This is a genomic window from Pedobacter gandavensis (genome assembly GCF_014172405.1).
GTDB classification, from domain to species: domain Bacteria; phylum Bacteroidota; class Bacteroidia; order Sphingobacteriales; family Sphingobacteriaceae; genus Pedobacter; species Pedobacter gandavensis.
The window spans coordinates 115,344-173,014 of sequence record NZ_WNXC01000008.1; the positions used below are offsets into that span (position 1 = coordinate 115,344).

Below are 57,671 nucleotides of genomic sequence, written 5' to 3' on the forward strand. Positions count from 1 at the left end.
ACGTTACCGCATTAATGAGTCAGGCGGAAAGAGCTGCCACCATGGCCAAAGTGTTCGCAGTTCCAGGTAAGCTGGACTTTACCGCCAAAAAAGGAAAGGCTATAAAATCGAAAACTGCTGCTCCAAAAGTGGAGAAAGAACCTAAAATCGATACTAAAGAAGTTTCTTTAGAAATGTTGAAAGCTGGAAAAACGCTTGCAGAAATTGCTTCTGAACGTAAAATGGTGATCGGTACCATCGAAGGGCACCTGGCTTTCTACGTAGCTAAACATGAGGTTTCAGCCAAAGATATTATCGGCAAAAAGAAACTGGATAAAATTCTTAAAGCGATTCAGGACTTAAAGACCCTCCAGATGAATCCAATTAGGGAACATCTGGGTAGGGACTATACGTTTGGTGAAATTAAAATTGGTGTGGCCGCACACCTTGCAGAAGGGGAGTAATTATACCATAACTTCCCCTGTAAATACCTGTACCGCCGGACCACATAGAAATATATTGCGGAATTTTGAACCGTCATAATCAAATTGGATGCGTAAATCGCCTCCTAATACCTTGATTGGGGTTTCAATATGTCCCTCTTGTTTCAAATGTTGCGCCATCGATAAGGCCACAGCTGTTACTCCGGTTCCGCAGGCATAAGTTTCATCTTCTACACCTCTTTCGAAAGTACGTACAAAGAAATGGTCTCCCTGATTTTCTACAAAGTTTACATTGATTCCAGCTACTTTATAAGTGTCGCTATTGCGGATCGCTTTTCCTTCTGTGAAGACATCCTTGTCCTTTAAGCCAGTCACTTGTAATACATAGTGTGGTGAGCCAGTATTTAAAACATAGGCATCTCCATCTTTTTCAATGTTGTCAATGTCGATCATTTGTAAGTTGACCCAATCGCCTTCAGCGGAAATTTTGGCATAATGTGGTCCGTCTACTGCCAAAAATTCAGTCTCTATGTCGATGATGCCCAGGTACTTGGCAAATGCAACGATGCATCTTCCTCCATTTCCACACATGCTGCCCAACTTTCCGTCTGCATTGAAGTATAACATTTCAAAATCATGTGTTTCATGGGTCTGAAGCAACATTAATCCGTCAGCTCCGATGCCAAAACGCCTGTTACACAGGTCTAAAACCGCATTATTATCCTTATATTGAAAAGATAAATCCCGGTTGTCAATTAAAATAAAGTCATTTCCTGCGCCCTGGTACTTGAAGAACTTGGTTTTCATAAACGGTTTATAGTTGTTGTTTTAACATTTTTTAACAGTTTTAATCGCCTGTTACTAATGCAAATATCGTTGATCTGGTATTAAATTTGACTAAACCAATGAAAAGAAAAGTTCTTAGCAGGTAAAAAAACAATGCCTTCTGACTTTTCCCCAATTGAGAAGATTGGTTGAATCAGAAGGAATGGAGTGAATTAAAAACATACAAAAAAATAGGAGACAAATGAAAAGAATAGGATTGATAGCATTGGCCGCATTATTTGGTGGTGCGGCTGCACTAGGTGGCTATAAATTATTAGAACGTAATCAGGATGGTAGATCATTCACTGAGCAACAAAATGTACTTTTTGCAAATAACCCTGCAAAAATTTCTTCGACGGGTGCGGTGGATTTTGTACAGGCAGCGGCGGCAGTATCACCAGGTGTAGTGCATATTAAAACTACTTATGGTGGGAAAAGTTCTGATCAATCAGCTGGTTCACCAGTAGATATGTTCGAAGAATTCTTTGGACGAGGCGGCCGTAGTATGCCACGTGCGCCTAGAGCAGCTTCAGGTTCAGGTGTGATTTTAACACCAGACGGGTATATTGTAACAAATAACCATGTGGTGGAAAATGCGGATAAAATTGAGGTGATTCTTTCCGATCGCCGTAAAGTAGTGGCGAAGGTAATTGGTACAGATCCAAATACTGACCTTGCCTTAATTAAAGTGGAAGAAACCGGCCTTCCGGTGGTGAAAATGGGTAACTCAGATAATGTGCAGATTGGTGAATGGGTATTGGCAGTAGGCTTCCCATTAGATCTTCAAACGACTGTTACTGCAGGTATTGTAAGTGCGAAAGCAAGAAGTATTGGGATTCTTTCCAGACAACAAAACCAGCTAACTGAACAAGAGTATGAAGAATACCGTAGAACTGGTAAGGCACCTTCACGTGCCAATACAAGTATTGAGTCGTTCATTCAGACTGATGCCGCAATTAATCCTGGAAACAGTGGTGGTGCTTTAGTCAATGCGAATGGAGAGTTAATTGGTATTAATGCTGCTATTGCTTCGCAAACTGGTACCAATGAAGGTTATGGTTTTGCAATTCCAGTGAACCTTGCTAAAAAGATCCTGGAAGACTTTAGAAAATATGGTACGGTGAAACGCGGTTATATAGGTGTCTCTTTCGTTCCATTAGATGCAGATGTTGCAGAACAGTTGAAAGTTAAAGACATTAATGGTCTTTATGTGAAAGATGTAATTGCAAATGGCGGTGGTGCCGCTGCGGGTATTAAAGAAGGTGATATCATTAAAAAGGTGGAAGGTCAGCCAATTTTTGACTCTCCTGATTTACAGGAAAAAATTGGCCGTATGAGCCCTGGTGATAAAATAAACTTAACCATTTTAAGAGAAGGCGCGTTGAAAGATGTTAATGTTACCTTAAAAGGGGAAAGTACTGTAAGTACACCTAAAACTGCAGCTTCAGGTAAAGCCACAGGTGCAACAATCGGTAAATTGGGTGCTACTTTTGCCCCAGCGCCAGCACAGCTGAAAGCAAAATTAGGGGCTAAATCAGGAGTAGTGGTGACTGCCATTGAGCCAGGAAAAGTATTCGATTCATTGGAGATTCCAAAAGGATTGTTAATTACTGGGATAAACGGTAGGCCAGTAAACTCAGCGAAAGATGTAGAAGCAGCATTGCCTACTTCAAAAAATGGAATGACTACCATCACTGGTGTAGGTGCCGATGGTCAAAATTATTCCTTCACTTTTTAAGAAATAAGTTTTAATAAATGATTTTAACGGGAAGCAGTTTTTACTGCTTCCCGTTTTTTTTTTTGCTTTGCAGGATGCCTTTCGGGGAGTTGAGGCGGGTTTTTAGTTAATAAAGGTTAGAATGTTTCTAAATAGGCCGATTGTCGTTTTTTTATGACAATCCTTAACCAATTAATTCTTTTATTAAATACTTTTGCATGAATAGAACTAAAATACAATCAAATGGCTAGTTTCGGAAACGCTTTTTCCTCGTCTATAGGAAAAAAACTAATAATGGGTATCACCGGCCTGTTTCTTATTTCATTTCTCGCGGTTCACTGCTTTATCAATGCTTTGATCTTTGTGAATGACGGTGGGTTAACTTTCAATCTAGGGGCACATTTCATGGCCACCAACTGGTTCATCAGAGCGATGGAAGTGGTGTTGATGGCAGGATTATTGGCACACATTATCCAGGGTCTACGTTTGGTTTTTCAGAACCAGGCAGCTCGCCCGGTAAAGTATGCGGTAGTTGATGGTGCAGCAAACAGTAAATGGTATTCCAGATCAATGGGTTTATTAGGAACCATCCTTTTAATCTTCCTGATCGTGCATTTATCTGATTTCTGGGTAGTTTCTCGTTTTACAGGAATTCCTACAGTAGATGCAAATGACCATGAGAACCTTTTTGCAGTAATGGTAGCAAGATTTCAAACTCCTTGGGTGGTAATCTTATACGTATTGGCAATGGCTTCTCTATGTTATCACTTATTACATGGATTTGCTTCAGCATTCCAGACTTTAGGTTGGAACCATAAAAAATACACGCCGCTAATAAAAGCATTTGGGGTATGGTATTCAATTATCATCTCAATCCTATTTGCGATTATGCCTGTTGCTATTTACGCAGGTTTTATTAAATAATTTTTGAACTTATATAAAGCTTAAATAAAATGGCTGAATTAAATGCAAATATACCGGAAGGCGATTTAATGGAGAAATGGACGAAATTAAAGTCCTCAATGCCATTAGTTAACCCGGCAAATAAAAGAAGCATAGAAGTTATTGTAGTAGGTTCTGGGTTGGCGGGTGCTTCTGCAGCAGCAACTCTAGCTGAAATGGGTTATAAAGTGAAGTGTTTCTGCTTCCAGGATTCACCAAGAAGAGCACACTCTATCGCTGCTCAAGGTGGTATCAATGCTGCAAAAAACTATCAGAATGATGGTGACAGTACTTACCGTCTATTCTATGATACCATTAAAGGTGGTGATTACCGTGCTCGTGAAGCTAACGTTTATCGTTTAGCAGAAGTGAGTGCAAATATTATAGATCAGTGTGTGGCACAAGGTGTGCCTTTAGCAAGAGAGTATGGTGGTCTTTTAGACAACCGTTCTTTTGGTGGTACACAGGTTCAAAGAACATTTTATGCTGCAGGTCAAACCGGTCAGCAATTGCTTTTAGGAGCATATAGCGCTTTAGAGCGTCAAATTGGTATGGGTAAAGTGGAAATGTTTACCCGCCATGAAATGATGGATGTTGTAGTGATCGATGGTAAAGCACGCGGTATCATTGCCCGTAACTTAATCACCGGTGAACTGGAACGCCATTTCGGTCATGCCGTATTGCTAGGTAGTGGTGGTTACGGTAACGTATTCTACCTTTCTACAAATGCAATGGGTAGTAACGTTACAGCAGCCTGGAAAGCACACAAAAAAGGTGCATTCTTCGGTAACCCTTGCTACACACAAATTCACCCTACTTGTATCCCTGTTTCAGGAGATCATCAAAGTAAATTAACCCTGATGTCTGAGTCATTACGTAATGATGGAAGAATCTGGGTGCCTAAGAAAAAAGGTGATGATCGTTCTCCAATTGATATTCCAGAAGAAGAAAGAGATTATTATTTAGAGCGTAGATACCCTGCTTTCGGTAACCTTGTACCTCGTGATGTGGCCTCCCGTGCTGCAAAAGAACGTTGTGATGCAGGTTATGGTGTAGGTAAATCTAAATTGGCCGTGTATCTGGATTTCAAAGCAAATACAGAGCGTTACGGTCGTATTGAAGCTAATAAACACAATATCCATAATCCTGATAAAGAAACTTGCATGCGCTTAGGCCGTGAGGTGATCAAGGAAAAATATGGTAACCTGTTTGATATGTACAAGCAAATCACCGGAGAGGATCCTTATGAGTTGCCAATGCGTATTTATCCTGCTGTTCACTATACTATGGGTGGACTATGGGTAGATTACAACTTGATGACTACAGTACCAGGATTGTATGCTATGGGTGAAGCTAATTTCTCAGATCATGGTGCAAACCGTTTGGGTGCTTCTGCATTGATGCAAGGTCTTGCAGATGGTTACTTTGTGATCCCGCTTACTATTGGTGCTTACTTATCTAAAGAGATTGCGACCAAAGCAATTCCATTGGATCACCCTGCATTTGTGGAAGCTGAGGCTAGTGTGAAAAGCATTGTCGATAAGTTTTTCGCAATTAAAGGGACTAAATCTGTAGATCATTTCCATAAAAAATTAGGAAAGATCATGTGGGATAAATGTGGTATGGCCCGTAATGCTAAAGGATTAACGGAAGCAATTGCTGAGATTCAGCAGTTACGTAAAGACTTCTGGTCAGATGTACGTGTTCCAGGTGAAGCCAATGAATTCAATCCTGAATTAGAGAAAGCTGGTCGTGTGGCCGACTTTATCGAGTTGGGTGAGTTGATGTGTATAGATGCCTTGAACAGAAATGAATCTTGTGGTGGTCACTTCAGAGAAGAGTACCAGACAGAAGAAGGTGAAGCACTCCGTGATGATGAAAACTATGCTTATGTATCCGCATGGGAATACAAAGGAGATGTGACTTTCAACCTGCATAAAGAGGAATTGAAGTTCGAAAACATCAAGGTTGCACAAAGAAGTTATAAATAGCAAGTACTAAAATCTCAATATCATGAGTACAGGAAATATGAATTTAACGCTGAAAATCTGGCGTCAGAAGAGTAGCAAAACCAATGGTAAATTGGTGGATTATAAGTTGTCAGAGATTTCTCCTGATATGTCTTTCTTAGAAATGTTTGACGTGTTGAACGAGGAATTGATTTCAAAAGGTGATGAGCCAGTTGTTTTTGATCACGACTGTAGAGAAGGTATCTGTGGTGCCTGCTCGATGTACATCAACGGCCGTCCACACGGACCAAAAGAAGGCGTAACAACTTGTCAGTTGCACATGCGTTCATTTAAGGATGGAGATACAATCGTTGTTGAACCATGGAGAGCGAAGGCTTTTCCGGTAATCAAAGATTTAACGGTAGATCGTACTGCATTTGACCGCGTTATCGCAGCCGGTGGATTTATTTCAGTGAATACAGGGAACGCACAGGATGCAAACAACTTGCCGATTCCAAAAGTACAGGCGGATTCAGCTTTCGAAGCTGCAGCATGTATCGGATGTGGTGCTTGTGTGGCAACTTGTAAAAATGCTTCTGCCATGTTATTCGTTTCTGCAAAGATCTCTCAGTTGGCGCAATTACCTCAGGGACAGCCAGAACGTTACCGTAGGGTGCAAAGTATGGTGGCACAAATGGATGCAGAAGGTTTCGGTAACTGTACCAATACTGGTGCTTGTGAGGCGGAATGCCCTAAAGGAATTTCTTTAGAGAATATTGCACGCATGAATAGAGACTTTTTATCATCAAAATTTGTATCTGAAGAATCTATTTAATAGCTTTAAATAACGAGACAAGGATATTTAACACGAAAGCCCGGCTATTACAGCTGGGCTTTCGTGTTTAAAAGGGGGGATACTCGGGTATTAATCTGTGTTTGTCTGGAAGTCTAATTTTGTAGTTTTTTTGTTGGTGATCAGGATTACACCATTGACAGCCTCTGGCCCATATAATTTAATGGAGGCATCGTTTTTAAGTATAACCAGAGACTCAATATTGTTCTTATTGAGATCCGCTAGTTTTTGATAACTTCTTTTTCCGTTAATATATAATAAGGGTTGTTTTTGAGAATCAAGACCTAATTTCGCTAAATTCGACCTAAGGTCATTAACATCGGTTTCTTTTATCATGCCTGTTTTTGGAGCAGGAGGCGATAGTGTGAAATTGATCGGAATATTGTACTTTACTCGGACTGCCTTGTTGTCCTGGATTCCCGGAATCCATTTTGGAGATTCTCTCAATACTCTCACCGCTTCCTCATCTGTCCCACTACCAAGCTTTCTTTCCACTTTAATGTCAACTAATGAACCGTCTTTTTCTACGATAAAGGAAAGGAAAACTTTACCTTGTACGTTATTGGTCACTGCTTCTTTAGGGTATTTTACCGTTGAACTTAAATAATGATAGAAAGCCTCCATGCTTCCAGGAAAGCTAGGCTGCTGATCAATGGAAACAAAATCATACACTTTAGTATCATTTGGGTCGTTGCCGACTTTGCTCATGTTAGTTGTTTTCCTCGGATGCGACATTGCTTGTTTGCCACCACCGGTGCCAAAGCCGTAGATGGTAATAGGGGCTAAGCGGGTATAGCCTTTAACAGCAGTTAATGTTAAGTTTTTTATAGGACTGGTACTTCCTTCCAATCTGAATTGTACAGGTAGGGTGTAATTACCATCCTGAGCAGCAGTATAGCCCTCATAGGAAACCAGTACTCTCATCACTTCAGCATCACATATGGCACCTAATTTATTTAGGATACTGATGTTGCTGATCTCAGCATCTTTTATGGTAAATTTAATCAGGTTGTTCCCTTGAATATTTTCCTTTTGTGCTTCGTATGGATAACGTGTCTTCATTCTGAAGAACTTATAAAATTTTTGCCATGCCGGATCTTTTGGGTCAATGGTTGTTTTTTTGAGGTTCGTACTAGCCGTTAAGGGTATTGAAATCACTTCTTCAACAGCAGCCAGAGGCTCATTCAATGGAATCTCTTTGGTGACTGAAATGATGGTTTCATTACTGCGTATGGTCGCAGAAGAAAGCATCAGTGTGATGGCAAAAAGAGGGAGAAATAATCCATATTTCAAAATTGCCGTTCTGGTTGACCGTTGTTTGTGTAACATAAATATCCGTTTTTTTAACAGTGATTTATTAAAAAAAGTGTTGGTCAGATTATTCGGTGCTATCTTGAATGCTTTGCTCAACAAGAGTAGCGCGTATTCTTCTTTGTCTCCCTGGAATTTGGCAGCTTCCTCATCTGCCAGGTATTCATGGGTGTTTTTAATAGCGGATTTGTAGCTATAAATGATGGGATTAAACCAGGTGAATATGCTCAGCAATTCAAAAAACAAGATATCTAGACTGTGTAGCTGGCGGATATGAATCTCCTCATGTCGATTGATCGTGTCTAAATCCGGAAGCGTAGGGTCTATTCTTTTCTTAGTTAAGAAAGAAAATGCATTTCCGGTAGTTTTACGCTTTAATAAGCGCGATACTGTGGCCAATTTATAAAGAAATAGGAGGGTAAAAACCATTATACCTGCGATATAAACCAATACCAGCAAATTCCCCGTGCTGAACCTTTCAGGTGCATCTGGACTGACACTCACTTGTGTTACCAATTCTTGTAACTGATCCACCCCACTATAAATAGGCTGGGCAACAGGTTGCTTAGTGAACCATTCAATTCGTAAAAAAGGAATGGCTAGTGACAAGATCCCTGACAGGATCAAGTAAACCCTGTTCATGCTGAAGTAAGTCTCATTTGCTAGAAACAGTTTATAAAAGCCAAAGAATATCACTAAATAGATATTGGCTTGCAGGATATAATGTGCCCAACTCATCTCGGTCTGTTTTTAATATTGTTGATCATTTTAAGAATTTCGTCCACATCGCTTAAGTCTAGTTTCTCTTCTTTGACAAAGAAAGAAAACATGCTTTCCACTGAATTTTCAAAGTAGTTTCCCAATAGCTTTTCTGTTGCATGGCGTTTGTAGTCCTCTCTACTGATGAGTGGAAAATATTGGTGTGATTTTCCGAAGGCCTCATGCCCAATAAAACCTTTCACCTCAAGAATCCGGATGATCGTAGATACGGTGTTATAGGCGGGCTTTGGCTCAGGCAAAAAGTCCATTACTTCTTTCACGAAACCCTTTTCAATCTGCCACAGAATTTGCATAATCTGTTCTTCTGCTTTTGTTAAATCTTTAATCTCCATCGTGTTTGTTTTTTTACCGGTGTTTTAATGAGTTGAAGGATCATGTCTGCTCGTCAACAGACACTTTAATCTAACAACCTTATTATAAACTTAAAACTAATATTTTAGTTTTCATAATGTTTGTAGGTATTTTTTTCGTGTAAAACAAAGAAACCCCCATCATGGAGGTTTCTTTGTAGTTTATAGGCATTTATTTTTTTGGAGCTTCCGGTGCTTTAGGAAGTTCTTTTCTTGGAATTTGGTCTTTCCGCTCTGCAGTATGGGCCACAAAGGTAGCGACTATAGTCGCTGCTCTTTTTAAATCTTCTTCAGCCAGGCGGTCAAAGGTGTCCTGGTTACTGTGATGAGTTCGGGTATTGTAATCCATCGGGTCCTGAATAAATTGGAACCCTGGAATGCCTAGGGCATCAAAAGCAAGGTGATCTGTACCTCCCGTATTGCTAAGGGTAACTGTGGTTGCACCCAGATCTTGGAAAGGACTCAGCCATTCCTTAAAAATAGGGGCAGCTGCGGTATTTCCCTGCGCATAAATTCCGCGGATAGCACCGGTTCCATTGTCCAGGTTATAATAAGCGCTGATCTTTTTCTGGTCTTTTGTAAGTACCATCGTTTTGGGATCACCAAAATGTTTGGCTACATATCCCCTGGATCCGAATAGTCCTTGTTCTTCAGAACTCCATAGTGCGATCCTGATGGTGCGTTTCGGTTTGAAGTCAATGGTTTTTAAGATGCGCATGGCTTCCATCATCACTGCGGCACCAGCGGCATTATCAGTAGCACCAGTTGCCGAATGCCAGGAATCATAGTGTCCACCAATCATCACTACTTCTTCTTTTAGCTTTCTATCTGTACCTGGAATTTCTGCAATGACGTTATATCCTTGTGGATCCTGATCGTAAAATGAGGTCCTGATATCCGCTTCCATTTCTACTTTCTGTCCGGCACGTAATAAGCGTAATATGTGTAGGTAATCTTCTGCGGAGATTTCCAGTTCAGGCGAAACAGGTGTTGCATTCAGCGCATAAGGAGCGCCATTACTGGTAAAGAAAGTGCCATAGCTTCCTCTGGCATAAGAAAGGATCATGCCTACTTGCTCATCTTTCATGAAACTAGCCATAGCAGCTCGTGTGGCTCTCATTTTCATCATCTGGGCCATCATGTTGTTGGCGGCTCCGGCTCGCGGAGAACGCTGCCCTTGAGGTTGTATTTCTGCTTCCGCCATTTTGTTTAAGGTGGAGTCGCTATAGCGAACTACATCCGGTTTGTAGGACGGTGCTAATGGTTGCAGAGTGACCTGATCAAACAGCACAATCTTGCCTGCTAGTTTTCCTTTATAAGGAGCAAGGTCAGTAATCGTATCCGCTTTGATCAAAATAACTTCCGACTTAATCGGTCCTTTGGTGCTCGGTGTCCAGGCTTTAGGTGCACCAATAATCGCATGGTAATAAGGCAAGGTGGTGGCCGCATAATATTTATCGATTTGCCAGCCTCTTCCAAATTCTCCCCAGGCTTCCAGGTGGACATTTTTTAACCCCCAAGACGTGAATTGTTGTACTGCCCAGTCTTGCGCGCGCTTTAAGCCAGGTGAGTTGGATAGTCTTGGTCCTGCCACATCAGTAATCTGAAAGGCAATGTCCATGATTTTTGAATTTTCAAGGCCTTCCTGCCGAATCTTTTGAAGCGTGGGTTGATCTGCTTTTTCCTGTGCAAAGAGGGAGATGCTCAGGCTGATGGCCATTGCGGTTAAGGTCAGTTTTTTCATATAGTTAATTTGGTTCTTTTTCAATGAATACCTGAATTTACAGCAAAAGGGAATGGCTTGTAGCATCTTCGCCAAATTATTACACGGAAGCAGTTTGGGACTGTTTATGGATTTCAATCCAAGACTCGCTGAGATGCAGCTTTGGAATGGCCTGTAAATAGAAATGGCGGTACAAGACCACCATTCTCTAATTATTAACTAAAACTAAAAACTATATTTTCTCCTCTAGAAGGGCTATGGCATAGCTCACCTTGAAAAGCTTTGGAAATTCTTTATTTTAAAGAAATGCTGCTTACTTGAGCAATTCCTTTTACGGAAGTACTAGCTTTAGTCGCAATTTCTTCATCTTGTGCATGACTGATGCTAGTGGCAATAGTCAAAACCATCATCATGAACACAGGTACCAATAACAATAAGAACGGTGATACATTTGCTAATCTTTTCATGATGTTTGTATTTATAGATGCAGTTTTCATAATCGTTTCGTTTTGATGAAACAAATAGAACAATTTTTAAAATGCTGCTAAAATCTTTTAGACCAAGCACAAATTATCCTAGATAAACGCCTGTTTAGGCTAGTTTTGTGATTGATTGCCCCTTTTCCCGATTTGGTAGAAAAAAAATGCCCGTTCGTCGAAAGCCAATGCCTAAAACAGTTGGAAAAATTTACTTTAGGCCTATAAGTTAAGGCCTGTGGAAATTCGGGACGAAGGAAATGAACCGGACTTTATACTTTAGATCACAAAAATATTTCAATGAAAAACAAAGGCCCTCTTATTGTCCACCTGATTTTTTGGTCGTTTATCTTGTTCCTTCTCGTTTTAGGTGTGCTTTTTAATAAAGAACCTCAAACCATCTATACGGTAGCCGTTAATTATGGATATTCCGGATTAATCAATATCTCCATCTTTTATATCAATTATACACTGTTGATTCCTTTACTGGTTAAAGAGCAACGGAAGTATGGCCTTTATATGGGCGCAATCTTACTGCTCATTGTAGTGATGAGTGCAATTAAAACAGTACTCGCAAGTTTAAACGCGGATATTGTTTTAATGATGACCTATCATGGTAAAAAGGAGTTTATGGCCTTGGGTAAATATGCATTGGGTGCTATTTTTACTTCTGGCTTCTTTGTGGTGGTCAGCTCCTTGCTTAAATTCGGAATTGACTGGTTTGGTAATGAACGCATCCAAAGAGATCTGGAATCTGAGAAGAAAGAGATGGAACTTCAATTCTTGAAGTCACAATTAAATCCACATTTTCTATTCAACTCCCTGAATAACATTTATTCGCTGGCTTATCAGAAATCAGATAAAACGGCAGATGCGATATTAAAACTTTCCGAGATCATGCGCTACATGATTTATGAAAGTAATGATAGTTGGGTGTCCCTAAGCAAAGAAATAGAATACCTGCACAGTTATATAGAATTACAGAAACTGAGATTCAGGGATGGCGCTTCTGTGCAATTTCAGCTCAATGGAGAGATTGATGATCAACAGATTGTCCCCCTTATTCTAATCTCTTTTGTAGAGAACGCCTTCAAGCATGGTGTCGCCAATGACCCTAAAGATCCCATTAAAATCAACATCATTGCCAATCAAAAGATCCTTCATTTCAGTATCACCAATAAGAAAAACCAACATAATAAAGATGAGGTGGGAGGCGTAGGCCTGAACAATGTAGAACGTAGGTTACAATTGTTATATCCTGACAGATATAAATTAAATATTGTAAATTCGGCTACCCATTACACGAGTGAATTAATGCTAGATTTATGACAAAATTAAGATGTATTGCGGTCGATGATGAACCATTGGCGCTAGATATAATAGAAGATTATGTGTCAAAAGTACCATTCTTAGAATTGGTAAAAAGAACAGAAAATGCAATTGAGGCCTTACAATTAGTACAGGCAGGTGGGATCGATTTGGTATTTCTTGACATTCAAATGCCTGAGCTTACAGGAATCCAGTTCCTCAAAATTGCGAATGGTAAATCTAATTATATCCTGACTACCGCTTACTCTCAATACGCTTTGGAAAGTTATGACCTCAATGTTTCTGATTACTTGTTAAAACCAATTGCCTTCGATAGGTTCTATAAGGCCGTTGAAAAGGTGCACAATCAGCAGCAGAAGAGCTTGGAGCAAATTCCTCCAGCACCAGTTGTTGCAACGCCAGTTGTGGCCGCAGCGCCAACTGCGCATCCGGTACAGGACTTTATCTTTGTGAAAACAGAGCATAAAATTCAGAAAATCCAGCTGGATGATATTCTTTACATCGAGGGCTTAAAGGATTATATTTCCATCTATACAAAGGCGGAAAGGGTAATTACACTGCAAAACATGAAGAAGATGGAAGAAACCTTGCCTAACAATCAGTTCATCAGGGTACATAAATCTTACATCATTTCTCTGGATAAAATTGAAAGTATTGAACGCAGTAGGATCACCATTTTCGGGAAGGTAATCCCAATAGGAGATACGTATCGCGATGAATTTTTCAAGCGGATCGACAATAAAAATATTTAAAATTATAAGGAAAGGTTATTGGCCTAATTTTAGGCGAATGGCCTTTTCTGCTTCTTGAGTCACCTCCTCTGGATTTTTACCAGCAGGATCAATCGGTGTCAAAACCGTCCATCGGATTTTTTCCCCAAAGCTTAATGGATAACTTCCATATTGTACCAGTTTCCAGGAATTTTCAATAGCAATAGGCACAATCAGCGCATTGGGTACTTTTTTAAGCAAAGTGGCAATACCACCGACATGAAAGGGTTTTAACTTTCCATCCTTTGAACGTGTGCCCTCTGGAAAGATCATGGCCGACCAGTTATTTTCCTTCATGCGCTGCCCCAGCTTAATGATTTCTCCAACGGCTTGTTTGCTGTCTTTACGGTTGATATTAGCACCACCACCATGCTTCAGGTTAAAGGAGATCGAAGGGATGCCCTTGGTTAGCTCAATCTTAGAGATAAACTTGACATGGTGTTTCCTTAAAAACCAGATCAGACCAGGGATGTCATACATACTCTGGTGATTCGCAATAAAAATAATTGGACGATCAGTTGGCAGCTCCTGGTGGTTGATAAACGTCACCGAAGCGCCCATAAAAAGGTCGCAATAGGTGAGACAGAAATTCAACGCATCTACTGATGCTTTATGTGCTTTGTAGCCAAACAGATGGAAACAGATCCATTGTATGGGTTGAAACACCAATAGACTGAGTAGAAATAGTATATAAAATATCGGGCTGAAAATATATCCTAAGAATTTATTCATAGAGGGCTAGATGTATCTTTAAATTTGGTTTTCCTGAAGTATGATATTGGTTTTTAGGATGGCAGCGACGCTCATGCTATCGGTGATTTCACCGTTAAGAACCATTTGATAGGCTGCTTTGAAAGGGAGTTTTCGGAGCTGAAGTTGCTCGGTCTCTTCGGGTTCTGCTTCACCCATACTCAGTCCGCGTGCAATATAGATGATGGCCAGCTCATCGCTCACAGAGTTCGATAAATGCATGCGCTGGATTTCCTCCCACTCGGTCGCAATGATGCCTGTTTCTTCAGCCAGCTCACGTTTTGCGCTATCTAAGGGGTCGGCATCCAGTGGGCCTCCACCTTCAGGAATTTCCCAGCTATAGGCTTTCATAGGAAAGCGATATTGGCCAACAAGCCAGGTGTTCAATTCTTCATCTAAAGGAAGGATTCCTATGGCATAGTTCTTAAAATGTACTTCGCCATATATTCCTTTGCCTCCTGATGGATTGAGCACCTGGTGTTCTGTTAATCCGATCCAGTTATTTTCATAGACCTTACGGCTTTCCAGAATGGTCCAGGGATTGTTTTCTTCCATGGACGCAAATATACTTAAAATGACTCTTCATCGGAACGCATTTCCGATTGGTCAGGTTTTTTGGTTTTCTTAGACTTGAAATCTGTTTTTCCAAATCGGTAAGAGAAAGTTAAACTACCCATTCTTCCTTGCATGAAACGCTCGAAATCAACCACTGAGCTCGCGGTACTCGTGGTCATGCTCCAGGCACGGGTATTGAAAAGGTCTCTTACATTTAAACTTAAAGAAGCCTTGTTGCTCAGGTCGTATTTTGCACCGGCATCCACGCCATACATGGCATTTCTGGTACCTTGAGCCATCACCTGGCGCGCACGGTAATCTCCTTTTACCTGTAAGGTAACCTTGTAAGGTAAGACGAAGTTATTGGTTAAATTGGCATTCCAAGTGAATCCTGAATTCTCAATAATCCCAAATGAAGGAGCACCGGATACTTTACTCTGGTATAAATTGGCATTAGCCGTAAAATTCCAGGCCTTAACTACATCCACACGGCCAATTAATTCTAATCCACTGGCTACTTCCTTAGATAAGTTTTCTGGTGTAGTGATGGTAATTCCGTCTTGATTAGGCTCAGTTCTGATTCTCTGAATCACATCATTCGTCTGACGCAGATAAGCAGTTGTAATAAAGGTCACCTTTGGCCAGAATTTACTATAGCTCAATTCAAAGGCGTGGACATCCTCTGGTTTAAGATTCGGGTTTCCCTGACGGTAGTTTAAAGGATCTGAAACATCCAGGAAGGGATTGGTATCCCAACCTCTAGGTCTGTTTACCCTTCTGCTATAACTCAGTTGTACCTGTTGTTCTTTTGCTAACTTCTGTGTTAAGAATACACTTGGGTATAATCGTGTATAGGCTACTTTCCCAGGGACATAACTCAGCTGACCAGCGTTGTTAAATACACCTAAACGCGTGTCTAATGTGGCATCTTCCGCTCTTAATCCTACCTGATAACCGAAGTTTTTAACGGTATTCTGGTAGTTGGCATAAAGCGCATGAACCTGATCGTTACTGTTGAAATCATTGGTTAGATCTAGATTTGGACGGTATTCCCCAGCGTTATTGTCGAACATTTCAGAGAAAGTACTGTTCTCCGCTATGCGGATCTGACTGCGATACCCAGCTTCCAATTTCCCGGTTTTACCAACAGGAAGGCTGTAATCTGTTTGGAAGTTGTAATTTCTGTTGATTCCACTTCCATCGTTATGAATCAGTTCAGGAAGTTGATCTACCGGAGTACCACCGATATTGTAAATGTCTGTATTGTAGATTTGTAAATTGTCATTATTTCCCTCAGAGAAACTTACATTAAAAGTCAGTTCTTCTTTTGGTTTTTTAAACTTGTGGCTAAAATCAAGGTTCAGATCATAACTGCCGCCAGATCCAAGATTTGAATTTGTTCTTCTGCTCAGTTGTAATGGCTGATATTGCTTGTTTAACTCGTTGATGGTTAGGAACTCATTTCTGTCATTGTCTCTCAGGTTAAAGCCCGCAGTGAAACTGATCACATCTTTATCGGTAAGTGTGTAATCTATTCCTGCCTTCGCATTGTGTCCTTTATCTAAGGATTTAGAGTTCGTATTCTGATTGGCAAAGGCTGTACGGAAAGCAGTGTCCAGGTATTTGATATTGTTAAAACCACCACCAAGTCGGTTGCCATAGCGATAGCTATAATTTGCGTAAACGTTCACCTTGCTATTTTGAAAACTTAAACTGGTGCTCGCATTATAGTTGTCGCGGTTTCCAGCAGTTAAAGCCAGGTTTCCGTTTAGACCTAGTTTCTTGTTTTTCTTTAACACAATGTTGATAATACCTGATTGGCCTTCCGCATCGTATTTTGCAGATGGATTGGTAATCAGCTCCACGCTTTCAATGGAACTCGCCGGAATAGATTGCAGGATTTGTGCTACGTTTCCACCAGCAATCAGGGAAGGTTTTCCATCAATCAGTACTTTTACCCCTGTAGATCCTCTTAAGCTCACATTTCCGTCCATATCTGACTGTACAGAAGGGACATTTTGTAAAAGATCTGCAGCCGAGCCACCTTCACTAACTAAACTTTGGTCTACAGCGAAAATCTTTTTATCGACACCCAGTTGGATAGTGCTTTTTGGTGCAGTAATGGTCACTTCATTCAAGGCAGTTCCTTTAGAAGCATTCATCCTGATCGTGCCCAGGTTGATGTCTTTGATGGTCGCATTGATGGAGATGGAATCGCGGACCATCGTTTGGTAACCTACATAGCTTAGCTTAAAAGTGTAAACTCCTTTAGGTAAGCTTACCAGGGATAAATTCCCATTGATATCTGTTTGTGCTCCTTTAACCAGGGCCTTAGTTTTTCTGTTGAGGATAACGGCTGTAGCAAATGGAATGGTTTCATTGGTCTTTGCATCGACCACTTTCGCAGTGATCTTTCCGTCTCCGGTAGTTTGGGCATTAAGTTTTACAGTTGTAATACAAATGGCAAGGGTTAAAAATAGTACTTTGTGTAACGAATTCTTCATCTGAACTTTCTCTCTTAGTTTTGGTTTTGTTTAGGATGGACAAAGAAAAGGTGCGGAAGTTTAAAAAAGGAGTCGTAACTATTTTATTACAGCTATAACATGATGAATTACAGTAATATTTTTGATAATGAAGGAATCAGCTATGCTGATTACCGCGAATTGGTAAATGAACTGCTGTCGCAAAAGAAAACAACTGGTGAAGACCATAGTGATGCCATGTTGCATTATACGAAGATGAATGTGCAAAGAATGAATAGGGTAGATAAAACGGTGACGTTAAACCCTGATTTATTGGAAAGTCTGAAAAATCTGAAAAAGCAATATCGTTTTCTGGTAATTTCTGAAGGATGGTGTGGCGATGCTGCACAGATTGTTCCGGTTTTCAATAAGGTGGCAACCGCCTTCCCGGAAAAAATAAGCCTTAAATTTGTTTTAAGAGATCAGAATTTACCATTAATAGATGCACACCTCACTAATGGTGGCCGTGCAATTCCCGTATTGTTGGTTTTAGATGAGGCCGGACAGGTGCTTTATAAATGGGGACCGCGACCGAAAGTCCTCCAATCCCTCTTGGCAGAGTGGAAGAAAGAAAGTACAGATATGATGCTCATTGCAGAGCAACTTCATGGCTGGTATGCCAAAGATAAGACGCAAAGCACACAAGAGGAGCTGAGTGCCCTGATTCAACAGTTGGATTAAATAATATGGATTCCCATAAGCCTTAAAATATGGATGGAATCAATCTATAAAAGAAGAAATTAGGGAGGTTTAGTCGACAGTAACGGTTAAACCTTCTTGTTGTAAGATCTTACGGTAAACTTCCATTTCCGTAAAGGAACCTTCTAATACCGCACATTTTCCTTTGTTGTGCACTTCCAATGCAATTTTTTCCGCCTGGTTTTCTGAATAATCCAGGTATTTCATCATGCAATAAATAACATGGTCGAATGTGTTGATATCATCATTCCAAAGGATTAACCGATGCACGGTTTTTAACGAGGTTAGGATCTCTTCTAATGTAAAGGTTTCTTCTTTTGTTTCTGTTGACATCTTACAAAAATAAGCTAATTTCAAAATAATGTTGTAGTTAAAGTTTATTTTGCATAAAATTTGTATTAAATCCAAATATCATGCATCGTTCAAAAATCGCCGGAATAGGTTATTACGTGCCTAAGAATGTTTATACCAATGATGATTTGTCCCGTTTCATGGATACAAATGATACCTGGATACAGGAACGGACAGGAATAAAAGAACGTAGATTTGCAGATCGCCTGGAAGAAACCACCACTACAATGGGGGTAGAAGCCGCGAAAATTGCCATCGAACGCGCAGGAACTACTGCACAAGACATTGACTTTGTCATTTTCGCGACGCTTAGTCCAGATTATTATTTCCCGGGATGCGGTGTGTTACTGCAGCGTGAAATGAAAATGAAGGAAATTGGTGCTTTAGATGTGAGAAATCAATGCTCGGGATTTGTCTATGCCCTCTCCATCGCCGATCAATTCATCAAAACTGGGATGTACAAGAATATTCTGGTGGTCGGTAGTGAAAAACATTCCTTTGCCATGGATTTCGAAACCCGCAGTAGGAATGTATCCGTGATCTTTGGTGACGGCGCAGGAGCAGTGGTACTACAGCCTGCTACAAAAGACGGTCAAGGGATTATGAGTACACATTTACATAGTGATGGGGCAGATGCAGAAATTTTGGCGATGTATTACCCTGGTGCCAGTGCCAACAAATGGCTGAAAGATAAACCAGGATACCCGGATCAAGAACTCGGCGGTTTATTTATGACGACTGAACAGCTGGAAAGCGGTGCTGCCCTTCCCTATATGGATGGCCCTGCAGTATTTAAGAAGGCAGTAGTGAAGTTTCCAGAAGTGATTAAGGAAGCATTAGAGGCAAACCATTTAACACCAGCAGACCTGGATATGCTAATTCCTCATCAGGCAAATTTAAGGATCAGTCAATATGTACAGCAGTTATTGGGACTGAGCGACGATAAAGTATTCAATAACATTCAAAAATATGGGAATACCACCGCGGCTTCTGTGCCGATTGCTTTGTGTGAAGCATGGGAGGCGGGGAAAATTAAAGAAGGCGACCTGGTATGCCTGGCCGCCTTTGGATCAGGTTTTACCTGGGCCAGTGCTTTAATCAGATGGTAATTTATAATATACTGCTAAGGGATTAACTTCCTTTAGCAGATTTTGTCATTTGGGCAAACATATCCCACATGTCATCAGGAATGGCTTCTAAGCCATTAAACTGACCAGCACCTTGCAACCATTCTCCACCATCAATACTGATGACTTCTCCGTTGATATATCCCGCGAAGTCACTAATTAGAAAGGCAGCCAGATTGGCCAATTCCTGATGTTCTCCAACACGTTTCAAAGGTACCCTGTTTTTAAAGTCGAATTTTTCTGCCAAATCCCCCGGTAATAGGCGTTCCCAAGCTCCTTTTGTAGGAAAAGGTCCTGGAGCAATGGCATTGGTGCGAATGCCATATTTGCCCCATTCTACGGCTAGGGATCGTGTCATAGCCAATACACCGCCCTTCGCACAAGCAGAAGGAACCACATAAGCAGAGCCAGTAAAGGCATAAGTTGTGACAATGTTTAATACATTCGCACTTTGTTTTTCCTTAATCCAGTGCTTGCCAAAGGCAAGTGTACAGTTCACCGAACCTTTCAATACAATGTCAATTACTGTAGAAAAAGCATTGGCTGAAAGTCGTTCCGTAGGAGAGATGAAGTTTCCAGCAGCGTTATTCAATAGTACATCAACACGGCCAAAAGTTTTCAAGGTTTCGGCGAGCACATGTTCTACTTGTTCATATTCACGGACATCACAAGCCACGGCCAATACCTTACCTCCGGTCTCTTTTTCCATTTCGGCAGCTGTCTTTTCCAGGACATCAGCTTTTCTACTGGTGATCACCAGATTGGCCCCGAGTGTTAGAAAATAGGTTCCCATCGCTTTTCCAAGGCCGGTTCCGCCACCGGTGATGACAATTGTTTTTCCTTTTAAGGCATCATCTCTTAACATAGGTTGGTTGTACATGAGCTATTTTTTTTGAAGGTTATCAATGATGGTTTTCAATATGTTTCTGGTGGTTGGTGCCCACCATTGTTTCAACATAATGGCCAACGCTTCTGTTTGATTTGCTCGGGTTGCGGCAATCAGGTCTTTTCTGATGTTCAGCTTGCTTTGCTCCCAGGTATTTCTTTCCATAGCCATGTATTTTCTAATCTTACGTTCCGCTGCCGTCAGAATACTTTCAGGATTGATCAATTCATCAACAAGGCCGATTTTTAGGGCTTCTTCCGGACTGAATAATTTTCCTTCCAGCAAGCTCCGCGTTGCATGTGCAGTGCCAATCCAAAATGAATACAGACTGAAAATGCTACCAGGAACAATAATGCCTACCGGAACTTCATTGAGTCCGATAATTGCCTTTCCTTCAGACATAATTCTATAATCACACGCCAGTGCAATTACGCAACCTCCAGCCGGACTATGACCATTAATTGCAGCAACCAGCGGTTTACGGAAAGCCGTGATGTTAGCCGTAAAGTCAAGAAAAAGATGCCAGAAAGATTCCGCTTCCTCCTCCGAATATCCGTAAAGCTCAATTAAGTCCAATCCGGCAGAAAAAAAGTTTTCTTTTCCAGTGATGATGACCCCTGCAATATTCGGATCCATAGAAATGCTGTTCATCATGTCATTCAGTTCCGTGATCATCTCCCGGTTTAATGCATTCGATCTTCCACGGTCTAAAGTAATTAGGGCTAAATGGTCTTTTATAGTGACTTTTATCGTATTCATATTTTAATTATTTTACTTCATAAGTATAAACTGTTCTTGCCAGGTGGCCCATCAGGTCCATTCCCTCCAAAACAACCCTATAAGTTCCAGGCTCATCGGTGTTAAAGAAAGTAAAATTTGTTTTCCCTTCCGCACCACTGAGCAGCTGTGGCCCCCAATATACGGTAGATCTAAAATCTGGTCCGTTGCTAGGTTGCGCAGTATCGTATTTAGGCGAATAGAATTCCTTTGGAATGGTATAGCCTTTAGGATTGAAAACGATCAATCCCGGAGTAATAGTACTTGAATAATCGCCAACGCCACGTTTTGTCGTGATCACCAATACACCTCCAGAGCCACCACTGCCATAAATGGCCGTGTTTCCAATAGATTTCAAGACCTCAACGGTCTCAATGTCATTCACATTCACAATATCCAGATCAGCATCTTCCAGACGCATCCCATCAAGTACGATAGCCATTGGTATCCTTCCTCCGTTTCTCATCAGATAGGCCTTTCCATTCATAATGGTGAGTCCGGCAACCCGCCCTTGTAGACACATGGAAAGCGTGGTACAGGTGCTGAGCTGTTCCGCAGTAATGATAGCATCTGCTCGTCCTGCGCCATTTAAGTTTTGAGAATTCTTGGCCTGCTCCTTTTGCTGCGTAATTTTTACCTCCTTTAATTGCAATGTTCTCTGTAAGATGCCACGCTTACTCTGATCATCGAAATAGTTATTGCTTTGTTTCAGATAGCCTGAAAGCGCTTCATTAACGTTAATTTCTATATCCCCCGTATTCTTGCTTTTGGTCACCACTTGGTCAGGTACAATATCCATTTTAATATCCAATCTTTTTTTACCCTTATCGGTTCTTGCCTGAATAATAAACTTAGGGTCATCCAAGAAAACCAGCCGGTCGAAGTTAAATCTTCCCTGGGCATCAGTTAAAGTATCTAAAGAGAAAAATCCACTTGCAGTAGAAAGTAAGGTAACCTTGCTATTAGGTGCAGGCTTACCTGAATAATTGGTCACCACACCACTAAATCCCAGTGATTTTTCCGGTTGAAACCGGATGATAGGTGGGATACCATTGACCACATTCTTCCATAATATCCTGCGCCAACCTTGGGTTAGCATCAGGTTATCCATGTTTTTGGCCACTTCTGGCCCTTCCTCTATAAAGTAATAATTAGGTTGCTCAATATAACCAATCAGGTCTTGGCTGAGTAACAGGTTGCTCAGAATATTACTTTCGGTTTCCGGTTCTGGCTTAACAGCATTGTTGTTGGTCACAGAGACGGAGAACATTCCGGATACCGGACTTCCGTTAAAAGTACTGTTAAGCTGGACTGCTACTTGCTCTCTTTTCGCATAAACCGTCTTTTCTGTTGACAGTTTTACGGTTGCCCGATCTGATGGGTTATAGATAAAAGCAAGACGTTCCGCAATAGGCTGGTTAGTTTCAGAAAATAGACTGAGCTGTAGGATGCCTTCCAGAAGATCCTTTTTAGGAATATGGATGGTGGCAAGCTGATCCGTGATGGTTACAATAGGGCTAAAGAGTACATTCCCATTGTGCTGTCCAACAAGTCGAAGCTTTACAGGTCCTGTCAGGTTTGCGCTTCTCATCACTTTGATCGTCAGCTTCTCTTGATCAGTATTGAGCACAGTCATACCATATCCGGAATTTTGGGTAATCGGAAGGTTGATCTCTTTCTCGGAACCATCAGCAAACTTGACTTTTGCCCGGTATCGAATCCCATCCTGTGGGTTAATGATGAAGTTTCCCATTCCCAGATGCTTGGTTTCAAATCTGTTGATTTCCAGTCCGTTCTCATCGAGAATAATCCCGCTGATATTTTCACCACGTCCGGATGAATTGACAGATTTTACGGCAACTTTGGTCGGCAGGCCGGAGATGAGATTCCCACTTTCCGGGAAAAATTGTACATCAACCGATCTGGAGGTTGCTTTAATTGGAATCTCACGGGTTATTTTCTTGTCTTCCGGTAGGCTAATGGTGGCAATAATCCTTCCTTTCTTATTAATATCGGGTTGATTGTTTAAGAAACTAAGGGAAATTTCCCCCTGGTTGTTGGTGGTTGCTTTCCCCTTAAGGAAGCTTTTGAAGTCTAGCTGTACTTCATACCTGACTTCATTTCCAACATAAGGATTACCGTCTTTGTCTTTAAAGCTAATGTTCGCCTCCACCTTTTCTCCGTTGCTCTCTTTGCTGTAGTTATAGGTGGTATTCGTACTGACCTGATTGGTCCAGGAGTATCCTATTTTGATGGTCTTGTCAAAGAAGAATTCCGGGCCGGTATTTCTCATCCATTGGGTATAAGCACGAATTCTGTAGTTTCCCTCCGTTAATGTATCCGGGAGCATAAAATTCCCCCAAGTGCTACCCGCGATTACGGGCAATCTCAGTTTCTGTTTTATAGAGTCCCTTTCATTGATCAGTTCTACATACAATATATTACTGATGTTGGAAGGTTCCTGAGTCGTGCTGTTGTAGAGGTAAGCCTTAAACCAAATGTTATCGCCTATCGCATAATAAGGTTTGTCGAGGTGTAGGTGAACTTTTTCCTGAGGATACTTTTGATTTAACTCCTTCATTCTCTCGAGAAGGACATCAAAGTTGTCATCCAATACGCTTCCCGCAAAAGCGAGGAAGACGCCAGTAATCAACAAAAGCGGATAAAGGACTTTTCGTTTCATAATTTATGAGCCTTAACAAATAATTAAGCCTCAATATACAAATATTGAGGCTTAAACTAAATCTCTCTGTATGAGATGTTATGGTTTATTTTACTTCATAGGTGTAAACGGTTCTTGCGAGGTGCCCGGCCAGATCCATCCCTTCTAAAACCACTCTATAGGTTCCGGGTTCATTTGTATTATAAAAGCTAAAAGCAGTTTCCCCCTGCCCATTGCTAAATACCTGGGAATCCCAATAGACAGTAGATCTGGAATCCGGTGGATTATTGGCCTGGTCAGGTTCGTAAACAGGAGCGTAAAAGAGCTGAGGCATGCTGTATCCATCTGCAGTGTGTTTAATTAACCCAGGAGCTGCTGCAACATCTGAGAAATTGCCGGCACGGATTTTCGTAGTGATGATTAATACGCCACCTGCGGCTCCGGAGCCATAAATGCCGGTGGTTGCAAGTGAATTTAGGACTTCAATAGTCTGTACATCCTCTTTATTGATCATGCTAATATCATTGTCGGGCAATTGCATGCCATTATGGATCACAGCCATGGGTATTTTTCCTCCAAAGCGCATCAGGTAAAATTTGCCATTTTTAACCATCACACCCGGAACCCGGGCTTGTATGCAGCTGGTGAGCCAGCTGCAATTCAGTATTTGCTCGGCGGTAATGATGATGTCTGCCCTTCCATTTCCATTTAAATTGCTGGAGTTCCTAACCACAGGTTTCTTCTGGTCTTTGATTTCCACTTCATCCAGAAAGGTCGTCTTTTGCAGGAAACCAAGTTTGTTGAGCTGATTGAAGCGCGGGGTACTTTGTTTCAGGTAGGCAGATAAGGCCTCGTTCACATTCACCTCAATATCTCCGGTGTTTTTACTTTTGGTTACCACCTGTCCGGGTACCACATCCATTTTTATATTAAGTCTTTTCTTGCCCTTGTCGGTTCTGGCCGTTACGGTGAAAGTCTTTGTGTCCAGAAAATAGATGTTATCGATGTTAAATTTTCCTTGTTGGTCAGTCAGGGTATCCAGACTCATGGAGCCATTAGCGGCAATAACAGTGACTTTACTGTTTACAGATGGTTTCCCTGAATAATCAGTCACCACGCCACTTATTGCCAATGATTCTTCCGGTTGGAATTTGATGGCTGGTGGATTATTCAGGATGACATCTTTCCATAAAATTCTGCTCCATCCCTGTGTAAGCATCAGATTATCCATGTTTTCAATGACTTCCGGCCCTTCATTGTTAAAATAATAGTTGGGTTTTTCAACGTAACCGGTGAGGTCTGAAGTCAATAGCAAGTTGCTGAAAATATTACTTTCATTTTCAGGGTCAGGAGTTATAGCATTGGTATTGGTGACGGCCACGGAAAATGTTCCTGCAATTGGTTTACCTTCAAATAGGGTATTTAGGTTAAAGGTTACTTGTTCTTTCTTGCCATAGGTAGCTTTGTCACCTTTTAGTTTTGCAGTCACACGGTCCCCAGGGTTATAAATGAAGACAAGCCGTTCAGCAATGGGTTTATTCTCTTCCGTAAATAGGCTGAGGTGAAGGATACCTTCCGTCAGTTCTTTTTTGGAAATACTGAGACTTTCCATTTGCCCATTCATATTGACTGTTGGACTAAAGAGAATATTCCCCCCTTGATGGCCAACTACTTTTATTTTTGCTGATCCCTTAAGGTCAGCACTTCTCATAATTTTTACAACCAGTTTTTCCTTGTCGATATTTGTTACACTCATGACATAACCACTGGGTTGTGCTGCTGGAAGGGGAACCTGCTGTTTTGAACCATCAGCAAATTTCAGCCTGGCAGTATATTTTACTCCAGGTTCTGGAGTAATGATCACGTTCCCCATACCCAGGTGTTTGGTTTCAAAGTGGTTGATGACCGATCCATCCTGGTCTATAATGTCCCCACTAATTTGCTCACCCAATCCTGAATTGTTGACTGCTTTTATGCCGATCTTATTGGGGATACCCTCCACTAGATTCCCACTTTCCGGAAGGAACTGTACATCTACATCCGTTGATGTAGCCTGAATGGGGATCACCTTCGTTACTTTTCTTTTATTAGGTAGGGTAATGGTAGCGATTATTTTTCCTTTTTTGAGGAGCTTCGTTTGAGCATTTAGTTCAGGCGAATTGTTGAGAAAGCTGAACGATATTTCTCCTTGCTCATTGGTGCTGGCCTTATCTTTAAGTATACTTTTCGCATCTAATTGTACTTCATACCTGACGTCCGTGCCTTTATATGGATTTCCATCTTTGTCTCTAAAAGTAAGTTCAGCTTTGATTTTTTCGGCCGTATTTTCTTTGCTAAAAGTATAGGCCGTATTTGTGAAAACAGAATTGTTCCAGCTGCTACCAATTTTAATGGTTTTGTCGAAGAAGAAATCTGGTCCCGCATTCCTCATCCATTGGGTATAAGCACGAATCCTATAGTTTCCTTCAATAAGAGAATCCGGCAGACTAAAGTTACCCCAGGTTACCCCAGCTCGTACCGGTAGTTTCAGTTGCTGCTCAAGGCCATTCTTTTCATTGATGAGCTCCACATATAGCAATTTACTAATTTCAGAGGGCTCCTGAGTCGCCGTATTGAAGAGATAAGCTTTAAACCAAATGCTATCCCCCACAGCATAATAGGGCTTGTCGAGGTGAAGGTGTACTTTTTCCTGCGCATATTTCTTGTTGAAAGTCTCCATTCTGCTCATAATGAGGTCAAATGGATCGTTGAATAAGCCGGAGGAAAAGGCAAAAAGGGCAATGGTAAGCCCTAAAAGTGGATAAAGGAATTTACGATGCATGAGGTGTTACGTTAATTAAAATAATTAAGCCTCAATATACATATATTGAGGCTTAATTGCCAAGTGTTAATTAACTTCTAAAGAAACGTATTTACAGAATTAGAATTCGTTCTTCCACATCATGCTTTCCACAGGTTTAGTGGTCTTATTGTTATATTTTGCGTCACCTTTACTATTGTACATGGTCTCAATTTCTCCGTCTACACCAAAATAGATCAATTGACCAATTGGCATTCCCGCATAAATTCTGACCGGTTGTGCACAGGAAATTTCCAGAGTCCAGGTATTGCAGAAACCTACATCACCTTTTCCTGCCGTTGCATGAATGTCTATACCCAGTCGTCCAGTACTGGATTTTCCTTCTAAAAACGGAACGTGTGCATGTGTTTCTGTATATTCCAGTGTTACACCCAGGTAAAGTGTACCCGGTTGTAGCACAAATCCGTCTTTCGGAATTTCAAAGTTTTCAATTTTATTGTGCGCCTTTGCATCAAGGACTCTATCGGTATAAGTAGCCAGGTATTTGCCTAAATGTACGTCGTAGGAGTTTGTACCCAGACATTCGGGTTTAAAAGGTTCAATTATGATGGTGCCCTTCTCAATTTCTTCGAGAATTCGTTTGTCGGAAAGTATCATTTTATCAAGTATTGGGCTAAATTATGATTAATTTAAGATACTTTTGCATAGTTTTCTAAAATAGAGATGCCCGTAGTTTTTAATAAAAATATTGACGAGAATACCATACTTGCCGTATGGAAAATCGAAGAGACCGAAGAGCAGTTGCTTTCCGGCCTACAATTGAAACAGCATGAGCTGGATTTTATTTCCTCTTTAAGCAACGGGAAAAGGCTGTTGCACTGGTTAAGTACCCGTGTGTTGCTGAGAACCATGCTCAATACGTCTGAATATATTGATTGCCAGATGGATGAGCATGGGAAACCTTTCCTGCCCAACCTTGATTACCACATTTCCCTGAGTCATTCTTATGATTATGCAGCGGTGATTATTGGTAAAAACAGGAAAGTTGGCGTAGATATCGAGTTGATCAAACATAAGATCAAAAGTATCCGAAATAAGTTCCTTTCCGATATCGAGCTTGCTCAAAAGCAAATTGGAGATAACATCAATGGCCTGTACGTTTGCTGGTGTGCCAAAGAAGCCATCTATAAATGGAATGGTAGAAAAGGCCTCGAGTTTAAACGCGACATATACATCAAACCTTTCAAGTTGAAAAACGAAGGAAGTCTAAATGCCTTGGTAACACTTCCCGAGGGAATGAAGGAACTAACGGTGAATTACCTTAAAACCGCTGACGGCTATATGCTGGGTTATGTAGTTGCTTAATTTTCAAATGATGAATAAGAAAGTACAATTCATAGATTGGGGACTGACCGATTATCAGGAGGCCTGGGACAAACAGGAGCAGATTTTTAATCAAACGATTGCCGTTAAAACCAATAATAGGAATAATGGTACGCAAGTGGAAACACCTAATTACCTGGTTTTCGTAGAACATCCCCATGTGTATACGCTTGGTAAAAGTGGTCATCCGGAAAACCTCTTGTTAGATGAAGCCGGATTGATAGAAAAAGAAGCTACCTATTATAAAATTAATCGGGGCGGAGACATTACTTACCATGGCCCCGGACAAATTGTAGGATACCCAATCCTGGATTTGGATAACTTTTTCACAGATATTCATCTTTATCTGCGTACACTCGAAGATGCCATCATACTAACGTTAAAAGATTATGGTATTGAAGCAGGGAGATCGCCTGGGTTTACCGGCGTTTGGTTAGATGCAGATACCGATAAAGCACGTAAAATATGTGCCATGGGGGTGAGGTGTAGCAGATGGGTAACCATGCATGGTTTTGCCTTCAATGTCAATGCAGACCTCAATTACTTCAAAAATATTGTCCCTTGTGGCATCGATGATAAAGACGTGACTTCCATGCAACGGGAGCTCGGAAGGGTTTTAGATATGGATGAAGTTAAAGGAAAATTGAAAGGACATATCGCTCAATTGTTTCAAATGGAATTGTTTTGATAAAGTTCCTGTTATCTCTATCATTATTGGTATTATTGGCTTGCGAAAAAAACAATGCAAAAACCATGATGTCTGTTGATACCTTAACTTATTTAGCCCTTGGCGATTCTTATACAATAGGGGAGGCTGTTCCTTTGTCCGGAAGTTTCCCGCATCAATTGCGTAACCGCTTACAAGCAAAAGGACTCCATATAAAAGCACCATTGATTATTGCTAAAACAGGCTGGACAACCTCGGAATTAGAGGAAGGGATAAAAACAGCTGCAGTACAGCAAAAATTTGACATCGTTACCTTACTCATCGGAGTAAACAACCAATACCGCGGGGAATCAAAAACGGCCTACCGTAATGAGTTTAAGAAGTTATTGGAAACCGCAATAAAATTCGCAGGAGGTCAAAAAGCGCATGTATTCGTGATTTCCATCCCAGATTGGGGAGCCACACCGTACGGTCGGGAAAGTGGTCGGGATATCGCAAGCATCGCAACGGAAATTGATGCTTTTAATGCCATCAATAAGGAAGAAACACAAATGCAGGGAATCAGTTATACGGACATTACCCCAGCTTCACGTTTGGCAAAATCTGATGAATCTTTGTTGGCCGAAGATGGCTTACATCCCTCCGAGAAAATGTACTTCGATTGGGCGGTTCAACTGGAACCAAAAATATTAAAGGGCTTAAAATAAATTAAACCCTTTAATAACTCGATTAACACTCCGGTAAACTGATTGGAATATTGGTGGCCAAACCACCATCTGATGTTTCTTTATATTTTGAGTTCATATCCAATGCCGTTTCCCACATGGTATTCACAACGGCATCTAAACTTACTTTTGCCTTATCAGGATTGCTTTGCAAGGCCAGCTGACTCGCAGTAATGGCTTTAATTGCCCCCATCGTGTTTCTTTCAATACATGGAATTTGTACCAAGCCACCGATCGGATCGCAGGTTAATCCTAAATGGTGCTCCATAGCGATTTCTGCAGCCATTAAAACCTGACGTTGAGAACCTCCCAGACATTCTGTTAATGCTGCTGCGGCCATCGCGGAAGAAACCCCGATTTCTGCCTGACAGCCACCCATTGCGGCAGAGATCGTAGCACCTTTTTTGAAAATGCTGCCTATTTCTGAAGCACAAGCAATAAATTGGACGATTTTCTCTTCAGTATAGCCATCACAAAAGGCAATATAATATTGTAAAACTGCTGGGATTACACCCGCAGCGCCATTGGTTGGTGCAGTAACTACGCGGCCAAAGGAAGCGTTTTCTTCATTCACGGCTAATGCAAAGCAGCTCACCCAATCCAGGATATAGTTGAAACCATTTCCTCCAGCTCTGATGGCCATTAACCAGCTTTCATAATTGGTATAAGCATGATTGCCAACAAGTCTTTTATTCAATGCACAGGCTCTTCTGGCAACATTTAATCCTCCAGGTAAGAAACCCGCAGTATGACAGCCCCTGTAAGTACAATCTTTCATCACATTGAAATGTTGCATGATGCCTTTTCTGGTCTCCACTTCAGAACGCCAGGCCAGCTCATTCTCCATCACTACTTCAGAAACTTTCAATCCAGTAGTCAGGCACCAATGTAAAAGGTCTGCCGCTTTCTCCACAGGGAAAGGAAGGTCTACCTGTTCTTTATCACTGCCAGTTTCTCCTTCTTTTACTACAAAACCACCACCTATAGAATAATAGGTTTCAGAAATGGCTTTTCCAGTATTTAAGAAGGCTTGGAAAGTTACTGCATTGGGGTGGAAAGGAAGGCTTTCAAAGAATAGAAAAACCAGGTCTTCGTCATAGTTGAAAGGGATGTTTTTTTCGCCGTTTAAGTTCAATACTTTGTAAGTTTTGATCTCTTCTACGGTAGAATCAATAGAATTCACATCAAAGGTTACCGGATCTGCGCCGATTAGTCCCAATAGGATGGCCACATCGGTACCATGACCTTTTCCGGTTTTAGCGAGGGAACCATATAATAAAATCTTGACCTGATCTACTTGCTCCAGTAGGTCTTTCTGTTTTAATAAGGCAGTAAATTGTTGTGCAGCCCGCCATGGACCTAATGTATGTGAGCTGGAAGGCCCAACACCTATCTTAAAAATATCAAAAACTGAGATCTGTTCCCTTTGCATATTACAAAGCTAAGATAGTTCCGGGACATTTTCGGCTATTAAATAGTCAGTTTCGGCTAATTATTGTGCTTGGAAATGTTTTATGGGACATTTTTGACTTAAAAATCGAAAGCAATGATCTTTTTGTCCTGCAACATCTGGTCTACGAATTTTTTATGGTTTTTAGGGCTCCCGATCGCCACCCAGCTTCCACTGATGGTGCCATTGGCAAGCTCCTGTTTCCCCCTGCTGAGCCTTAACCCTGAGCCTTTAAGGTCTTCTTCGTATTTTTCAAGACTTTCATCTTCATATTTTTTAACAATGCGGTATACGCGCTTGGTAAAACGCTGTTCTACCATTTCCTCCAAATAAGGAAAAACCAGTAATGCAGCAAGTACAATAAAGGTAACGCCAGTGGCCTGCTCGTAATAGCCAGCTCCGGTTGCCATACCAATCGCGGCCACAATCCAGATCACGCAAGCTGTAGTCAGCCCTTTTACCTGGTTCTCTTCTTTAAAGATCACCCCAGCCCCTAGAAAGCCGATACCGGTAACAATATTTGAAGCAATCCGATCATGACTGGTTAAGCCGATTTTTATCGATAAAATGGTGAAGAGGGTAGAACCTAAGCCAATCATGATCATCGTCTTCAAGCCGGCTTGTTTACTCCTGAGTTCTCGTTCCGCGCCAATCAGACCACATAAAAGCGTGGCCAATAAAAACTTGTTTACTTCTGTTTGCGTGAGGAAGTGGTTGCTTTCTAAAATATTGTTCATAGCTTATTTCTTAGCTAAAGATAACAAAGATTTTCCCGGAAGTAGATGGGTGTTAATAGAAGTCATAACAGCGTAGTCCATTAAATTTATTATAGCTGCCACTATTTGGAAAATACTTCTCATAACCGATACTTGCCTCGGTTGTTCCGCTGGTGTTGGTATAATTGATACGGGAAGTAGTGGCGTCATGGCTAATCCCTAACCTTAGTTTTTCTCCATTTCGATTGCCTTTAAACAGGTCAAAGATGAGCGAAAATACCACGGCATCCGGTCCGCTCTGTGAGCTGCTTCGGTACCAAAGACCTGTGCTGACACTCTTAAATTTAAATTGTGCACCCATACTCAAGGAACTGGATTTATCCTGTTTGTAATAAACAACAGAAGGGATCAGGTAGGCGCCGTCATCATCGCCATAACCGCTATATGGACTTAAAGCAAGCCGATAACTGGCATTGGCTGTAATGCGCATAGGTAGTTTAGCCACTGTCCCGGTAAAGGACTCATCAGGTTGATTCAGGTGATGGACCCCGAGGCCAAGCATAAAATTATGAATGATCACATTGGTACCTGCTGCGGCATCAAAGAAAAACTTATTGTCAATTTCTGGTGGCTGTGCTGAAGATACACTTCCTGGAATATAGCCCAATCTCCGGTCAATCTGATCAGAAAACACCAATTTATTCCAATTGATCTGGCGATTGGTGAAGCCGGCCTGTACCCCAAAAGAAACTAATAGATCATCACTTCCAACACTATAGGCATAAGTTAGTGCCGCATTATTTTTAACAAGATACGCCGTACCTTCGCTGCTGCGGTTGAAGATCAGACCAACTCCCCCTGCAAAACTTGGAATGTTAAGGTCTGCCGAGGCAGAGATATACGATAAATCTCCGCTAAGTCCCGACCATTGATTTCTATAAATCAGGTTCATGCGGATATCTCCTTCAAATTGCCCGGTTAAAGCCGGATTTAGGTATACTGGTGCATTAAAAAACTGTGAATATATGTGGTCCTGTGCCTGAACGTATAAACTGGCTCCCATCATCAGGATGGCCATTGTCAATTGCTTTCCTATCCTCATGGTTATCTGATTAAATGTATTGCTCCCGTACGTTTTGGTACAGACTTATCGTAAGTCATACCTTTCCATTCCGTTCCATTGATCATTTTTACGTCTATTTTCCAATAGTAAACGCCTTGTGGTGCCGGGCTACCCTTATAATTGCCATCCCAACCTTCCCCCGGTCGGCCTTCATCTAATTTGGTCGTTTCCCAGACCAGCTCTGCCCATTTGTTGAAAACACTGAATTTCCAACTCGCAATGCCCGATCCTTTGGCGGCAAAGACTCTCAACTCTGGGTATTCACTACCAGGAATAAAGGAGTTCGGTACAAATAGATATCCCGGAACGCCTTTTATCGTGACGTGTTTAAAAGTGCTGGTAAAGCAACCTTGCTGATTGAAAGTGGTTAAGGTTACTTTGTAAGTGCCGGTGTCAGGATAAGTATGAATTGGATGTTGTTTCTCTGAAGTAGTTCCATCTCCAAAATCCCAGGCCCAGGTGGTCGGGCCATTCGTGCTCTCATCTTCAAATTTGAAGGTATAATCAGGGATGCTGATCAGGGTAGAGGGATTCACATGGAAGGCCGCTGTTGGTGGCGGAACAATATGGATATATTGATTCTTGCTAATAGAGATGCTACAGCCTAAGGTATTGGTTGCGGTTAGGGTAACCGTGTAATATTCCTGGTCCCCATTGTAAACATGTTTGGGTTCAAATTCGTTGGAAGTGGTGCCATCTCCAAAGTCCCAGATATAGCTAAAGCCATCTTGGGTCGTGTTTTTAAATTGAACAGCAAGTCCGGCACATCCAAGAGTTAGGTCTGCGTTGAAAGCGGCAAGTGGCTGTTCCAATACTTCAACTTCTTCTGTTTCGATAATTTCAGAACAATTGTTAAAGGCAGTCATGGTGATGGTATATTTTCCAGGTCTGGTAAAGATATGTTGTACCCTTCTTGGCGTTGTGGTATTCATCGTGCCGCCATCTCCAAAGTCGAAAGTGAAATACGTAGCCCCGATGGAGTTATTGTCGAAGTTTACGGTTAATGGTGCACATCCTTTTTTCTCATTGGCATCAACCACCAGTTCAGGGGTGATGTTTTGTGGCGAAACCTGAATGTTGTACCTTTTGATGTCGGTTCCACAGTCGTTTACGGCCGTCATGGTCGCTACAAAAGTAGTGGTCACCGTGGTGTTATAGATATGGCTTATCGGCTGTAATTTGTTGGTTGTGGTTACCGTCGGACTTCCATCACCAAAGTCATAAGTATAAGTATTTGTTCCTCCCGGCGAGGTATTGCTGAAATTAACCAGCATTGGCGAACATCCTACCGTTTTACTGGGAGAAAACACGGCAATAGGTACGGCTTTAACCAAGAGGGTAGAGGTAACGGTATTGCTGCCGCAGGGGGTGGTAGAAGTCAGGCTGATGGTATAGGTCAGGTCTTTCCCTGCCGGATCTGGATTGAAATTTACCGGTGCTGGATTCGCCTGATTCGAAGTTTGTCCATTGCCAAAGTCCCAGAAAAAGGTAGCCCCAGTACTTTGTATCGCAGTGTTGACAAACCGTACTCCAGCTGGTCCGCAAATCTCCATAGCACTTTGCGTAAATGATGCCGGAACTGCTGCCCTGGTATTGAAAACAAGCATAAACTCCTTGGTATTACAACCTACCTTAGGCGTCACCACTAACTTGATGGTGATGGGGTGCCCATTTTCCGTGATGGTATAATCACTGAAAATTGGACCTGTATTGTGGAGCCGATCATTGATATACCAGGTATAGGTGCCATTGATCAAAGGATGTTCTGCAGCCCTTACATTGCTTGCGTTAATGAGGAAGGGCGCACAACCAGTTTGATTGGTCGCGGTAAAGAAGGCAATCGGATCTGGCCTAACCGTAATCGTAACCGCTGCACTGATGCTTTTTTGAGCACCATCACAGATGCTGGTATAGGCGATCCGACGAAACATCGTAGTGGTCGTTAAGGCAAGAGGCTGATAATTCAAATCGAAAGCATTAAGGCCTACCCAGGTGGCTCCTCCATCTGTACTGGACTCCCAAATGTAAAAAAAGTTGCCATCAGAGCCTGTAGGGGTTGATCCTGTTAGGATTTCAGGAACTACGTTGGTACAGATACTTTGGTTTGCGGAAATCGCATTATTACGGATTGGATATTGTACGGTAATGTCAGTTTCGTTACTGGTTTTCGTACAAGAACCACTGGTCACAATCCTTCTGAAACTGATACTGGCCTGGAGCACCAATTCAAGGTCTGGACCAGTTTGGTTAGGGATAGGTGTCCAGGAGCCAGTAGGTGTTTTGCTTTCCCAAACATAGGTGTAAATCCCATTTCCACCTGTAGGTTGGCTTCCGCTGATGTGTACGGTCTGATCATAGCAAACTACCGGACTTGGATTACTGATGCTTTGGTCAATTGGCTTTAGACTTTTAATGATGACTATATCTTCTGTTGGATTACAAGGGGCATTACCTGTGATAATCCATTTAAATTCATAAGTTCCACCAATTTGAAGATCTGTTACTCGGGTTAATGGATCTGTAGGGTCGACAATAGTTGGTGCTGCAGGACCGTTAACATATACCCAACGACCAGATTCTCCGTTAGCTACCCCATTTGCGCTTAGGTTAGCCGCTACCGCTTCACATAATTCCTGATCTGGACCAGCATTGGCCTGACTGGTTGGGGGCGCAACATTAATGGTGATGATATTGGTGTTTTCAGCTGGGCAACTTCCATTTTGAACCACCGCATAGTATTGGGTCGCAACAGTCAGGTTGTTATACGTTAAAGTACCAGAGGTATTGTTTCCTGTAGCACTTTGCCAGGTTGCACCATTGTCAATAGAGCTTCTCCATTCCACTACAGCGCCGGTATTTCCAGTTAGGTTAATTTGACCGGTATTAGTTCCTGAGCAAACGGTGGTTCCACCATTAACAGTCCCTCCATTGATGGTTCCTGCAATAGTAGGTTCATTCACATGGATGCTTACTTCATCAGATGTAGGATCGCAGGTGCCAGGTCCTGTTATCGTCCATTTGAATACATAGGTTTTTCCTATGCCTAGTCCATGTGCAATAGTCGTTGGGGAGTGTTCATCATCAAAAGTAATGGGATTAGGTCCTGAACTCAGGGTCCAGGTACCTGTTTCACCTGTTTTAACAGGGTTCCCAGTCAGCGTATAATCTGGGACATTACAAATATCTTGATCTAGACCCGCTGCTGCATTAGTCACCTTTGGATCCACGCGAACGATTACCGTAATGGCGTCACCCGGACAGTCTGTTCCTGAATAGGGGGTAATGGTATAAGTTACCGTACCTGATGTTGTGCCATTGTTTGTTAATGTTTGGTTTATGACATTGGATGGAATGGGCGTTGTTTGATCCGAATTTCCTGTAATATCCGTTGAAGAAGCGACACTAGTCCATTTGTAAGTGGTTATGGTAGGTGCAAGTAAATTCGTACCTAAAGTAATCCCCGTACCACTGCCACTACATATTTGGGGATTGGTTGGACTGGCCGTGATTTTAGGTTTTGGGACCACTGTTACTGTTATTTTAAAGGTTTCCCCATCACAGCCGTTGGCTTTAGGCGTAATCGTATAAACGATAACAGCATGATTAATTTCATCACTATTGGTAATCACTTCATTGATGGTAGGGCCAGAACCAAAGCTGTATCCTGTAGCAGTTCCCGAAATAAGTTGAGAAGTCCAACTAAAGGTACTGGCTCCTATACTTGAGGTCAATAAATAGTCTACAGCAGTACCTGTACAAATCGTTTTATTGGCATTAGCACCAGTATTATTCGGGTAGATTGTAATCACTTTAGATTCCGCGATAGTGCGACATTGCCCAGTCAAATTTGTCATTACGGTGAAAGTTACTGTTGCTCTTCCAAGGAGACGCTCCGCAGCAGTAGGGGTATAGGATGTTGTTTCGTTGTTCTCGCTGCTGAAAGTTCCGCCGCCTGGTAACACGCTCCATTTAACAGTTGTATAATTTGTGTTGGAAATGATCCCTTCTAACGCAGCATTAGCACCATAACAAATTGGATTTGGATTGATGTTGATGGAGACAGCCGGCGCCTCTATAAAAGTGATGACTTGTTGTACATTAACGGTGTTACAGTTGTTTTTATGTTTGAGTTTCACCGTATACGCAGCGAAGTCTTGAAAATCTATCACAGGGTATTTACTATTCGCAGTGCTTGGTGCTACAAACGAATAGGCACCACCTGATACTTCCCAGGTATAGGTGTCGGAGAGGTCTTTTCCTGTGCCGCTGAGTATTGTTTTTGTACTGCTTGCAAGTGGATCAAAAGAATAAGAACCTTTAGCACATAGACTGATATTGGGAGATAAAGTGGCAATTGGTAGGTCATCTACAACCACTTTTTGTATAAGCGATGTTTCTGCGCAACCCCCATTTCTAATCGTTAAGGAGATGTCATATTCCCCAATTTGTGTGAACTTAATTTGAGGTGCTATACTATTTCTTCCATTGGCCCCAATAAAAGAGACCCCTGCTGCCGGGCTTACATTCCAGGTGTAAGTAGGTGTCGTTCCACAGCTGTTATCTACGGTGGAACGATCAGTGGTAGTAATGGTTCCGGACGTTAGGCAAATTTTATCGCTGGACAATTCAAATTTTGGTGCCGGTGGATCTTGTATGCAAATCACTTTTTCAAAAACATCTGCCTGGCAATTTCCATCACTGATCGATGTTAACCGGACGGTATAGGTTTTCTTTGTTAAAAATCTATATTGGAAATTAAAGCTTTCAGGCTTATCAAATTCAACTTCAACACCATCAACCCACCAGGTATAGACCACATTGTTTTCTGAACATGATGCACTGGTAGAACTTGGTTTTTGACCTGCCGTGGATTCATTAAGGAAAGTAACCAAGGTTCCAACACATGCGATATCTGGACTGGTAAATTTGTTTTCTGGCCTTGAAATGACTTTTGCAGTAGTGGAAAGTGGTGTGCCTATGGCGTTGCACCATGGACTAAATACACCTACATTGATGCCAAATACATTGTAGGTTGTTGTAGTCCCTGAAGTATAAGTTAGCCCGCAGGAGGACCGGGTGAAAGTATGCTGTACCCGTCCTTCTCCAAGTGGATTATTTTTTATATCACAATAAGTGTATTCATTGTTACTGCCATCTCCCCAATCGATTTTATAAGTGTTCCCGGGAAAGTTTAGTTTTATACCCCCTACATCTGTAACGTTAACCAGGTACTCAAATGAGCCAATTGGATAACAGACTGTATTACTGCTTATGGTAGAAAATGCGGTAACTGCTAAGTTATTAATTAAGAAATAAGCTTTAGTACCTATAGAACCATCTGGCATCACGGCTCTGACAAAAATGGTATAGTGTGCTTTTTCTGCTTGTATGGTTTGTGGAGCACCGCCGATACTGTTGAAAACAAGGTCGGGTACTGCTTTAGCCGGATTTAGCTCATTCGTAATGGTTGCTTTTACATCTGCGGTGTTTGATGCGTTCGTAAATCTAAATGGGCTAAGTGCAGTTCCTTCTTCAGTATCGCATTTTCCAAACGTTTTAGGGTTATTCGTGACCGTAGAAACAGAATTCAAATCTGGGATGCTGGCGCTGGAAGAAGCATTGATGCTAAAGGAACCAGAAGTGGAGGTAAGAATAGGTGCTTGAGTTGTTCGAATCTGGACTTGATAACCGGTACCAGCAGGTGTGCCTGTTGGAATAGTTCCATTCACAAAGGTGGAATAAAAGCCGGTATAACTTCCGATTCTTACTGCATTGGTAAAACTTCCTGAACCATCAGATAAATATAATTCAAAAGCGTTGCCCGGTCGGAGGCAGCTGCCATCTGTTATTTTGAATGTCGCTGCGATACTAGATCCCGGGGAATACGGTCCCGGATCAACTATTACTGTCGTTATTTGTGAAAAAGAATATAAGAACGTAGTAAATAATATTACAACCGTTAAAAATAGCGAGCGTTTTGCCATCTAAATAAAATTTAGATAAATTTAAAACTTTTTGTGCTTATGTTAACAATTTAAATTAGGAACTAACGTTGCGGGCAAAGAAAAAGCCTCAGAATCGAAATTCTGAGGCTTTTCAAGGTTATTGGGATTGAAATTACATCATTCCACCCATACCACCACCACCCATTGGAGGCATACCTGCACCAGCAGGAGCATCTTCTGGATCATCAGCTAATACGCATTCTGTTGTTAACAACATCGCTGCGATAGAAGCTGCATTTTCTAATGCTACACGACCTACTTTAGTTGGATCGATAACACCGGCAGCGATTAAGTTTTCATATACATCAGTACGGGCATTGTAACCGAAGTCAGCTTTACCTTCTTTAACTTTTTGTACGACGATAGAACCTTCAATACCTGCATTCTGACAGATTTGACGTAATGGCTCTTCGATTGCGCGTTTAACGATTGCAATACCGGTAGTCTCATCATCATTCACACCTTTCATGCCTTCTAAAGCTTCAATAGCGCGGATGAAAGCAACACCACCACCTGCAACGATACCTTCTTCTACAGCTGCACGAGTTGCATGTAAAGCATCATCAACACGGTCTTTTTTCTCTTTCATTTCAACTTCAGAAGCTGCACCAACATAAAGAACTGCAACACCGCCAGCTAATTTAGCCAAACGCTCTTGTAATTTCTCTTTGTCATAATCAGATGTAGTCGTCTCAATTTGAGCTTTGATCTGGTTAACGCGAGCTTTGATGTCTTCAGATTTACCAGCACCATTGATGATCGTTGTATTGTCTTTGTCAACAAGAACTTTCTCAGCAGTACCTAGGTAAGTAAGGTCAGCATTTTCTAATTTATAACCTCTTTCTTCAGAAATTACAGTACCACCAGTTAAGATAGCGATGTCTTCTAACATTGCTTTTCTACGGTCACCGAAACCTGGAGCTTTAACCGCAACAACTTTCAGAGATCCACGGATCTTATTCACTACTAATGTAGCCAATGCTTCGCCATCTAAGTCTTCAGCAATGATCAATAATGGTTTACCAGTTTGTACTTGTTTCTCTAAAATTGGCAACAATTCTTTCATGTTGCTGATTTTTTTGTCGTAGATTAAGATGTAAGGGTTTTCTAATTCCGCTTCCATTTTATCTGCGTTAGTTACAAAGTATGGAGATAAGTAACCACGGTCAAACTGCATACCTTCCACTGTTTTTACTTCAGTTTCAGTACCTTTAGCTTCTTCCACAGTGATTACACCATCTTTACCTACTTTGCCCATTGCCTCAGCAATTAGTGAACCGATAACCTCATCATTGTTTGCTGAAATAGAAGCAACTTGTTTGATTTTGTTATTGTCTTCACCTACTGTTTGAGATTGTGCTTTTAAGTTAGCAACGATTGCAGTAACCGCTTTGTCAATACCACGTTTCAAATCCATTGGATTTGCACCAGCAGCAACGTTTTTAATACCTGCAGTTACAATTGCTTGTGCCAATACAGTTGCAGTAGTTGTTCCATCACCCGCGATATCCGCAGTTTTAGAAGCAACTTCTTTCACCATTTGAGCACCCATATTTTCAATAGGATCTTTTAATTCGATCTCTTTTGCTACAGTAACACCATCTTTAGTAATCGCTGGTGAACCGAATTTCTTGTCAATAATTACGTTACGTCCTTTTGGACCTAGAGTTACTTTTACCGCATTAGCCAAAATGTCAACGCCTCTTTTCAGGGCGTCACGGGCTTCTACATTATATCTTACTTGCTTTGCCATTTTAAAATATTGTTATTAATGATTGATTGTAATAAGGTTGAATAGGTTAATTCAACGACTAAAGAATTGCGTAAAGGTCAGACTCACGCATAATAAGATACTCTTTACCTTCAAAAGTAATTTCAGTACCACCGTATTTACCATATAATACCACGTCACCAGCTTTAACGCTCAATGGGATTAAGTTACCTGTAGCCTCGGCATATTTACCAGGACCTACTGCAACTACTGTTCCTTGCTGAGGTTTTTCTTTAGCTGTATCAGGGATATAGATACCCGAAGCTGTTTTTTCTTCGGCAGGAGCAGCTTCAATCACTACTCTATCTGCAATGGGTTTAATGTTTAAAGCCATAACTTATTCTTGTTTTTAATTTTAAAATTAATGTAAAAGTATTACGTGCACCAGGTATATCAGTTTCTATGCCAAGCAGCTTTGCTTGCCAAATTTACACGGCATTGTCAGCTAATAGATTAGACGAAACTATTTTTGTGTCAGAGTGGCAGAATTGTGTACTTATAAGAAAAAAATGAAGGCATAAAAAAAGTCCGGTATACCTACCGGACTTTAGATATCTTTTGAAATCTCTTATTTCTTTGTAGTATCTGCTGGAGTTGTTGCAGGAGCTGTTTTAGCTGGTGCAGATCCAAGTGGTGATGGAGTAGGCGTTTTGTCCAAATGTTCCTGGATTTTAGAGTCTACAGCTGACGCTGATGATCCACCTGTTTTTGCAATGGTTGTAATAGACAACGTAAGCACTACGATTAATGCTAATAATACCCAGGTTCCTTTTTCAAGGACATCACCTGTACGTTGAACGCCAAACATATTGCTGCCTGATCCACCTGTTGCAAGGCCACCACCTTTAGGGTTTTGTATCAAAACAAATAGCGCTAAGGCAATGCAGACAATGATTAGTAAAATAATTAAAAATAGCATAATCGGTTATATGGTTAAATTTTCTTTTCTATGGATTGGATAAGGTCGGCAAAGTAACGGCTTTTTTCTGGAAACTTCAAACTTAATTTTTCATAAGTCTCTATGGCCTTGTCGTAAAGCATTTGTTCGATGTAGATCTTAGCCAAGGTTTCAGATACCAGGTCATTATGGTCCTCTGCACTCTTTTTAGCCTTGTTTTCCGTATTGAGATGCTCAGCTTTCGGCGGACTGATCTGCGGATCATTCTTAAGGAAGCTATCGATGATATCCGTTCCTTTATGGTGCAGATTCCCCGGAACATATTCTGCTGCGGGTTCGTCGGCCAGCGGACTCTGTAAATGGAAGATGTGCTCCACATACTGTTGCTGTAATTCATTAGCCTTGCCTGGTTCATTGGATTTCCCCGGTTCTACTTCCACGGATGCCTTTGGTGTGGTATAGGGCTGAAAAATTTGTTGGTATTCTTTTCTTGTTTTATGCAACCACCATAAAAAGGTGAATGGGAGTTGGTCATCATCATATTTACTGACCACCACCGGATCTTCCTGCTGGGAAATTTCTTTTTGCAAAGCTGCCAAACGTTCTTCCTCCTGTATAACAGCTTCTGGAACGGGCTCCGGACTAAAGTTATCCTGGAAAGCGAAAAAGTCAGTAGATACGATGTTTTCTAAGACAAAATCATCGGTATCATCCGGTTCAGGCATTAAATCTTCCATCACTGGATTTGTTTCCTCTGATTCAGAAGGGACTTCATCCAGGACAATCTCATCCAATGTTTCCGGCTGAGTGCTCAACTGGTCAAAAGCAGGAGAGAAAACAACATGGAAAGTAGTATCTACTAAATATTCCGGTTCATTGATGAAATTATAAAGCAATTGCCCATTGGTATACAAAGCTGCGGTAGCAAGAAGGTCATGCTGCGATTCGTCAGCTAAACCCGCTTTCGCCAGTAAAAGATGTAAAGGCTGAAAATACGGATATTTAGATACCAGATCTTTGAGCATAGGCGCATGATCGGGTCTTACCTTTTCAGGTTCCGCTAATAATACTTCCAGTTCTTGTCTCATATCTATTTCCTGCTCCACGTTGCTAAGTTAACAATTGAATTTTCAAATTCTACCAAGAATTTTCAAACGCACGTTTAAAAATATCTTGCGTAATTAAATCAATCACTTTTCTATTCAGTTCCGGTTCTTGCTGCGCAAAATTCGCCCCTGAAGTAGGGAAATCAATAAAACGTTCGATGGGCTCCTCAAAGCTTGCCTTAGGATCTAGGTTGTTGGTATATTTTACATTCACACGGATGGTCATCCTGTTCATTGGAGAAGTATTCGCAATTCCGCCATTATTGGCATCGATAATTGTCGTGGGACGGATGTCATAATTGATAATGTTACCAGAAAATACCGCATTCGGGTCATTTGTAGTAATGTTCAAGCGACTCTGATTACGGATTATGTTCTTTAACGCTTCTGTCAGGTTAATCGACATACTTGGAACAACTAAAGTCGCATTGTTCTCAAAAAACAGTACGTTCACTGTTTTCATCTCCGTTGGAATAGAGGTTCCATTAAATTTTATAGAGCATGAGTTGAAAAGAACTACCACCAGCAGTAACAACGATATTTTTTTCATTCTTCTAGTTTAAATTCAGTTCTTTAATCTTTCTATATAAGGTACGCTCCGAAATTCCAAGCTCCTGTGCCGCAAATTTGCGTTTCCCTTTGTGTTTCTTCAGCGCTTTTTTAATGAGATCAGACTCTTTATCAATCAGTGATAAAGACTCTTCCACCTCTTCCGCTTCCTGCGTATAATTATAATCTAAAGGAGCGTTCTGAACCGGTTTTTTAATCGTAAAAGTAGGCTCATTTACCGTTTGGTCCACTTCCTGATAAAGCTGATTGATGTAATGTGTATTGTCTGCAATCACATGGGAAGTGTTCCCGCCGCTTTGAATGATCTCTGCAACCAATTTCTTCAATTCCATCATGTCCTTTTTCATGTCAAACAAGACTTTGTAAAGAATGTCACGCTCCGTATAATCTTCCTTACTGCTGCCATTGATTGCCATAGGCAAATTGGTGGCACTTTCATTCGGAATATAGTTCAGCAAGGCTGCCGCCGTTACATTCCGGTCTTTCTCTAATACGCAGATCTGTTCGGCAATGTTTTTCAGCTGTCTTACGTTACCTGGCCAGCTGTAATTACTTAGCATTTGTATGGCATCTGGTTCCAGCTGTATCCCCGGACTTCTATATTTATCACTGAAATCAGCAGAGAATTTTCTGAACAAAAGATAAATATCTTCCTTACGTTCGTGTAAGGCAGGAATACGCAATGGCACTGTATTCAATCTATAATATAAATCCTCACGGAATTTACCCGATTTAACGCGGTTATAAACGTCAACATTCGTCGCTGCAATGATCCTGACATCAGTTTTTTGTACTTTAGAAGAACCTACACGTAGGTATTCACCACTTTCCAGAATCCTCAACAAACGCGCTTGCGTACCCAAAGGTAATTCAGCAACCTCATCTAAGAATATAGTTCCCCCATTGGCCACTTCAAAATAACCTTTACGGGCCTCATGGGCACCAGTAAATGAGCCTTTCTCATGCCCGAAAAGTTCTGAATCTATCGTTCCTTCAGGAATGGCTCCACAGTTGACGGCAATAAAAGCACCATGCTTGCGGGTACTCATCTGGTGGATGATATGAGAGAAAACCTCTTTACCACTTCCACTTTCTCCAGTGATGAGTACAGACATGTCTGTTGGCGCAACTTGTCTGGCAATATCTATTGCCCGGTTCAAAAGCGGAGAGCCGCCGATGATGCCGAACCGGTTTTTAATGTCTTGTATGTCCAAAGTAATTTGTCTTTATTGATTAAACAATTTCAGGTACTTCAACAGCAATGGTTCCTAATAAGGTCGCAGAAGTACAACGGTCAATGTAAACATTAACGTATGTTCCCGCTTTAACGCCTGGCGTTGCAGGGAAAACCACCATCGCATTCTGGTCATTTCTACCACAAAGGTCTAGATCAGATTTTTTGGAAGTACCCTCCACTAAAATTTTAACAGTTTTTCCAACAAATTGTTGTAGGCGCATTAAAGAAGTTTCCTGTGCTTTCAATAATATCTCTGCTAACCTGCGTTTTTTAACAGGTTCTGGAATGTCATCAGCCAATTTTCTTGCCGCAAGTGTACCCGGTCTTTCAGAATAAGAAAAGGTAAAAGCAAAGTCGTAACCCACATAATCCATAATGCTCAACGTTTCCTGGTGCTCTTCTTCTGTTTCTGTACAGAAACCAGCGATGATATCTGAGGAAATTGCGCAACCTGGAATAATGCTTCTGATGGCCTCAACTCTATTGATATACCATTCTCTGGTATAAGTTCTGTTCATTAATTCCAATACCCTGCTGCTTCCGGATTGGATCGGCAAGTGGATGTAATTACAGATGTTATCGTATTTGGCGATGGTATATAATACCTCGTCAGTAATGTCTTTAGGATGTGAAGTAGAGAATCTGATCCTTAACTCAGGACTAATTAAAGCTACTTTCTCCAGTAATTGTGCAAAATTCACTTCGATTTCCGCAGTTTCTTCCGCATCAGCACCTTTCCATTTGTAAGAATCTACATTCTGACCAAGTAAGGTCACCTCTTTGTAGCCTTTATCAAATAAACCCTGTGCTTCTGCAAGGATCGAGTAAGGATCTCTACTGCGCTCGCGTCCTCTGGTAAATGGAACTACACAGAAAGAACACATATTATCGCAACCGCGCATGATCGAGATAAATGCAGTGATGCCATTGGTATTTAACCTCACCGGACTGATGTCTGCATAAGTTTCCTCACGGGATAGCAATACATTGATGGCCTTATGTCCATCTTCCACCTGATTGATCAGTTGAGGAAGGTCGCGGTACGCATCCGGACCAACTACCATATCCACCAATTTCTCTTCTTCCAGGAATTTTGACTTTAAACGTTCTGCCATACACCCTAAAACACCAACCACTAATTTCGGGTTTCTGCGTTTCTCTGCACTGAACTGAGACAGTCGGTTGCGGACTCTCTGCTCCGCATTTTCACGGATAGAGCAAGTGTTGATAAATACTACATCTGCTTCATGATAATCACCAGTGGTTTCGAAACCCTGGTCTTTTAAAATCGAGGCCACAATCTCACTATCTGCGAAATTCATCTGACAGCCATAGCTTTCAATGTACAACTTGCGGCCATTATGGACCTCTGGTGCATCAATAACTAAAGCCTCGCCCTGGCGCTCTTCATCGTGTGTCTTATCGGTAAGCTGTAAATCAATCATAAATGGTTAACATTTTTCTGGGTTCCAAAAATACACAATTAATTTTAGAAATGACAAAGTGGCAGGATCTTAAACGGAAAGAAAATTTTATGAAATAACCCCAGAAACGTATAGGACTTTTTTAAGGATTGATTGTCCTTGAGGTAAAATTGAACAAAATCCCACTAAAATATGTTTAAAAGCCTCTTCGCAAAAAGTCCTAAGCAATTGTATGGATGGTTCGGTGATTACGCTTCCTGGGCGGAAGTAGCCGCAGAAACCAGCGGATATGACGCAGGAGTGATCCTTGAAAAAACAAAAACAGCCATTCTGAAAGTAAAAAATGGCGAGGCAGTATATGAAAGGGACTCGGTTACATTTACAGAGAAACAATATCCATTTCCTTTAATCTCTTTTTTGTTACACAGCGCTGCACTACAAAAAAGACCCTTACATGTGCTTGATTTTGGAGGTTCGCTCGGTAGTACCTATTTCCAGATTAAAGAATTTTTAACACCCGAAATTTGTGCCAGCTGGAATGTGGTTGAACAGGAACACTATGTGAATACCGGAAAGGAGCATTTTGAAGATGAGCATCTTAATTTTTACCATAGTATAGCCGATTGCCAGAAAGAAAAAGAGATCGATCTGGTTGTCCTATCTTCTGTTACACAATACCTGGAAGAACCTCATGAGTTTCTGAAACAGCTGGCCAGTTATCAATTTCCTTTTTTACTATTCGATCGTACTGCTTTTCATTATGGTGAACAAGATCGATTAACGCTGCAAATTGTGCCGCCGGAAATTTATGCGGCTTCTTATCCTTCCTGGTTTTTCAATCAGCCCCGCTTTTTAAGCCATTTCCAGGATCACTATCAACTGGTCGCTGAATTTACCTCCTACGTAAAAGGAGAAGAAACCATGCAGATCAATGGACTGGAACTAGGTTACGACAAAGGTTTTTACTTTCAAAATAAATCAATATATGCTTAACTTCTGCACACTTTTTAATACCACTTATTTTTCCCGTGGTCTGGCAATGTATCGCTCTCTTGAACAATTTTGTCCGGATTTTCACCTGTATATCTTTGCGTTTGATGGCCATTGCCATGAGGCATTGTCAAATATGGCCCTTCCACATGCAACCATCATCTCCCTGCAGGAATTCGAAAATGAAGCGTTATTGTCAGTAAAGCATACGCGTACAGAGCAGGAATATTGCTGGACTGCCGGTTCCTACACAATTAAGCATTGTATTGAGGAATTTAGCCTGGATCATTGCACCTATGTGGATGCGGATCTACTTTTCTTTAGCAACCCGCAGGTTTTAATAGACGAGATGGGTAGTAAATCTGTGCTGATCACCGAACATAGATATACGCCTTGTTATGATCAGTCTGCTACAAGTGGGATTTACTGTGTGCAATTCATGACTTTCAAAAATACTCAAGAAGGAATGGAAGTCTTGAATTGGTGGGTTTCGGCTTGCTTAGAATGGTGCTATGCCAGGATGGAAGATGGTAAATTTGGTGATCAGAAGTATCTGGACGATTGGACAACGCGATTCAATTGTGTTCATGTTTGCCAGCATTTAGGTGCAGGTATCGCACCCTGGAATGTTCAACAGTATGTCTTTAAACATAAATCTGGGAAATCAAAAGGACAGGTTTTATCCAGTAATGAGGAATTTGATCTGGTATTTTATCATTATCATGGCTTTAGCTATTCATCAAACAATAGCTATATGATTGCCCCATCCGGATATCATCTGGGGAGAAATCAGATCAAACATATTTATAAACCTTATGTACACGCACTCTCTATTGCGGAAAATCAAATTAATACCACAGTGGAGGGGCTGGTTCCTTATCATATTAATGATGAATTTGAATGGGTGAGGAATGTTTTACGCCGTTATCTGGTGTTTTCTTTGCGCGGTTATTATAAGAATTTCTATACCAAAAGATCTTTTCAGTATGGTTTTATATATTAATAAATTGTAGCCATACGGATCTTCAATAAATTAGTATTTTAGTTGCCGATTAAAATACTAATATGTGGGGGTTTAAAGATCAGGGATTTACATGGTTCAAAATAGGGGTGTTGTGGACGATGATTGTGTTCGGAGGCTGTAAAAAGGAATCGGAAAGCAGTCAGAGAATTAAGCCCCCGGTAAGGTCTTATGTGGTAACCGCTAGAATTGATAAAAAAGGCGCAAACACAGATTCAGAAGGTACTGCTGTGTTGAAAGGGAAATATGATGAGGGAACTAAGCTGTTAAGCTATTCTTTGGAATATGAAAAACTAGTGCCCTCGGAAATTAGCTTGAGAACTGGTGTGAAAGGTTCAAAAGGGACTTTCGTACAAGAAATAAAACTGCCAAAAGGAAGCAGCACAGCGGCTCCCTTGTCAGGTTCAATTGTATTAACGCCATTGCAAGAACGATACCTGTTGAAGGGATACTGGTTTGTGGCCATTAGTACGCTGGAACGGTCGCCGGATATCTCCGGGATTCTTACTTTGAAACAAAGTTAAAGTAGGAGCATGGAGATTAAACCGATAAACGTCGCTCTGGATGATGATCTGGCATTAATGAATGCCATTAGAAATAAAGATAAAAAGGTTTTTGAAGCCTTTTATAAAAAGTATTACCGGCAGCTGTTCACCCTCGCCTTTAGGTATGTAGGGCAAACTGAAGCCGCAGAAGAAATTGTACATGATTTGTTTATTAATATTTGGAACAAAGCTGCCCAGCTAAATATTCAGCATGCCATGAAAAGCTATCTGTTCAGGTCTATTGTGAATGCTTCTCTTAATTTCTTAAAAAAGGAAAAACAGGATGCTGCAAGACAATTGAGCTATATCCACCTTCAACATGGGGAAGATCCCGAAGAGGATCGCCGGAATGAGGAGGAGTTAATGTTGAGAAACCTGGAGGAGGCACTTGATTTGCTGCCACCTAAATGCAAGGAGGTCATGTACCTGAGCCGGTTTGGTAAATTAAAACAACAAGAAATTGCAGATCAGCTGAACATTTCATTGAAAACTGTTAAAAATCATTTGACTTATGGTTTTCAGAAATTAAGAGCGCAACTCCAGAAATCCGGAGCAATCCTGATGTCAATATTTCTGATGATAAAAATGATGTTACGATAAAACGCCTCGCTATGAAAAATTTTGAAACTAATGAATCGTTTATTTTTTCCCTGATCATAGAAGATCTGGAAGAAACAATTAGTGTGGAAAATAAAATTATCCTCGACCAATGGCGTAAGGATGATGAAGAAAATGAAAAGATATACCAGGAATTTCAACAAGTACAGATTAACCTGGATTTGTTGGTAGAAGGCCATGAAGTTGATGCGGAACATTCCTGGAATGTACTGGATCAGAAACTCAGTAACAATGAGGAGCCCCTGAACATCATAAAAGGCAAAACCATGCCTTATTTCTGGATGAAAGTGGCAGCCATGTTGCTGATTTTATCAACACTCGGCTATGGCTATTTCTTTTGGAAAAATAAGGATGTGGTCATCAATACCGGAATGGCAGTACTCAGCGATGTGGTGCTTCCAGATGGAACAACACTGAAATTGAATGCCGGAACAACCATTAGATATAGCAAAAATAACTTTCTGCAAGATCGCAAACTGGTGCTCGTAGCGGGAGAAGCTTTTATTCAGGTGGCCCCAAATCCGATTTCGCGCTTTAGAGTAGAGATGGGAGCGATGGAAGCAAAAGACATTGGCACGCGTTTTAACATCAGTAAGAATGAAACGCAATCCTCAGTGATCGTTGAAGAGGGGGAAGTGGAATTCCGGGAATCGGGTACTTCCAGAAAAGTGAATCTGACGGCTGGAAAACTAGGTGTTTATGACCTATCAAATAAAACATTGATTGCCCTGGATAACCCGGATGTTAATTATAAAGCATGGCTAGACAAAAGTTTTGTCTTTACCGAATTTCCAGTTCAGAAAGTTGTTGAAAAGTTAGAGAAAATTTACCAGACTAAGATTGAGATTGAAGGTCAGGCCCTGAAAGACCGGAAACTGACTGCTAAACTTCAATATCAAAACCTGGATAGCGCCCTGGCTGTAGTCGCTGCTTCTTTAGATTGTAAGCTTTCGCAAATCAATGGTAAATTTGTTTTATCTGCCAAATAATGATTTTTTCTTTGCGGATTTTTGGCTGCTTACTCCTCTTATTCATGGCCGGAACAACAGTGGTCTGCGCCCAGAATAAAGACAAATTAAACCAGCCAGTTAGTATCAATAGGCCAGCAGACTCCCTAATCAAGGTATTACACTTACTAGAGGATAAAGCAAAATGTAGCTTTGCCTTTGACCCGGACTTATTGCGAAGTAAAAGAACAAGTCCAGTAAATTTTGTCCAAAAACCATTGTCTGTCGTTTTAAGTCAAGTGCTTTTTGGAACGAACCTGGGTTTTAAATTGGTGGGCAATGATATCGTAATCAGCCCTATAAAAGAAATTAAATGGACGATTAGCGGACATGTTCGTGACCAGGCAAGTGGAGAAGCGTTGATCGGGGCTACTGTTTATCTTCCTGAGCTGGGATTGGGCATCAATACCAATCAATATGGTTTCTTTTCTTTGTTTATTCCTGAGGGTATTCACCAACTTCTGGTCTCTAATACCGGCTTTCAGACAGGGGAAGAACAGATTCGCCTGGATCAGGATCTTCAGCTTAATCTGGAACTTAATTTAAAGACCAATCGATTGGAGGAGGTGGAAATCAAATCCAATAACATTACACCAAATCCTATTTTGCTGAATGCGCAGAGTTTTGGTCCCAGTCAGTTGAATAATGCTGTTTATTATGCCGGGGAAACTGACGTGGTAAAAAAATTACAAATGCAGAATGGCATCAAAACGCTTTCGGAAGGTAGTTCTGGAATGTTCGTGAGAGGTGGAAATTTTGATCAGAACCTGATTCTACTTGATGAAGCGATCGTATATAATCCCTCACACTTATATGGATTGGTATCCGTTTTTAATCCAGATGTGGTCAATAATATCCAGGTTTATAAAGATTATATCCCCGCAAATTTTGGTGGACGCCTTTCTGCTGTCGTCATAAACCGAATGACAGAAGGAAACAATAAGGAGTTTCATTTAACCGGAGGACTCAACTTTTTAGCAGCCCGTATTGCCGCGGAAGGACCAATTGTAAAGGATAAAAGCTCTTTTATGTTTGCCTTTAGAAGAAGCCTGTTAGATGTCTTTCGAAGCAAGTTTAAGTTGTTTAATCCCTTTTCCGTTTATTACGATATCAATGCCAAGGCGAACTATAAACTCAATGAGAACAATACCATTTTCTATTCCGTATATGCAGGGCAAGACAAGCTGCTCTCTGAGAATACCTATACCAACAACTGGGGGAACCTGACTTCCACCTTCAGATGGAACCATATTTTTAACGCTACAATCTTTCAGAATATAGCACTTACCTACAGCAATTATAATAATGTGCTGGACTTAAATGCAGATACTTTGTCGCAGAAGACACAATGGCAAACCCAAGTACGGGATGTTAGCCTAAAAGCAGATTATACATATTACCTCAGGCCACAGAATCAGATTAAATTTGGTGCCGCCGGAATCTACCATTTGTTTAACCCGGGAGCTGTAAAGCAATCTCCAAATGATGAGTTTAATACCCCGGTAGACCAGAGCCTGGAAGCCGCCCTGTATTATGCGCAAAGCCTCAGCTTAAGTCCACACTTTGAACTGGATTATGGTCTTCGGTTAAGCTTTTTTAAAAATAATGAAGTGCGGAATAATGTGTTTGATCTTCAAGGAAACCGGATAAAAACTCATGAGGTTAAGGTGTTCCTAAACCCAGAACCGCGCATCAATTTTAGCTATGTGCCAACTGCAGATCAACGCTATTTCTTTACCTATAACCGTAATTATCAATATCTGCAGCTAATTCAAAATAGTACTTTAGCCTTCTCTTCTCTCGAGCCCTGGATTCCAGCCTCAAAAACGATTAAACCACAACATTCAGATTATTTCTCCCTGGGTTACAAATATGTGCCTAACCAGTATATCTGGTCCGTAAATGCTTATTATAAATATATGGATCACCAGCTGGAACTGATTGATCATGCTCAGATCATCAAGAATCCAGAGGTGAGAAAACAACTAAAAGCAGGAAGGGCAAGAGCTTATGGACTGGAATTTGAATTGACGAAAACAGAAGGCCGCTTTTCAGGGACCCTTGCTTATAGCTATTCCAGGGTGTTCCGAAAGGTAGAAGAACTCAATTTCGGGAAAGAATTTGTGGCTAGTTATGACATTCCCCATGAGTTGAAAGTTACCGCTAAATATGAGTTGAATAAACGCTTGTCTTTCCAGGGTTTCTTTATTTATTCAACAGGCAGACCGCTGACACTCCCGGTCGGATTTTACCAGCATGATGGTTTGAATGTGCCAATTTTTGAAGAAAGGAATACCGCCAGATTTCCCGTGTTTAACAGAATGGACCTTTCTGCACAGTATCAGTTTAGAACCAGAATTCCTGGACAACGTTTCCTTTCCAGTACCCTGTCTGTTGGTGTTTATAACCTTTATAACCGTAAAAATCCTTTGTATTATCATTTGAATTCTTCTTCTTTTGAAGCAAGAAGAAGTAGTGTTGAATATAGTCTGGGGTGCTATCCATGGATCGCTTATAGCTTTAAAATTTAAGATGAAAGGAACTTGTATTATCATAGGTCTCTTGGCTTTAATGGTTTTTTCCAGTTGTAAAAAAACACTGGACGATCGTTTTTTGACTCCTAAACGTCAATATGACCTCTCCGTGGAAGGTGGGATCAATACCCGTGTTGCTACGCAGTATATTCGGCTATCCAAACCCGCTTTAACCTTAGATGCAGAACCTACACCTATCTCAAAAGCAGTGGTTACCGTTGATGATGGTAAAGCAGAAATGATTTTTAAAGAATCAGCCACTGCAGGTGTGTATACGGCAACCAATAAGAATGAACCCAATTATAATGGGGCCTATACGCTGAAAATTGTTTACAACGGACAAACTTATACTGCAGTAGATACCCTGAGGCAAGTGGTTAATATTGTAGATGATTTCTTACCGCTATCTACGAAGTCTCTTGGAAATGGCCTTTATAGTGGCACCATACCCAAACATACTTTTGGATATCTTAACCCAAATAAATGGCTGATTTCTTACCTGGATATTCCTTTATGGAATCCTGGAAAGTTTGACCAGTCCAAGTATTACAGCTACACCCATTACCTTGGCTCCCCCAATTCTTTGTACCCATTAAATAACCTCAAAAGAACCTTTGTTTTGGGTAAAGATGATTACATCACCATTTATAAACTCTCCCTTTCTGAACGTTATGCCAAATATCTATATGATGTGTTTATGGAAACAGATTGGAGTGGGTTGTTTTCTGCAGTGCCCGTCAATGCAACTGGAAATGTGAGTGGAAATACACAAGGCTACTTCTATGCGGTCGACGTGGTTGCTGGAAGATATAAAGCCAGTGAGCTCTAAGTAATCAATTATGGCCTCGATATTGCAGTATACCTGGAAACACGGAGCGTATGAAACAGGAGAAATCTGGGAAAAAGACAGTATGGAAGTGGTTGCTGGGGAGCTTAGCCCTGATTTTTATGTTAATTGGAGGAACAGCACTTTACCTGAGTGCCAGGTGGAAGCCATTGATTTCTGAAAAATTAAAAACAGGAATTCAGCAGGGATCCGGAGGTCTTTATACCCTGAACTTTAAAGATATTCACCTGAATCTATTTACTGGAACCGCTTCGCTGGATGAAGCCAGCGTGGATCCTGATACCACAGTTTTTAATCAGCTAAAAGCAATAGGGCAGGCTCCAATCCATTTGTTTCATTTGAAAGTGAAAAAGCTTCAGATCAATCACCTTGGTCTGGTTAAAGCGTATTTCCATAAAACCATTCACATCAATAGTATTGTGCTGGATCAGCCTTCTATAGACATGATGCATTATCATTTCGCTAAAAAGAAGAGAAAAGATACCGGTACTAAGACCATTTATCAATTGTTGGCAAAAAGCCTGAAGTCACTGGATATTGATGCCATTCGCCTGGTAAATGCCGATTTTGATTACATTGATGGCGCCAGTAAACAACCACTGCACCGTATAAAAAAACTAAATCTCCAGGTAAAAGACCTCCTGATAGATTCCCTGTCTCAATTTGATACTACACGGTTTTATTATACAAAAGATATCTCCTTTGAGCTTAATGGCTACCAGTCCAAAGATAAAATGTACCTCACAAAAGTGGACACGATCTCTGGATCTGCGGCTAAAGGAGCGGTACTCATCAAGGGTTTTAAGCTGATTCCAAGGTACCCTGAACTGGCATTTAGCCGGATGTTCAAGTATGGCAAAGACCGTTACAACCTGGCCTTCGATCAAATTAGCTTAACTGGACTGGATTTTCCTGGTTTTTATGAGGAAAGAACCTTTCATGTGAAAAAAATAACATTAGGGCCGGCAAAGGCCGGTATCTTCCTGAACCGGGAAATGCCCGCTCCCCCAAATCTGGATAAAGGCAGAAACTTTCCGCAGCTGGCTTTAAGAAGATTGGGAATCCCAACAATTGTGGATACCCTAAAAATTGACAATATTGACTTGACTTATACCGAATATAATCCCATTAGTCAGCAAAAAGGGACAATATACTTCCAGAATTTACAGGGTAAAATCCTCCATCTGACCAATGATTCCCTTAGCCTGGTAAAAAACAACCATGCAGTCGCCAACCTGGGGGCAATGGTGATGAAGAAATCAAAGATGGAGATCAAGATTGATTTTAACCTGACGGATCCTAAAGGTGGTTTTCACTATTCAGGAGCAGTAGGATCAATGAATCTGACCGATTTAAATGTAATCTCCAAACCATTGGGATTAATAGAGATTGAATCCGGACAAATGCAAAAAGTGGATTTCGATATTCAGGCCAATAAATATGGCTCAAAGGGTAAAGTTCATTTTTATTATACCGACCTGAAGGTTAAACTGCTCAAAGAAGGGGAGGATGGAGCGCCACAGACAAAAAAAGGATTGTTATCATTTCTGGCCAATAAGCTACTTATTATAGATGCAAACCCTTTAAAAGGAGAAGCCCCAAGAACGGCAAATGTCAGCTTTGAGCGCTCTCCTGCAGCTTCTTTCTTCAATCTACTTTGGAAAGGAATATTTATTGGAATGAGAGAATGTGCCGGATTGGGTATTGTTCCGGTTAAAACTCCCGAAAAAGCAATGGAGGTGATTAAGGATAAGAAAGAAGAACGTAAAGAGAAAAGAGAAGCCCGCAGGGAAAAAAGAGCGGAACGAAGGAAAAACAAGACATAAAAAAAGTATCTTAGGAAAACAGGTACCCGGCCTATGATCGAAAAACTACGCAAGCATAAAAAAATACTGATTAGAATAGGAACTGGCTTGCTGGTTTTGATATTGATCATGGGGCTGACCTCAAGGTACCTTTCCTATAAGTTTAAGCCCTTGGTTAAAGCGCAGATCAAAGAGCTGGTATTGAGGTCTACCGACAGCCTGTACCATATCGAGTTCTCCGGGATTAAAATGAATCTACTGAGCGCAAATGCCTCTTTAACCGGAGTGAAAGTGATTCCGGATCTTCGGATTTTCAAAAAGTTAATCGCCCTTAAGAAAGCCCCAAATAACATTTATCACCTGGAGCTGGAAAAAATGGAAATCCGAAATTTCCACCTGTACACCTTCCTTCGCCATCGAAAGTTGAATATTTCGGAGCTACGTCTCGATCATCCAGATGTGGTTATGGTGAATCAACAATTCGATTTTAATGAGGATAAACCTCCAATGCCCAACACTTCTCCCTTTGATTACATTTCAGAATATCTGAAAGAATTTGCCATCCGTACCGTTAATTTTAACAATATCAGCTTTAAATATATCAATAATAATGGGGCGAAACCTCTAGTTGATTCGGTAAAAAATCTGAACATTACCCTGAAAGATTACTTGATAGATGCGCATTCTTCCAAGGATAAAAGAAGGATGTATCTGTTGAAAGATGTAGTCATCAAATTAAATAATTACACCTTCGCAACGCCTGATAGCCTTTATCATATCCGTTTAAATCAGTTAGACTTTGCGGCTTCCTCCGGTAAATTGAGTATCAAAAGTCTTGGGGTAATTCCGCGATATAGTGAAATGGAATTCGGAAAGACGCTTGGCTATTCAAAAGACCGCTATGAAATCCAGATGAGTGATTTGAATCTCGAAGGGATTAATTTACCCTTGTATATTCTTAAACAAGAATTACAAGCCAAAGAAATGACCATTGCCGATGGTTCGATAAAGGTTTTCAATAATAAAGAACTGCCGAAGCTCATCAGAGAAAAGATTGGGCGCTTCCCACATCAGCTGCTGCAAAGGGTAAATGGAAAGCTGAGTATTCAAAAGCTTAATCTGAGTAATGTTGGGATCAGTTATTCGGAGTACGATACCGACAGTCAGCAGAAGGGAACGATTACTTTTGAAAACACCTCAGGAAGCTTTACAAATGTGACTAATATGGCAAAAGATAAGGCTAAAAATCCATGGATGACCGCCAACCTGACCACTTATCTGATGGGAAGAGGAAAGCTCGATGTAGGATTTAAGTTTAACCTGGAAGCCAAAGATGGCGCCTTTTCTTATTCAGGTGTGCTGGGGAGTATGGATGGCCGGGCACTAAATCGGATCACAAGACCATTGGGAATGATCGCCATTAAAAGTGGAGAAGTGAAGCGAATGGAATTTCAGGTGGATGCCAACGATCGTGTGGCAAATGGTTTTATGAAATTTGAATACAATGAGCTCTCTGTTAATTTACTGAAGAAAGAACCCGGAGAAAGCCGGCTGGTGCGGCAAGGTTGGATGTCTTTTCTCGCCAATGCCATGATTTTAAATCCCAATAACCCCAGCAAAGAAGGGAAACTGGTGACCGCAAAAATCCATGAAGAACGTGCCAGGAATGGTTCTTTTTTCCATTTTATCTGGAGGTCTCTGTTTCAGGGGATCAAGAATAGTGTAGGTGTAACAGAAGAAAAGGAACAGAAGATCAAGTCACAGATTGCGAAATTTGAACAGATCAAACATGACCGGGAGGCCAGACAAGCCAGAAGAGAAAAGCGGAGGTTACAAAGGGAAAGAGCTAAAATGAAAAAAAGCCATTAAACCTTCGGGATAGCCTAAAATAGGAAATGTAAAAAGACGACAGACCGGGAATTGCCTGCCGCCAATTTACATTTAACCTTATTTGTTTACTTTTAATAGCTTTTGGGCAAGATCTTCCCAACGGTAATATTGAAAGGTTTTATCATCACTCATCGCCACAAATAAACCATGTTGAAAATCTTTATTCAGTGGACCAGAATAGATATCTGAACCATCACTGTTATTTGTTGATACCGGAATGCTGGTTAGCAATACGTGGTCATGTGGACCTGATTTGCCCTCCCGGTTGAAAACCTGGAAATGGTTGGCCGCCTGATCTGATACTAAAATGTAACCAGTAGAATCAGATGTCTTGTAAATACTGATGCCTTCATTATCTTCCTTAAAGCCAGTTTTAGCAAATAATGCCAGCTCTTCATTGCCTTTTGCAGGATCCGCATAGTACTTTCTAACGCCAAACTGTTCATCAGAATAATAAATATAGCCCAACTCATTGTCTACCGCAATCGATTCAATTTCTTTCTTGCCGCTATACTTCCCAAACTTCCGCTTCAGACTGGCTTTCAGTTTTCCGGTACCATCATCTTCTAATAAATATTGCCATAAATATCCATCTGAAGGACCATTTTTACGGCCAACAACCGCATAAATTTGCCCTTGAGGATCGGTGTACATGGCAATTCCCATCAGGTCGCGGTACATTTCTTTTGTCTCCCCTTCAAACATGGCCAAACCGCCATTGTCAATAGGTTTCATGTCCGGTAAAGTGAATACACGGAGTTTA

47 protein-coding genes (2 of these 47 cut by a window edge) are annotated in these 57,671 nt (G+C 41.1%); 21 read left to right on the forward strand and 26 right to left on the reverse strand.

The features are described 5' to 3' along the window. A protein-coding gene (locus GM920_RS19240) for a helix-turn-helix domain-containing protein (protein ID WP_182960523.1) crosses the window boundary here: on the forward strand, window positions 1-443 show its end. Its footprint begins 1,840 nt before the window's first position; 443 of the gene's 2,283 nt are visible here — the last part of the coding sequence; its start codon lies beyond the left edge, outside the window; it ends in the stop codon at window positions 441-443. Here the strand turns inward: GM920_RS19240 and dapF are convergent, their stop codons facing one another. Beyond that, window positions 444-1,229, reverse strand: a complete 786-nt coding sequence (dapF, locus tag GM920_RS19245; RefSeq protein WP_182960525.1) for a diaminopimelate epimerase — start codon at window positions 1,227-1,229, stop codon at window positions 444-446. Window positions 1,230-1,449: 220 nt separating this feature from the next. Between dapF and GM920_RS19250 the strand changes: the two genes are divergently transcribed. The 4 genes from GM920_RS19250 to GM920_RS19265 all read left to right on the forward strand — a co-directional run bounded on the left by GM920_RS19250 (window position 1,450) and on the right by GM920_RS19265 (window position 6,690). Further along, a complete protein-coding gene (locus GM920_RS19250; RefSeq protein ID WP_182960527.1) occupies window positions 1,450-2,985 on the forward strand; it encodes a trypsin-like peptidase domain-containing protein in 1,536 nt (511 codons plus the stop codon). Window positions 2,986-3,207: 222 nt separating this feature from the next. After that, window positions 3,208-3,888 carry a succinate dehydrogenase cytochrome b subunit gene (locus GM920_RS19255; RefSeq protein WP_182960529.1) on the forward strand — a complete coding sequence of 227 codons (681 nt, stop codon included), beginning with the start codon at window positions 3,208-3,210 and terminating at the stop codon, window positions 3,886-3,888. 29 nt (window positions 3,889-3,917) lie between these two features. Further along, a complete protein-coding gene (locus GM920_RS19260; RefSeq protein WP_182960531.1) occupies window positions 3,918-5,897 on the forward strand; it encodes a fumarate reductase/succinate dehydrogenase flavoprotein subunit in 1,980 nt (659 codons plus the stop codon). 22 nt (window positions 5,898-5,919) lie between these two features. After that, entirely contained in the window at window positions 5,920-6,690 is a 771-nt protein-coding gene (locus GM920_RS19265; RefSeq protein WP_182960533.1) for a succinate dehydrogenase/fumarate reductase iron-sulfur subunit, read from the forward strand. A 90-nt stretch (window positions 6,691-6,780) separates the two neighbouring features. Here the strand turns inward: GM920_RS19265 and GM920_RS19270 are convergent, their stop codons facing one another. The 4 genes from GM920_RS19270 to GM920_RS19285 form a co-directional block, all read right to left on the reverse strand. Next, entirely contained in the window at window positions 6,781-8,757 is a 1,977-nt protein-coding gene (locus GM920_RS19270; RefSeq protein ID WP_182960535.1) for a M56 family metallopeptidase, read from the reverse strand. Then, on the reverse strand, window positions 8,754-9,131 hold the full coding sequence (locus GM920_RS19275; RefSeq protein ID WP_182960537.1) for a BlaI/MecI/CopY family transcriptional regulator: 378 nt from the start codon (window positions 9,129-9,131) through the stop codon (window positions 8,754-8,756). The genes GM920_RS19270 and GM920_RS19275 overlap by 4 nt, the downstream gene beginning before the upstream one ends. Window positions 9,132-9,321: 190 nt before the next feature. Then, window positions 9,322-10,893 carry a M28 family metallopeptidase gene (locus tag GM920_RS19280; protein ID WP_182960539.1) on the reverse strand — a complete coding sequence of 524 codons (1,572 nt, stop codon included), beginning with the start codon at window positions 10,891-10,893 and terminating at the stop codon, window positions 9,322-9,324. Between the two features lie 272 nt (window positions 10,894-11,165). Next, the gene (locus tag GM920_RS19285; RefSeq protein WP_182960541.1) at window positions 11,166-11,339 is read right to left on the reverse strand and encodes a hypothetical protein; all 174 of its coding nucleotides are present in this window, start codon (window positions 11,337-11,339) and stop codon (window positions 11,166-11,168) included. 309 nt (window positions 11,340-11,648) lie between these two features. Here GM920_RS19285 and GM920_RS19290 point away from each other — a divergent pair, with 309 nt between their 5' ends. Together GM920_RS19290 and GM920_RS19295 are read left to right on the forward strand one after the other, a co-directional pair. Beyond that, entirely contained in the window at window positions 11,649-12,677 is a 1,029-nt protein-coding gene (locus GM920_RS19290) for a sensor histidine kinase (protein ID WP_182960543.1), read from the forward strand. After that, window positions 12,674-13,429 carry a LytR/AlgR family response regulator transcription factor gene (locus GM920_RS19295; protein ID WP_182960545.1) on the forward strand — a complete coding sequence of 252 codons (756 nt, stop codon included), beginning with the start codon at window positions 12,674-12,676 and terminating at the stop codon, window positions 13,427-13,429. Before GM920_RS19290 ends, GM920_RS19295 begins: the two co-directional genes overlap by 4 nt. A gap of 15 nt (window positions 13,430-13,444) precedes the next feature. On the opposite strand, the gene GM920_RS19300 is transcribed toward GM920_RS19295, so the two are convergent. Genes GM920_RS19300 through GM920_RS19310 form a run of 3 tightly spaced genes read right to left on the reverse strand, consistent with a single transcriptional unit; the run spans window position 13,445 to window position 17,256 of the window. After that, complete coding sequence (locus GM920_RS19300) at window positions 13,445-14,179, reverse strand: lysophospholipid acyltransferase family protein (RefSeq protein WP_182960547.1); 735 nt, start codon at window positions 14,177-14,179, stop codon at window positions 13,445-13,447. 18 nt (window positions 14,180-14,197) lie between these two features. Further along, entirely contained in the window at window positions 14,198-14,752 is a 555-nt protein-coding gene (locus tag GM920_RS19305) for an NUDIX domain-containing protein (RefSeq protein ID WP_182960549.1), read from the reverse strand. A 14-nt stretch (window positions 14,753-14,766) separates the two neighbouring features. Beyond that, window positions 14,767-17,256, reverse strand: a complete 2,490-nt coding sequence (locus tag GM920_RS19310; protein WP_182960551.1) for an outer membrane beta-barrel family protein — start codon at window positions 17,254-17,256, stop codon at window positions 14,767-14,769. A 99-nt stretch (window positions 17,257-17,355) separates the two neighbouring features. Here GM920_RS19310 and GM920_RS19315 point away from each other — a divergent pair, with 99 nt between their 5' ends. Continuing rightward, a complete protein-coding gene (locus GM920_RS19315; protein ID WP_235964583.1) occupies window positions 17,356-17,955 on the forward strand; it encodes a thioredoxin family protein in 600 nt (199 codons plus the stop codon). Window positions 17,956-18,024: 69 nt separating this feature from the next. On the opposite strand, the gene GM920_RS19320 is transcribed toward GM920_RS19315, so the two are convergent. Next, window positions 18,025-18,306 carry an ATP-dependent Clp protease adaptor ClpS gene (locus tag GM920_RS19320; RefSeq protein WP_182960553.1) on the reverse strand — a complete coding sequence of 94 codons (282 nt, stop codon included), beginning with the start codon at window positions 18,304-18,306 and terminating at the stop codon, window positions 18,025-18,027. A gap of 80 nt (window positions 18,307-18,386) precedes the next feature. On the opposite strand from GM920_RS19320, the gene GM920_RS19325 reads away from it, so the two are divergent. Beyond that, on the forward strand, window positions 18,387-19,433 hold the full coding sequence (locus GM920_RS19325) for a 3-oxoacyl-ACP synthase III family protein (RefSeq protein ID WP_182960555.1): 1,047 nt from the start codon (window positions 18,387-18,389) through the stop codon (window positions 19,431-19,433). Between the two features lie 22 nt (window positions 19,434-19,455). Here the strand turns inward: GM920_RS19325 and GM920_RS19330 are convergent, their stop codons facing one another. The 5 genes from GM920_RS19330 to dcd all read right to left on the reverse strand — a co-directional run bounded on the left by GM920_RS19330 (window position 19,456) and on the right by dcd (window position 27,233). Further along, window positions 19,456-20,331, reverse strand: a complete 876-nt coding sequence (locus tag GM920_RS19330; protein WP_182960556.1) for an SDR family oxidoreductase — start codon at window positions 20,329-20,331, stop codon at window positions 19,456-19,458. A gap of 3 nt (window positions 20,332-20,334) precedes the next feature. Continuing rightward, window positions 20,335-21,096: an enoyl-CoA hydratase/isomerase family protein gene (locus tag GM920_RS19335; protein ID WP_182960558.1), complete on the reverse strand. Its 762-nt coding sequence runs from the start codon at window positions 21,094-21,096 to the stop codon at window positions 20,335-20,337. 7 nt (window positions 21,097-21,103) lie between these two features. Continuing rightward, window positions 21,104-23,797 (reverse strand): carboxypeptidase-like regulatory domain-containing protein, encoded by a 2,694-nt coding sequence (locus tag GM920_RS19340; protein WP_182960560.1) that lies wholly within the window; start codon window positions 23,795-23,797, stop codon window positions 21,104-21,106. An 85-nt stretch (window positions 23,798-23,882) separates the two neighbouring features. After that, entirely contained in the window at window positions 23,883-26,597 is a 2,715-nt protein-coding gene (locus GM920_RS19345) for a TonB-dependent receptor (protein ID WP_182960562.1), read from the reverse strand. Between the two features lie 99 nt (window positions 26,598-26,696). Then, window positions 26,697-27,233: a dCTP deaminase gene (gene dcd / locus GM920_RS19350; RefSeq protein ID WP_182960564.1), complete on the reverse strand. Its 537-nt coding sequence runs from the start codon at window positions 27,231-27,233 to the stop codon at window positions 26,697-26,699. A gap of 66 nt (window positions 27,234-27,299) precedes the next feature. Here dcd and GM920_RS19355 point away from each other — a divergent pair, with 66 nt between their 5' ends. Genes GM920_RS19355 through GM920_RS19365 form a run of 3 tightly spaced genes read left to right on the forward strand, consistent with a single transcriptional unit; the run spans window position 27,300 to window position 29,333 of the window. Further along, window positions 27,300-27,941 (forward strand): 4'-phosphopantetheinyl transferase family protein, encoded by a 642-nt coding sequence (locus GM920_RS19355; RefSeq protein WP_182960565.1) that lies wholly within the window; start codon window positions 27,300-27,302, stop codon window positions 27,939-27,941. A 10-nt stretch (window positions 27,942-27,951) separates the two neighbouring features. Next, a complete protein-coding gene (gene lipB, locus GM920_RS19360) occupies window positions 27,952-28,647 on the forward strand; it encodes a lipoyl(octanoyl) transferase LipB (protein ID WP_182960842.1) in 696 nt (231 codons plus the stop codon). Further along, on the forward strand, window positions 28,644-29,333 hold the full coding sequence (locus GM920_RS19365; protein WP_235964584.1) for an SGNH/GDSL hydrolase family protein: 690 nt from the start codon (window positions 28,644-28,646) through the stop codon (window positions 29,331-29,333). Before lipB ends, GM920_RS19365 begins: the two co-directional genes overlap by 4 nt. 22 nt (window positions 29,334-29,355) lie before the next feature. On the opposite strand, the gene GM920_RS19370 is transcribed toward GM920_RS19365, so the two are convergent. The 11 genes from GM920_RS19370 to miaB all read right to left on the reverse strand — a co-directional run bounded on the left by GM920_RS19370 (window position 29,356) and on the right by miaB (window position 45,672). Then, complete coding sequence (locus GM920_RS19370) at window positions 29,356-30,783, reverse strand: L-serine ammonia-lyase (protein ID WP_182960567.1); 1,428 nt, start codon at window positions 30,781-30,783, stop codon at window positions 29,356-29,358. A gap of 98 nt (window positions 30,784-30,881) precedes the next feature. After that, window positions 30,882-31,538: an MgtC/SapB family protein gene (locus tag GM920_RS19375; RefSeq protein ID WP_182960569.1), complete on the reverse strand. Its 657-nt coding sequence runs from the start codon at window positions 31,536-31,538 to the stop codon at window positions 30,882-30,884. A gap of 52 nt (window positions 31,539-31,590) precedes the next feature. Further along, window positions 31,591-32,619: a PorP/SprF family type IX secretion system membrane protein gene (locus GM920_RS19380; RefSeq protein ID WP_182960571.1), complete on the reverse strand. Its 1,029-nt coding sequence runs from the start codon at window positions 32,617-32,619 to the stop codon at window positions 31,591-31,593. Between the two features lie 2 nt (window positions 32,620-32,621). Then, entirely contained in the window at window positions 32,622-38,624 is a 6,003-nt protein-coding gene (locus GM920_RS19385) for a PKD domain-containing protein (protein ID WP_182960573.1), read from the reverse strand. A 133-nt stretch (window positions 38,625-38,757) separates the two neighbouring features. Further along, complete coding sequence (gene groL / locus GM920_RS19390; RefSeq protein ID WP_182960575.1) at window positions 38,758-40,398, reverse strand: chaperonin GroEL; 1,641 nt, start codon at window positions 40,396-40,398, stop codon at window positions 38,758-38,760. 58 nt (window positions 40,399-40,456) lie between these two features. Continuing rightward, on the reverse strand, window positions 40,457-40,750 hold the full coding sequence (gene groES / locus GM920_RS19395) for a co-chaperone GroES (protein WP_182960577.1): 294 nt from the start codon (window positions 40,748-40,750) through the stop codon (window positions 40,457-40,459). Between the two features lie 234 nt (window positions 40,751-40,984). Then, on the reverse strand, window positions 40,985-41,335 hold the full coding sequence (secG, locus tag GM920_RS19400; RefSeq protein WP_182960579.1) for a preprotein translocase subunit SecG: 351 nt from the start codon (window positions 41,333-41,335) through the stop codon (window positions 40,985-40,987). Window positions 41,336-41,349: 14 nt separating this feature from the next. Beyond that, on the reverse strand, window positions 41,350-42,420 hold the full coding sequence (locus tag GM920_RS19405; RefSeq protein WP_182960581.1) for a hypothetical protein: 1,071 nt from the start codon (window positions 42,418-42,420) through the stop codon (window positions 41,350-41,352). Window positions 42,421-42,451: 31 nt separating this feature from the next. Continuing rightward, complete coding sequence (locus tag GM920_RS19410) at window positions 42,452-42,970, reverse strand: LptE family protein (RefSeq protein ID WP_182960583.1); 519 nt, start codon at window positions 42,968-42,970, stop codon at window positions 42,452-42,454. A gap of 4 nt (window positions 42,971-42,974) precedes the next feature. Then, window positions 42,975-44,204: a sigma-54 interaction domain-containing protein gene (locus tag GM920_RS19415; protein ID WP_182960585.1), complete on the reverse strand. Its 1,230-nt coding sequence runs from the start codon at window positions 44,202-44,204 to the stop codon at window positions 42,975-42,977. Window positions 44,205-44,223: 19 nt separating this feature from the next. Continuing rightward, window positions 44,224-45,672, reverse strand: a complete 1,449-nt coding sequence (gene miaB, locus GM920_RS19420) for a tRNA (N6-isopentenyl adenosine(37)-C2)-methylthiotransferase MiaB (RefSeq protein WP_182960587.1) — start codon at window positions 45,670-45,672, stop codon at window positions 44,224-44,226. A gap of 171 nt (window positions 45,673-45,843) precedes the next feature. Here miaB and GM920_RS19425 point away from each other — a divergent pair, with 171 nt between their 5' ends. The 9 genes from GM920_RS19425 to GM920_RS19465 all read left to right on the forward strand — a co-directional run bounded on the left by GM920_RS19425 (window position 45,844) and on the right by GM920_RS19465 (window position 56,887). After that, complete coding sequence (locus tag GM920_RS19425; protein ID WP_182960589.1) at window positions 45,844-46,644, forward strand: TIGR04325 family methyltransferase; 801 nt, start codon at window positions 45,844-45,846, stop codon at window positions 46,642-46,644. Next, window positions 46,637-47,644, forward strand: a complete 1,008-nt coding sequence (locus GM920_RS19430) for a glycosyl transferase (protein ID WP_182960591.1) — start codon at window positions 46,637-46,639, stop codon at window positions 47,642-47,644. The genes GM920_RS19425 and GM920_RS19430 overlap by 8 nt, the downstream gene beginning before the upstream one ends. Window positions 47,645-47,706: 62 nt before the next feature. Continuing rightward, window positions 47,707-48,186 (forward strand): hypothetical protein, encoded by a 480-nt coding sequence (locus GM920_RS19435; protein WP_182960592.1) that lies wholly within the window; start codon window positions 47,707-47,709, stop codon window positions 48,184-48,186. Between the two features lie 9 nt (window positions 48,187-48,195). After that, window positions 48,196-48,807 carry an RNA polymerase sigma factor gene (locus GM920_RS19440; RefSeq protein ID WP_182960593.1) on the forward strand — a complete coding sequence of 204 codons (612 nt, stop codon included), beginning with the start codon at window positions 48,196-48,198 and terminating at the stop codon, window positions 48,805-48,807. Window positions 48,808-48,818: 11 nt separating this feature from the next. Next, window positions 48,819-49,814 carry a FecR family protein gene (locus GM920_RS19445; protein WP_182960594.1) on the forward strand — a complete coding sequence of 332 codons (996 nt, stop codon included), beginning with the start codon at window positions 48,819-48,821 and terminating at the stop codon, window positions 49,812-49,814. 44 nt (window positions 49,815-49,858) lie between these two features. Next, entirely contained in the window at window positions 49,859-52,363 is a 2,505-nt protein-coding gene (locus GM920_RS19450) for a TonB-dependent receptor (RefSeq protein WP_235964585.1), read from the forward strand. A 1-nt stretch (window position 52,364) separates the two neighbouring features. Further along, the gene (locus GM920_RS19455) at window positions 52,365-53,195 is read left to right on the forward strand and encodes a hypothetical protein (protein WP_182960596.1); all 831 of its coding nucleotides are present in this window, start codon (window positions 52,365-52,367) and stop codon (window positions 53,193-53,195) included. 50 nt (window positions 53,196-53,245) lie between these two features. Beyond that, complete coding sequence (locus tag GM920_RS19460; RefSeq protein ID WP_182960597.1) at window positions 53,246-55,039, forward strand: AsmA family protein; 1,794 nt, start codon at window positions 53,246-53,248, stop codon at window positions 55,037-55,039. Between the two features lie 33 nt (window positions 55,040-55,072). Then, entirely contained in the window at window positions 55,073-56,887 is a 1,815-nt protein-coding gene (locus GM920_RS19465; RefSeq protein WP_182960598.1) for an AsmA family protein, read from the forward strand. Between the two features lie 78 nt (window positions 56,888-56,965). On the opposite strand, the gene GM920_RS19470 is transcribed toward GM920_RS19465, so the two are convergent. Further along, on the reverse strand, window positions 56,966-57,671 hold the 3' portion of the coding sequence (locus tag GM920_RS19470) for a phytase (protein ID WP_182960599.1). It continues 359 nt past the right edge of the window; 706 of the gene's 1,065 nt are visible here — the last part of the coding sequence; its start codon lies off the right edge, out of view; its stop codon occupies window positions 56,966-56,968.

What these genes read in the sequence shown, in the direction of transcription:
- GM920_RS19465 (WP_182960598.1), top strand. Translation starts at nt 55,073, where the DNA reads ATGATCGAAAAACTACGCAAGCATAAAAAAATACTGATTAGAATAGGA.
- GM920_RS19260 (WP_182960531.1), top strand. Translation starts at nt 3,918, where the DNA reads ATGGCTGAATTAAATGCAAATATACCGGAAGGCGATTTAATGGAGAAA.
- GM920_RS19275 (WP_182960537.1), bottom strand. Translation starts at nt 9,131, where the DNA reads ATGGAGATTAAAGATTTAACAAAAGCAGAAGAACAGATTATGCAAATT.
- GM920_RS19310 (WP_182960551.1), bottom strand. Translation starts at nt 17,256, where the DNA reads ATGAAGAATTCGTTACACAAAGTACTATTTTTAACCCTTGCCATTTGT.
- groL (WP_182960575.1), bottom strand. Translation starts at nt 40,398, where the DNA reads ATGGCAAAGCAAGTAAGATATAATGTAGAAGCCCGTGACGCCCTGAAA.
- GM920_RS19445 (WP_182960594.1), top strand. Translation starts at nt 48,819, where the DNA reads ATGAAAAATTTTGAAACTAATGAATCGTTTATTTTTTCCCTGATCATA.
- GM920_RS19460 (WP_182960597.1), top strand. Translation starts at nt 53,246, where the DNA reads ATGAAACAGGAGAAATCTGGGAAAAAGACAGTATGGAAGTGGTTGCTG.
- GM920_RS19425 (WP_182960589.1), top strand. Translation starts at nt 45,844, where the DNA reads ATGTTTAAAAGCCTCTTCGCAAAAAGTCCTAAGCAATTGTATGGATGG.
- GM920_RS19345 (WP_182960562.1), bottom strand. Translation starts at nt 26,597, where the DNA reads ATGCATCGTAAATTCCTTTATCCACTTTTAGGGCTTACCATTGCCCTT.
- GM920_RS19270 (WP_182960535.1), bottom strand. Translation starts at nt 8,757, where the DNA reads ATGAGTTGGGCACATTATATCCTGCAAGCCAATATCTATTTAGTGATA.
- GM920_RS19320 (WP_182960553.1), bottom strand. Translation starts at nt 18,306, where the DNA reads ATGTCAACAGAAACAAAAGAAGAAACCTTTACATTAGAAGAGATCCTA.
- dcd (WP_182960564.1), bottom strand. Translation starts at nt 27,233, where the DNA reads ATGATACTTTCCGACAAACGAATTCTCGAAGAAATTGAGAAGGGCACC.
- GM920_RS19300 (WP_182960547.1), bottom strand. Translation starts at nt 14,179, where the DNA reads ATGAATAAATTCTTAGGATATATTTTCAGCCCGATATTTTATATACTA.
- lipB (WP_182960842.1), top strand. Translation starts at nt 27,952, where the DNA reads ATGAATAAGAAAGTACAATTCATAGATTGGGGACTGACCGATTATCAG.
- GM920_RS19290 (WP_182960543.1), top strand. Translation starts at nt 11,649, where the DNA reads ATGAAAAACAAAGGCCCTCTTATTGTCCACCTGATTTTTTGGTCGTTT.
- GM920_RS19250 (WP_182960527.1), top strand. Translation starts at nt 1,450, where the DNA reads ATGAAAAGAATAGGATTGATAGCATTGGCCGCATTATTTGGTGGTGCG.
- secG (WP_182960579.1), bottom strand. Translation starts at nt 41,335, where the DNA reads ATGCTATTTTTAATTATTTTACTAATCATTGTCTGCATTGCCTTAGCG.
- miaB (WP_182960587.1), bottom strand. Translation starts at nt 45,672, where the DNA reads ATGATTGATTTACAGCTTACCGATAAGACACACGATGAAGAGCGCCAG.
- GM920_RS19330 (WP_182960556.1), bottom strand. Translation starts at nt 20,331, where the DNA reads ATGTACAACCAACCTATGTTAAGAGATGATGCCTTAAAAGGAAAAACA.
- GM920_RS19430 (WP_182960591.1), top strand. Translation starts at nt 46,637, where the DNA reads ATGCTTAACTTCTGCACACTTTTTAATACCACTTATTTTTCCCGTGGT.
- GM920_RS19435 (WP_182960592.1), top strand. Translation starts at nt 47,707, where the DNA reads ATGTGGGGGTTTAAAGATCAGGGATTTACATGGTTCAAAATAGGGGTG.
- GM920_RS19380 (WP_182960571.1), bottom strand. Translation starts at nt 32,619, where the DNA reads ATGAGGATAGGAAAGCAATTGACAATGGCCATCCTGATGATGGGAGCC.
- GM920_RS19285 (WP_182960541.1), bottom strand. Translation starts at nt 11,339, where the DNA reads ATGAAAAGATTAGCAAATGTATCACCGTTCTTATTGTTATTGGTACCT.
- groES (WP_182960577.1), bottom strand. Translation starts at nt 40,750, where the DNA reads ATGGCTTTAAACATTAAACCCATTGCAGATAGAGTAGTGATTGAAGCT.
- GM920_RS19410 (WP_182960583.1), bottom strand. Translation starts at nt 42,970, where the DNA reads ATGAAAAAAATATCGTTGTTACTGCTGGTGGTAGTTCTTTTCAACTCA.
- dapF (WP_182960525.1), bottom strand. Translation starts at nt 1,229, where the DNA reads ATGAAAACCAAGTTCTTCAAGTACCAGGGCGCAGGAAATGACTTTATT.
- GM920_RS19265 (WP_182960533.1), top strand. Translation starts at nt 5,920, where the DNA reads ATGAGTACAGGAAATATGAATTTAACGCTGAAAATCTGGCGTCAGAAG.
- GM920_RS19295 (WP_182960545.1), top strand. Translation starts at nt 12,674, where the DNA reads ATGACAAAATTAAGATGTATTGCGGTCGATGATGAACCATTGGCGCTA.
- GM920_RS19370 (WP_182960567.1), bottom strand. Translation starts at nt 30,783, where the DNA reads ATGCAAAGGGAACAGATCTCAGTTTTTGATATTTTTAAGATAGGTGTT.
- GM920_RS19335 (WP_182960558.1), bottom strand. Translation starts at nt 21,096, where the DNA reads ATGAATACGATAAAAGTCACTATAAAAGACCATTTAGCCCTAATTACT.
- GM920_RS19450 (WP_235964585.1), top strand. Translation starts at nt 49,859, where the DNA reads ATGGCCGGAACAACAGTGGTCTGCGCCCAGAATAAAGACAAATTAAAC.
- GM920_RS19440 (WP_182960593.1), top strand. Translation starts at nt 48,196, where the DNA reads ATGGAGATTAAACCGATAAACGTCGCTCTGGATGATGATCTGGCATTA.
- GM920_RS19325 (WP_182960555.1), top strand. Translation starts at nt 18,387, where the DNA reads ATGCATCGTTCAAAAATCGCCGGAATAGGTTATTACGTGCCTAAGAAT.
- GM920_RS19355 (WP_182960565.1), top strand. Translation starts at nt 27,300, where the DNA reads ATGCCCGTAGTTTTTAATAAAAATATTGACGAGAATACCATACTTGCC.
- GM920_RS19305 (WP_182960549.1), bottom strand. Translation starts at nt 14,752, where the DNA reads ATGGAAGAAAACAATCCCTGGACCATTCTGGAAAGCCGTAAGGTCTAT.
- GM920_RS19340 (WP_182960560.1), bottom strand. Translation starts at nt 23,797, where the DNA reads ATGAAACGAAAAGTCCTTTATCCGCTTTTGTTGATTACTGGCGTCTTC.
- GM920_RS19385 (WP_182960573.1), bottom strand. Translation starts at nt 38,624, where the DNA reads ATGGCAAAACGCTCGCTATTTTTAACGGTTGTAATATTATTTACTACG.
- GM920_RS19375 (WP_182960569.1), bottom strand. Translation starts at nt 31,538, where the DNA reads ATGAACAATATTTTAGAAAGCAACCACTTCCTCACGCAAACAGAAGTA.
- GM920_RS19315 (WP_235964583.1), top strand. Translation starts at nt 17,356, where the DNA reads ATGATGAATTACAGTAATATTTTTGATAATGAAGGAATCAGCTATGCT.
- GM920_RS19280 (WP_182960539.1), bottom strand. Translation starts at nt 10,893, where the DNA reads ATGAAAAAACTGACCTTAACCGCAATGGCCATCAGCCTGAGCATCTCC.
- GM920_RS19455 (WP_182960596.1), top strand. Translation starts at nt 52,365, where the DNA reads ATGAAAGGAACTTGTATTATCATAGGTCTCTTGGCTTTAATGGTTTTT.
- GM920_RS19255 (WP_182960529.1), top strand. Translation starts at nt 3,208, where the DNA reads ATGGCTAGTTTCGGAAACGCTTTTTCCTCGTCTATAGGAAAAAAACTA.